General features: G+C 44.5%; 62 protein-coding genes (1 of these 62 only partly in view). 31 read left to right on the top strand and 31 right to left on the bottom strand.

Annotated elements, in window-relative coordinates:
- From VF412_RS03485 to VF412_RS03465, 5 genes are all read left to right on the top strand, one after another.
- On the top strand, positions 1-217 hold the 3' end of the coding sequence (locus VF412_RS03485) for a hypothetical protein (protein WP_331337814.1). 332 nt of this gene lie to the left of the window's left edge; 217 of the gene's 549 nt are visible here — the last part of the coding sequence; the start codon falls outside the window, past its left edge; its stop codon occupies positions 215-217.
- Positions 218-380: 163 nt separating this feature from the next.
- Positions 381-1,058, top strand: coding sequence for a response regulator transcription factor (locus VF412_RS03480; protein ID WP_331337813.1), 678 nt, complete (start codon positions 381-383; stop codon positions 1,056-1,058).
- Positions 1,055-2,458, top strand: a complete 1,404-nt coding sequence (locus tag VF412_RS03475) for a HAMP domain-containing sensor histidine kinase (RefSeq protein WP_331337812.1) — start codon at positions 1,055-1,057, stop codon at positions 2,456-2,458. Before VF412_RS03480 ends, VF412_RS03475 begins: the two co-directional genes overlap by 4 nt.
- A 64-nt stretch (positions 2,459-2,522) precedes the next feature.
- Positions 2,523-4,316 (top strand): hypothetical protein, encoded by a 1,794-nt coding sequence (locus VF412_RS03470; RefSeq protein ID WP_331337811.1) that lies wholly within the window; start codon positions 2,523-2,525, stop codon positions 4,314-4,316.
- Between the two features lie 218 nt (positions 4,317-4,534).
- Entirely contained in the window at positions 4,535-5,269 is a 735-nt protein-coding gene (locus VF412_RS03465) for a hypothetical protein (protein ID WP_331337810.1), read from the top strand.
- Between the two features lie 84 nt (positions 5,270-5,353).
- Here VF412_RS03465 and VF412_RS03460 read toward each other — a convergent pair whose 3' ends face one another.
- Genes VF412_RS03460 through VF412_RS03450 form a run of 3 tightly spaced genes read right to left on the bottom strand, consistent with a single transcriptional unit; the run spans position 5,354 to position 8,361 of the window.
- Complete coding sequence (locus VF412_RS03460; protein ID WP_331337809.1) at positions 5,354-7,057, bottom strand: S8 family serine peptidase; 1,704 nt, start codon at positions 7,055-7,057, stop codon at positions 5,354-5,356.
- Entirely contained in the window at positions 7,044-7,805 is a 762-nt protein-coding gene (locus VF412_RS03455) for a hypothetical protein (RefSeq protein ID WP_331337808.1), read from the bottom strand. Before VF412_RS03455 ends, VF412_RS03460 begins: the two co-directional genes overlap by 14 nt.
- Positions 7,806-7,842: 37 nt before the next feature.
- Positions 7,843-8,361 (bottom strand): MarR family transcriptional regulator, encoded by a 519-nt coding sequence (locus tag VF412_RS03450; protein ID WP_331337807.1) that lies wholly within the window; start codon positions 8,359-8,361, stop codon positions 7,843-7,845.
- Positions 8,362-8,599: 238 nt separating this feature from the next.
- On the opposite strand from VF412_RS03450, the gene VF412_RS03445 reads away from it, so the two are divergent.
- Positions 8,600-9,172 (top strand): hypothetical protein, encoded by a 573-nt coding sequence (locus VF412_RS03445; protein WP_331337806.1) that lies wholly within the window; start codon positions 8,600-8,602, stop codon positions 9,170-9,172.
- 232 nt (positions 9,173-9,404) lie between these two features.
- Positions 9,405-9,806, top strand: coding sequence for a hypothetical protein (locus VF412_RS03440; protein WP_331337805.1), 402 nt, complete (start codon positions 9,405-9,407; stop codon positions 9,804-9,806).
- A gap of 7 nt (positions 9,807-9,813) precedes the next feature.
- On the opposite strand, the gene VF412_RS03435 is transcribed toward VF412_RS03440, so the two are convergent.
- A complete protein-coding gene (locus VF412_RS03435) occupies positions 9,814-10,458 on the bottom strand; it encodes an NrsF family protein (RefSeq protein ID WP_331337804.1) in 645 nt (214 codons plus the stop codon).
- Positions 10,445-11,041: a sigma-70 family RNA polymerase sigma factor gene (locus VF412_RS03430; RefSeq protein ID WP_331337803.1), complete on the bottom strand. Its 597-nt coding sequence runs from the start codon at positions 11,039-11,041 to the stop codon at positions 10,445-10,447. The genes VF412_RS03435 and VF412_RS03430 overlap by 14 nt, the downstream gene beginning before the upstream one ends.
- A gap of 181 nt (positions 11,042-11,222) precedes the next feature.
- Here VF412_RS03430 and msrB point away from each other — a divergent pair, with 181 nt between their 5' ends.
- From msrB to VF412_RS03415, 3 genes are read left to right on the top strand one after another with little or no spacing between them, the layout of a single operon-like run.
- The gene (gene msrB, locus VF412_RS03425; RefSeq protein WP_349258992.1) at positions 11,223-11,705 is read left to right on the top strand and encodes a peptide-methionine (R)-S-oxide reductase MsrB; all 483 of its coding nucleotides are present in this window, start codon (positions 11,223-11,225) and stop codon (positions 11,703-11,705) included.
- 13 nt (positions 11,706-11,718) lie between these two features.
- On the top strand, positions 11,719-13,440 hold the full coding sequence (locus VF412_RS03420; RefSeq protein WP_331337801.1) for a cytochrome c biogenesis protein DipZ: 1,722 nt from the start codon (positions 11,719-11,721) through the stop codon (positions 13,438-13,440).
- Positions 13,441-13,459: 19 nt separating this feature from the next.
- Positions 13,460-14,026 carry a HutD family protein gene (locus tag VF412_RS03415; RefSeq protein WP_331337800.1) on the top strand — a complete coding sequence of 189 codons (567 nt, stop codon included), beginning with the start codon at positions 13,460-13,462 and terminating at the stop codon, positions 14,024-14,026.
- Here VF412_RS03415 and VF412_RS03410 read toward each other — a convergent pair.
- Entirely contained in the window at positions 13,962-14,495 is a 534-nt protein-coding gene (locus VF412_RS03410; RefSeq protein ID WP_331337799.1) for a DUF2127 domain-containing protein, read from the bottom strand. The genes VF412_RS03415 and VF412_RS03410 overlap by 65 nt on opposite strands.
- Before the next feature lie 101 nt (positions 14,496-14,596).
- On the opposite strand from VF412_RS03410, the gene ovoA reads away from it, so the two are divergent.
- From ovoA to VF412_RS03390, 4 genes are all read left to right on the top strand, one after another.
- The gene (gene ovoA, locus VF412_RS03405) at positions 14,597-17,731 is read left to right on the top strand and encodes a 5-histidylcysteine sulfoxide synthase (RefSeq protein WP_331337798.1); all 3,135 of its coding nucleotides are present in this window, start codon (positions 14,597-14,599) and stop codon (positions 17,729-17,731) included.
- Positions 17,732-18,868, top strand: coding sequence for an aminotransferase class V-fold PLP-dependent enzyme (locus VF412_RS03400; RefSeq protein ID WP_331337797.1), 1,137 nt, complete (start codon positions 17,732-17,734; stop codon positions 18,866-18,868).
- 76 nt (positions 18,869-18,944) lie between these two features.
- A complete protein-coding gene (locus VF412_RS03395; RefSeq protein ID WP_331337796.1) occupies positions 18,945-19,490 on the top strand; it encodes a DUF924 family protein in 546 nt (181 codons plus the stop codon).
- Positions 19,491-19,517: 27 nt separating this feature from the next.
- Positions 19,518-19,886 (top strand): DUF1904 domain-containing protein, encoded by a 369-nt coding sequence (locus VF412_RS03390; protein WP_331337795.1) that lies wholly within the window; start codon positions 19,518-19,520, stop codon positions 19,884-19,886.
- Between the two features lie 3 nt (positions 19,887-19,889).
- On the opposite strand, the gene VF412_RS03385 is transcribed toward VF412_RS03390, so the two are convergent.
- The 8 genes from VF412_RS03385 to VF412_RS03350 all read right to left on the bottom strand — a co-directional run bounded on the left by VF412_RS03385 (position 19,890) and on the right by VF412_RS03350 (position 25,092).
- Positions 19,890-20,285, bottom strand: a complete 396-nt coding sequence (locus VF412_RS03385) for a group II truncated hemoglobin (RefSeq protein ID WP_331337794.1) — start codon at positions 20,283-20,285, stop codon at positions 19,890-19,892.
- A 10-nt stretch (positions 20,286-20,295) separates the two neighbouring features.
- The gene (locus VF412_RS03380) at positions 20,296-21,369 is read right to left on the bottom strand and encodes an alpha/beta hydrolase (RefSeq protein WP_331337793.1); all 1,074 of its coding nucleotides are present in this window, start codon (positions 21,367-21,369) and stop codon (positions 20,296-20,298) included.
- Between the two features lie 143 nt (positions 21,370-21,512).
- Positions 21,513-22,298, bottom strand: coding sequence for a Mut7-C RNAse domain-containing protein (locus VF412_RS03375; RefSeq protein ID WP_331337792.1), 786 nt, complete (start codon positions 22,296-22,298; stop codon positions 21,513-21,515).
- Positions 22,299-22,375: 77 nt separating this feature from the next.
- Positions 22,376-22,828, bottom strand: a complete 453-nt coding sequence (locus VF412_RS03370) for a MarR family winged helix-turn-helix transcriptional regulator (protein ID WP_331337791.1) — start codon at positions 22,826-22,828, stop codon at positions 22,376-22,378.
- An 8-nt stretch (positions 22,829-22,836) separates the two neighbouring features.
- Positions 22,837-23,634 carry a DsbA family protein gene (locus tag VF412_RS03365; protein ID WP_331337790.1) on the bottom strand — a complete coding sequence of 266 codons (798 nt, stop codon included), beginning with the start codon at positions 23,632-23,634 and terminating at the stop codon, positions 22,837-22,839.
- Positions 23,635-23,783: 149 nt separating this feature from the next.
- On the bottom strand, positions 23,784-24,407 hold the full coding sequence (locus VF412_RS03360) for a hypothetical protein (RefSeq protein WP_331337789.1): 624 nt from the start codon (positions 24,405-24,407) through the stop codon (positions 23,784-23,786).
- Positions 24,408-24,560: 153 nt separating this feature from the next.
- Entirely contained in the window at positions 24,561-24,728 is a 168-nt protein-coding gene (locus VF412_RS03355) for a hypothetical protein (protein WP_331337788.1), read from the bottom strand.
- Positions 24,729-24,813: 85 nt separating this feature from the next.
- Complete coding sequence (locus VF412_RS03350; protein WP_331337787.1) at positions 24,814-25,092, bottom strand: helix-turn-helix transcriptional regulator; 279 nt, start codon at positions 25,090-25,092, stop codon at positions 24,814-24,816.
- A gap of 413 nt (positions 25,093-25,505) precedes the next feature.
- On the opposite strand from VF412_RS03350, the gene VF412_RS03345 reads away from it, so the two are divergent.
- Positions 25,506-25,880, top strand: coding sequence for a hypothetical protein (locus tag VF412_RS03345; protein WP_331337786.1), 375 nt, complete (start codon positions 25,506-25,508; stop codon positions 25,878-25,880).
- Positions 25,881-25,893: 13 nt separating this feature from the next.
- Here VF412_RS03345 and VF412_RS03340 read toward each other — a convergent pair whose 3' ends face one another.
- Positions 25,894-26,502, bottom strand: coding sequence for a M15 family metallopeptidase (locus tag VF412_RS03340; protein ID WP_331337889.1), 609 nt, complete (start codon positions 26,500-26,502; stop codon positions 25,894-25,896).
- 12 nt (positions 26,503-26,514) lie between these two features.
- Positions 26,515-27,291 carry an SDR family oxidoreductase gene (locus VF412_RS03335; RefSeq protein WP_331337785.1) on the bottom strand — a complete coding sequence of 259 codons (777 nt, stop codon included), beginning with the start codon at positions 27,289-27,291 and terminating at the stop codon, positions 26,515-26,517.
- Positions 27,292-27,865: 574 nt separating this feature from the next.
- On the opposite strand from VF412_RS03335, the gene pgaB reads away from it, so the two are divergent.
- From pgaB to VF412_RS03320, 3 genes are read left to right on the top strand one after another with little or no spacing between them, the layout of a single operon-like run.
- A complete protein-coding gene (gene pgaB / locus VF412_RS03330; protein WP_331337784.1) occupies positions 27,866-29,686 on the top strand; it encodes a poly-beta-1,6-N-acetyl-D-glucosamine N-deacetylase PgaB in 1,821 nt (606 codons plus the stop codon).
- Positions 29,683-30,912, top strand: coding sequence for a poly-beta-1,6-N-acetyl-D-glucosamine synthase (pgaC, locus tag VF412_RS03325; protein WP_331337783.1), 1,230 nt, complete (start codon positions 29,683-29,685; stop codon positions 30,910-30,912). Before pgaB ends, pgaC begins: the two co-directional genes overlap by 4 nt.
- Positions 30,896-31,342 (top strand): hypothetical protein, encoded by a 447-nt coding sequence (locus VF412_RS03320; RefSeq protein ID WP_331337782.1) that lies wholly within the window; start codon positions 30,896-30,898, stop codon positions 31,340-31,342. The genes pgaC and VF412_RS03320 overlap by 17 nt, the downstream gene beginning before the upstream one ends.
- 54 nt (positions 31,343-31,396) lie before the next feature.
- Here the strand turns inward: VF412_RS03320 and VF412_RS03315 are convergent, their stop codons facing one another.
- The 3 genes from VF412_RS03315 to VF412_RS03305 all read right to left on the bottom strand — a co-directional run bounded on the left by VF412_RS03315 (position 31,397) and on the right by VF412_RS03305 (position 32,925).
- Positions 31,397-31,828, bottom strand: a complete 432-nt coding sequence (locus VF412_RS03315; protein ID WP_331337781.1) for a hypothetical protein — start codon at positions 31,826-31,828, stop codon at positions 31,397-31,399.
- 79 nt (positions 31,829-31,907) lie between these two features.
- A complete protein-coding gene (locus tag VF412_RS03310) occupies positions 31,908-32,570 on the bottom strand; it encodes a glutathione S-transferase family protein (RefSeq protein ID WP_331337780.1) in 663 nt (220 codons plus the stop codon).
- 16 nt (positions 32,571-32,586) lie between these two features.
- Entirely contained in the window at positions 32,587-32,925 is a 339-nt protein-coding gene (locus tag VF412_RS03305) for a hypothetical protein (RefSeq protein WP_331337779.1), read from the bottom strand.
- A 113-nt stretch (positions 32,926-33,038) separates the two neighbouring features.
- Here VF412_RS03305 and VF412_RS03300 point away from each other — a divergent pair, with 113 nt between their 5' ends.
- Positions 33,039-33,398, top strand: a complete 360-nt coding sequence (locus VF412_RS03300) for a hypothetical protein (RefSeq protein ID WP_331337778.1) — start codon at positions 33,039-33,041, stop codon at positions 33,396-33,398.
- 66 nt (positions 33,399-33,464) lie between these two features.
- Here the strand turns inward: VF412_RS03300 and VF412_RS03295 are convergent, their stop codons facing one another.
- The 3 genes from VF412_RS03295 to VF412_RS03285 are packed head-to-tail and all read right to left on the bottom strand — an operon-like array spanning position 33,465 to position 35,365.
- A complete protein-coding gene (locus VF412_RS03295; protein ID WP_331337777.1) occupies positions 33,465-33,731 on the bottom strand; it encodes a hypothetical protein in 267 nt (88 codons plus the stop codon).
- 42 nt (positions 33,732-33,773) lie between these two features.
- Entirely contained in the window at positions 33,774-34,880 is a 1,107-nt protein-coding gene (locus VF412_RS03290) for a VOC family protein (protein WP_331337776.1), read from the bottom strand.
- A gap of 8 nt (positions 34,881-34,888) precedes the next feature.
- Positions 34,889-35,365, bottom strand: coding sequence for a hypothetical protein (locus tag VF412_RS03285; RefSeq protein WP_331337775.1), 477 nt, complete (start codon positions 35,363-35,365; stop codon positions 34,889-34,891).
- 82 nt (positions 35,366-35,447) lie between these two features.
- On the opposite strand from VF412_RS03285, the gene VF412_RS03280 reads away from it, so the two are divergent.
- Positions 35,448-36,299 (top strand): LysR family transcriptional regulator, encoded by an 852-nt coding sequence (locus VF412_RS03280; protein WP_331337774.1) that lies wholly within the window; start codon positions 35,448-35,450, stop codon positions 36,297-36,299.
- A gap of 334 nt (positions 36,300-36,633) precedes the next feature.
- Here VF412_RS03280 and VF412_RS03275 read toward each other — a convergent pair whose 3' ends face one another.
- On the bottom strand, positions 36,634-40,548 hold the full coding sequence (locus VF412_RS03275; RefSeq protein ID WP_331337773.1) for a tail fiber protein: 3,915 nt from the start codon (positions 40,546-40,548) through the stop codon (positions 36,634-36,636).
- A gap of 313 nt (positions 40,549-40,861) precedes the next feature.
- Between VF412_RS03275 and VF412_RS20040 the strand changes: the two genes are divergently transcribed.
- The 6 genes from VF412_RS20040 (at position 40,862) to VF412_RS03250 (ending at position 45,282) form a co-directional block, all read left to right on the top strand.
- The gene (locus VF412_RS20040; protein WP_349258991.1) at positions 40,862-41,173 is read left to right on the top strand and encodes a metalloregulator ArsR/SmtB family transcription factor; all 312 of its coding nucleotides are present in this window, start codon (positions 40,862-40,864) and stop codon (positions 41,171-41,173) included.
- Entirely contained in the window at positions 41,173-42,219 is a 1,047-nt protein-coding gene (gene arsB / locus VF412_RS03270; RefSeq protein ID WP_331337772.1) for an ACR3 family arsenite efflux transporter, read from the top strand. Before VF412_RS20040 ends, arsB begins: the two co-directional genes overlap by 1 nt.
- Positions 42,216-42,635 carry an arsenate reductase ArsC gene (locus VF412_RS03265; RefSeq protein ID WP_331337771.1) on the top strand — a complete coding sequence of 140 codons (420 nt, stop codon included), beginning with the start codon at positions 42,216-42,218 and terminating at the stop codon, positions 42,633-42,635. The genes arsB and VF412_RS03265 overlap by 4 nt, the downstream gene beginning before the upstream one ends.
- A gap of 89 nt (positions 42,636-42,724) precedes the next feature.
- Positions 42,725-43,648: a helix-turn-helix domain-containing GNAT family N-acetyltransferase gene (locus VF412_RS03260; protein ID WP_331337770.1), complete on the top strand. Its 924-nt coding sequence runs from the start codon at positions 42,725-42,727 to the stop codon at positions 43,646-43,648.
- A gap of 418 nt (positions 43,649-44,066) precedes the next feature.
- Complete coding sequence (locus tag VF412_RS03255; RefSeq protein WP_331337769.1) at positions 44,067-44,891, top strand: hypothetical protein; 825 nt, start codon at positions 44,067-44,069, stop codon at positions 44,889-44,891.
- Positions 44,892-44,952: 61 nt separating this feature from the next.
- A complete protein-coding gene (locus VF412_RS03250; protein WP_331337768.1) occupies positions 44,953-45,282 on the top strand; it encodes a hypothetical protein in 330 nt (109 codons plus the stop codon).
- A gap of 207 nt (positions 45,283-45,489) precedes the next feature.
- On the opposite strand, the gene VF412_RS03245 is transcribed toward VF412_RS03250, so the two are convergent.
- Positions 45,490-46,302: a TIGR02147 family protein gene (locus tag VF412_RS03245; protein WP_331337767.1), complete on the bottom strand. Its 813-nt coding sequence runs from the start codon at positions 46,300-46,302 to the stop codon at positions 45,490-45,492.
- A gap of 129 nt (positions 46,303-46,431) precedes the next feature.
- Between VF412_RS03245 and VF412_RS03240 the strand changes: the two genes are divergently transcribed.
- The 3 genes from VF412_RS03240 (at position 46,432) to VF412_RS03230 (ending at position 48,607) form a co-directional block, all read left to right on the top strand.
- The gene (locus tag VF412_RS03240) at positions 46,432-46,725 is read left to right on the top strand and encodes a helix-turn-helix transcriptional regulator (protein ID WP_331337766.1); all 294 of its coding nucleotides are present in this window, start codon (positions 46,432-46,434) and stop codon (positions 46,723-46,725) included.
- Positions 46,726-46,802: 77 nt separating this feature from the next.
- Positions 46,803-47,687, top strand: a complete 885-nt coding sequence (locus VF412_RS03235; protein ID WP_331337765.1) for a hypothetical protein — start codon at positions 46,803-46,805, stop codon at positions 47,685-47,687.
- 2 nt (positions 47,688-47,689) lie between these two features.
- Positions 47,690-48,607 carry a hypothetical protein gene (locus VF412_RS03230; protein WP_331337764.1) on the top strand — a complete coding sequence of 306 codons (918 nt, stop codon included), beginning with the start codon at positions 47,690-47,692 and terminating at the stop codon, positions 48,605-48,607.
- Between the two features lie 403 nt (positions 48,608-49,010).
- Here the strand turns inward: VF412_RS03230 and VF412_RS03225 are convergent, their stop codons facing one another.
- The 7 genes from VF412_RS03225 to VF412_RS03195 all read right to left on the bottom strand — a co-directional run bounded on the left by VF412_RS03225 (position 49,011) and on the right by VF412_RS03195 (position 54,696).
- Positions 49,011-49,868 (bottom strand): oxaloacetate decarboxylase, encoded by an 858-nt coding sequence (locus VF412_RS03225; protein ID WP_331337763.1) that lies wholly within the window; start codon positions 49,866-49,868, stop codon positions 49,011-49,013.
- A 594-nt stretch (positions 49,869-50,462) separates the two neighbouring features.
- Positions 50,463-51,320: a hypothetical protein gene (locus tag VF412_RS03220; RefSeq protein WP_331337762.1), complete on the bottom strand. Its 858-nt coding sequence runs from the start codon at positions 51,318-51,320 to the stop codon at positions 50,463-50,465.
- A 328-nt stretch (positions 51,321-51,648) separates the two neighbouring features.
- Entirely contained in the window at positions 51,649-52,374 is a 726-nt protein-coding gene (locus tag VF412_RS03215; protein ID WP_331337761.1) for a hypothetical protein, read from the bottom strand.
- Positions 52,375-52,427: 53 nt separating this feature from the next.
- Positions 52,428-53,087, bottom strand: coding sequence for a hypothetical protein (locus VF412_RS03210; protein WP_331337760.1), 660 nt, complete (start codon positions 53,085-53,087; stop codon positions 52,428-52,430).
- 16 nt (positions 53,088-53,103) lie between these two features.
- A complete protein-coding gene (locus tag VF412_RS03205) occupies positions 53,104-53,763 on the bottom strand; it encodes a hypothetical protein (RefSeq protein ID WP_331337759.1) in 660 nt (219 codons plus the stop codon).
- 2 nt (positions 53,764-53,765) lie between these two features.
- Entirely contained in the window at positions 53,766-54,125 is a 360-nt protein-coding gene (locus VF412_RS03200) for a helix-turn-helix transcriptional regulator (protein WP_331337758.1), read from the bottom strand.
- Positions 54,126-54,204: 79 nt separating this feature from the next.
- Positions 54,205-54,696 carry a hypothetical protein gene (locus tag VF412_RS03195; RefSeq protein WP_331337757.1) on the bottom strand — a complete coding sequence of 164 codons (492 nt, stop codon included), beginning with the start codon at positions 54,694-54,696 and terminating at the stop codon, positions 54,205-54,207.
- Positions 54,697-54,826: 130 nt separating this feature from the next.
- Between VF412_RS03195 and VF412_RS03190 the strand changes: the two genes are divergently transcribed.
- Complete coding sequence (locus tag VF412_RS03190; protein WP_331337756.1) at positions 54,827-55,000, top strand: hypothetical protein; 174 nt, start codon at positions 54,827-54,829, stop codon at positions 54,998-55,000.
- Between the two features lie 154 nt (positions 55,001-55,154).
- Positions 55,155-55,760, top strand: a complete 606-nt coding sequence (locus VF412_RS03185; protein WP_331337755.1) for a recombinase family protein — start codon at positions 55,155-55,157, stop codon at positions 55,758-55,760.
- The last annotated feature ends 216 nt before the right edge of the window (positions 55,761-55,976 follow it).

Raw genomic sequence — 55,976 nt, 5'->3', positions numbered from 1 at the left:
GGCTGCCGCGAAAACCGCAATGGGAAATTTGGGTGATGCTGTCGGCTCATTAACAACGACAATCTTCTACGACATCCTCAAACCAGAACAAAGACAACCTGCCTTGGAGTGCGCAATGGCTTGGGCAAAAATGAAGAAAGAACAGAAATTGAGACAAATTTGTGCGAGCCTGCCTCCACAACCTCAGCCATCACCGTCTCCAAGCCCAGCTCCATAGTTTTGAACCCAATTCAGGCCGTAAAAGCCACCAAGCCGTTGCCTTTGGCAGCGGCTTTTTGATTTGTCTCATAACAAGACTTTTGCCTAGACTCCACAGTTACGCCATACTTAGACTCGAAAATCTCAGTTAAGAACCTCTATTAAACTGGTAGTTTATTGTTATGGCGCAAATATTTTTACTCGAAGACGATCCAATTCTAGGCAAGGCTATTCAACTTCAACTGGAGCTCGAAAACTATGGTGTTTTATGGGCTCAGTCGATTCAAGAGGCTCGACGCGTTTATTCGCAAAGCTCTGGAGTGGATCTTTTCCTTCTTGATGTGAATTTGCCAGATGGTGACGGCTTTGGGTTTTGCAAATGGCTACGCCAAGAATCGGTGCAAACTCCCATTATATTCCTGACTGCACGCACAGATGAAGACAGTGTCGTTCAAGGTTTTACCGAAGGAGCGAACGATTACATTCGCAAGCCCTTCGGACACAAAGAACTTTTGGCTCGGGTGAAGAACCAACTTTCTGAAAATAAACCATCCCTGGAATTAATTCGTTTTGCAGGTCTGACTTTGGTAAAAAACCAGCAGATCTTAAAAACCGGCACATCTTTTATCAACCTCAATCGCCGCGAGTTTGAAATTTTAAGTGTGTTCTTTGCTCAACCGGAAACAATTATCTCTCGCGAGCAATTGATTTCTGCTTTCTCTGCGGGTGAAGAAATCTTCGACCGCACGGTAGACTCGCACATCAGTCATATTCGCACGCGATTACAGAAACATGGCGTATCGAATATCAAGATCACGTCCGTGTATGGCCAAGGCTATCGCCTCGAGAAGACGTCATGATTATCAAACCTTTATTTAGAAGAAACTATTTTACTTTTGCCTCTATCATTTTGGTATTTATGGCAATTGGCTTCGCTTCGACATATTTGTATTCCAAATACGAACGCAGCCAAATGGTGATTCGTCCGAACTTCTTCTTTAACCATATATTTTCTGAGTTGGATCCAGATCCCGAAAAAGCTCTTGAAAAAATGAGAGCCGCCTCCGGCCAGACAGATCCGATAGCTTTCTTCCTGGTGAACAACGAAGGTATCAGCATCAAAGAACATCAGAAAATCTTGGACCATCCGCTTTCTCAAGAACAACTGAATGATCTGCGTAGCGGTACCTCATTGCGTTTCACTGGGGACAATACTCCAGGTGCACGACACATCGACATTTTTGCAACAAAGAATCCAGACTGGTTTTTCGTCACAGAGTTTCACGGTCTTCGCGGCCCCAAAAACCCCAACCTGATGTGGATTACTCTGGGAAGTCTTGCGTGCTGTACCTTGATTTCAGTTGCGATCGCCCTGATTTTGCAATTCTCTAAATACCGTCAAAGAGCAGAAGAGGCTTTGGAAGTTCTTCAAGTCATGCGCCAAGGAAACTTATCTGCTCGCATGCCCGCAAAAAAATTTGAAGATCTCGGCCCCCTTGTTCAAGCTTTCAATATTATGGCCGACGACATCGAGCGCATGGTCGAAAATATGAAAAAAGCGGACTTTGCGCGCCGTCAACTTTTGCAAGATTTGGCTCACGACTTAAGAACGCCCTTAGCTTCTTTGAAAACATTCCTCGAGACACTGAAACATTCTGACAGAAAGTTATCAGAAGAAAAGCGCCATGAAGTGGTCTCTTTGTGTTTCACCGAAGTTGAATACTTTGGAAATCTTGTCGAGGATCTTTTATTCCTCGCGCAAATCACTGAGCCTAAATACTCCCTAGGATCAGAAGACATTGATATTCTAGAGCGCGTTTATGAACAAGTGCACGTCTTTAAAACTCGTTATCCACATATTCAGTTTGATGTGGCTTCAAATCTCAACGAGGGGCAAACTCATTTAATTGGATCAACGAAACTGATCGACCGTATGCTTCGCAATGCTTTTGAAAACTCGTCTTCCTTCGCAAAATCGAAGATCCGCTTAGAGCTTACGAAATCGAGTGAACATATTCAAATTAACATTCTAGATGATGGTCCCGGCTTCTCAGAACGAGCACTTAAGGAATTCGGCTATAAAAAAGCCAGCCGTGTCTTATCTGGAGACAGTGATAACAAAAGAATCTCGGTCGGAATCGGATCTGTGATCATGCGGGAAATCGTTCAACTCCATTCTGGTGAGTTACACGCAGAAAATATCTTGAAGCAAGACGAAGTTTTAGGAAGTAAAGTCTCTCTCATCTTACCCGTCGTTTAACGGGTCTAGATCCACAAGTTTTAAATATTTCCTCGCTACGATTTAGGAATCAAAGGCAGGAAGTATGCTCAGCAAAATTTTAATCTCGCTCGTGACCCTTGGCTCTATCCCCGCACTTGCACAGTCCGTTTCCATGTGGGGAACTGGAATGTATGGCGGGACACAGGGCTGCTCTTATCAAAGAACAGCTGGTGCTGGCGCTCAAAGCCAGGACGATGAAACAAAAGAAATTCAGCAATCCATTCAAGAACTTCAGAAACAACAGAAACAAAAAAAGACCGAAAAAAGTCGTTTAGAATCTCGGGACATGCGTGACTCTAAAAAAACAATCAACGGAGTTTTGTCTTCCGATTATGCTGACTTCGTCATCGATCATATGGATGCAGGACGTGCCTGTGCTGAATATAAAGGTGTTGGTCAGCAGGGTGATACTATCGCGTCTGGTGACGAAGGTGGCACAGCAGTTCAGTCTCCAGGCACCGAAGAAACACAGCCCTTCACTGCTGATGAGTGGGGTAAAGTCTGCGATAAAAGCAAATCAGGTGCCGTATCAGGTGTGGTGTGCTCTGTGGCGAAGTTCCGTAATGAAGACAAAGGTGCTTATACAACTGAAGACTGTAAGAAGGCTTTGTCTGATTATCGTAAAGAGAAACTTCAACGTGATAAGCTAACTCACGAAATCGCGGCCCTTGATAAACAAATTCAATCTGAAAAAGACCGTCTTAAAGATGCGAAAGAAGATGCGGCTCAAGCCATCGCCGATGGCAACAAATCCGATACAGAAGGTGGCATTTGTGCTACGTGTGCAATGTCGGGCAATGGTTATACTTATCAAAAACCTCAAACAGACTGGGCCAACGTTGCAGCAAACGTCGGAACAGGTCTTCTTGCAACTTATCTTGGATATAGACAACAAAAAGAAATCACTGAAGCCAATGCGAACTTAGGTTGGCCAACACAATCCTACCCTAGCTGGAGCTATGGGATGCCCTTCTTTGCACAAGGTCTTTACGGCGCTTTGGGCGGCGGCACGGGCCAAGGCTCTTTCGGTTGTGGCGGTGGCAGTAGCGGTGTTGGCGGTGCCTTCGGTTATCCAATGGGTATGATGGGCATGAACACCATGGGCGGCGGTCTCTTCACCGCAGGCATGGGACCCTGGGGCATGAACGGTATGAATGCTTCGGGTGGTATGGGAATGTACGGCGGCATGGGTATGATGATGGGATCCATGATGGGTTACGGCTCGATGATGGGCTACGGCAACATGATGGGCTCAATGATGGGTAACATGTCAGGCTACGGTGCCATGATGGGAATGGGCGGCATCATCAATAGCGGTACGATGATGGGGAATATGATGGGCTACGGTAACATGTCAGGTTACGGCGCCATGATGGGAATGGGTGGCATCATCAATGGCGGTATGATGATGGGGAATATGATGGGCTACGGCTCAATGATGGGTTCAGGTAACATGATGGGCATGGGGGGCATTTTAAATTCAGGTATGATGATGGGAACTGGAACGATCCTGGGATCCACAATTGGAAGCTCTTCAATGTTGCAGTATCAACAACAAGCTTTGCAATTGCAGATGCAATACTACCAGCAATATCAACAGCAGCAAATGCAGCGCTATCAGTCTTATTCATCTCTACAAAATGAGATGTACACTTTGATGGAGCGTATGCAGGCCATTCAATACGGATACGGCTCTGTTTCAACAGGCTATATCGGTGGCACAAGCACTGGAACTTTGATCAACTCGGGTTACACCAATTATGGAAGCTTGGTTTCCAGTGGTTACACTTCTTACGGATCTTTAGTTGGAACAACAGTCAATGCAACCGGCCGCTAGGTTTTAAGCCACACAATGACCTTCAATATATTTAACTGGGGAGCTTTCGAGCTCCCTTTTTTTATTTCCTCTTTGAATCTCCTTATTTGGATTTGTGTTTCATAGCGAGACAGTGACTCATTTCGATTAAAGACTTTTGCTGGCCTTCCGACAAGTTTCCATACTCTTTGAATAATTCGCATCCAGACTTGTTCATAGGGGAAAAAGGGGACGATCCGATGAAATTAAATAAGAAGGTTTTAGGACCTGCCGCCGTGGTCGTAGGCTTGATTGTGACTGTGCTAAGCTTTCAAAACTGTTCACAAGGTCAAAGCTCATCTAGCTCTTCAACAGACGTCACAACATCAACTGTCAGTGCTGTAGCCTACCCGTCGACATCTTCACCGATTTTCTTGGTTGCAGGTCAAAGTGTCACTTTGAAAATTGCTAAGCCTTCGGGGATGTCTGATTCCACAAGTTATGAATGGTATGTCTATAATGACGGCAATGCTCTTGATGCTCACATTGGCCTTCCTGTCGAAAGCAATGGTTATCTTTACGTATCACTCACTGTTCGTAGTGACTTAACAACAACGAAAGACCTGCATATTTACTTCTACAACTGGAGCACAGCCACTTATCTTGATGGAAATGGTGTCTGGATTCGCCTAGGCCCTTCAAGCGCTGGCACGGCTTACTCTAGCGATGCAGTCTCTGAAATGTGTTCCGTTCGAAGCAGCTATGTTCCTTCTTTCGCATTCACTCGCACAGCAGCAGTAACCTCTGCCTTGAGCATCTTCGATAATGGTGCAGGCATCGCAACACTGACCTGCACATTCACTGACAGCTCGGGAACAAGCTATGGGACAGTGGACTGCGTAAATACTTCGGCTTGGCCAAGCAACTGGGCATCTTTAAGTCTCGCTGTTTATGCAACGAACCGCTGCGGAACTTCGTATTCACAATCTTTCTAATCACGATGACCTCGGGAAAAGAACAAAAGGCGAAGCCAGCCAGCTTCGCCTTTTATTTTATCCTATTACTTAGAAGTCCGGGCCTCACGAACCACCAGCGATGTTGATGCTCCAGTTAGTCAATGTCCCCGTTCCTGAATTGGTCGATGTATCGATGACCTTCAAAGTCCAAGTACCATAAGAGCTTTCTTGGAAGAAGGCGTTACTTAAGAAGATCTCATTTCCATCATAAGTCGATTGATTTGTCAGAGCATTCTGACCATTGATAATAATACTCTTCGTACCTGACGGTGAAGTCAGTTCGATCTGCAACTCTGAAATGGCTGGATGACTGACCGCAAGTTTGATTCGCACGGCTTCGATCTTCATATTGTTCGTGACTGAAATCGTACTTGTCACACCCGCCGCCGAATAATTTGGAATGGTTGTATTAAGTGTCCCGCTTGAATACCAAGTCGTATCTGAATATGTTCCCAACGTTGAAGTGTACGATTTCGCTAAGGTCACAGCCGAATCGGCATCCACCGTTCCAAACCCATACCAGTTGTGAAACTTAAAACCTGCCGCATTTGTCACATAAGCTTGTTCCCAAACAAGCCCCGTCGGTAACGTTTTGTTAAGAGGATGACTTGTGATTGCTGCAGGAGAGTTCGTTTGCCGAGCGGTCTTTGCTAGAATGTATTTCACATCACGCCATGTAAGATCGGGATTGGCTTCCAACATCAGTGCCACGACACCAGTCAAAGTAGGGGAAGCGGAAGAAGTTCCATTAAATGAAGCCGTATAATTACAGCCAGTATTCCCACTTCCGCCCTTATCGAACGAAAGGGTGCTTGTCGACGAACTGGTCGCTTCGCCATAACTGCAGCCCATGCGATCTGTCGTGATCATGGCGGGGCTGTCATATCCATACATTCCGCCAAAAGAAGAAATCCAAAGATTCGATCCACCGGAAGAGTAACTTGCCGACCATCCGTTTGCAGTCAAAGCCGCCACGACGATTTGATAGGGGTTGACGTTATCCTGGTCAAAATTAGAATTCCCTATGCATGTTGTGCCGGAGGCTTGATAGCAATCAACTTGATAATCATTTCCCGCAGCCTTGACAAAAATCTTACCTTTGCCATTTCGACCTAGGACAACTTGTTGAAATAAAATTGTTTCGTAATCGGTGTTATCAGAGTTGCGAGACACGTAATTTTGCGTACTGCCCCAACTCATGTTCGAAATATCAAAGTCACTGCTCGCTGAGTCTCCCAGCATACTATAAGTCGGAGAAACTGAAGCCGAAATAACATTAGAACTGACTATCGAGGCCTTTGGAGCCACTCCGCGAGATCCCCTTCCATTCCACCCCACTGCCGCCGCTAATCCAGCAACAGAAGTTCCATGAACATCTGAACTCGATTTTGGAGGCGCTGTATTCGAAGTGTATGGGTAATACAACGTATAGTCTTTTGAAGTTCCATCATACAGAAAATTATCTTGAAGATCTTCGTGAGTGTCTTCAAAGCCTGTGTCAGAAATTTGAATCTTCACCCCTTTGCCGTAAACTCCTGCGGCCCAAGTTTTTTGCAAATTCAAATCCATCCCCGCTGTCCCGGACGAGGAAGCGAAAACCTTTTGCCCCGTATTGTTCAAATGCCAGGCTAAATCCAAAAGCGGATCCCCGCCATCAGAACTTGAAACTTGAAATCCTTGATCCGCGCAATTCGTAAATGCGACGGCAACGACCGAAGCAATAGCAAAAAGCGCTGCAATGGCCTTGGTCTTTCTATTGAGTGACATGCGATGTGCTCACAATCTCAAGCTCAGCACGAGCAACGCGTGGATCTTTTTTAAGAGTATCGAGAGTGGCCTGCAAGTCGAAGGGCTCTTTATTCGAAGTGACGTAATAAATTTTCGCAGCGGGAACCGCAGAAACGATTCTCAAGTCGTAATCTAAGACCAGACTTTGAAAATCCTGAACATCATCGAGAACAACCTTAAAGGTTCCTGTCACAAGACCGGGACGATTTGCATTGGGGTTAAAAACCGCCAATGGGGAACTCGTCGAAAAATTATGCTCGTCTTGATTCGCGCCAGTCTGTACCACAACATAGTGACCGATCTCACCAAGTCGTGTGCCCTCGTCCCCTTTGAAGTTTTTTGAAGGGATCGCAGAGACCCCCTTCCACACTTTCCAATCGTTCTTTTCCCACAATGTGGAGGGACGAAGATCGTTATTGCTCATTGGGAATGGAGTTTCGTCACGGCGAACTTTGAGACGTGACAGATGAAATTTTGCGTGAATGCTATCTTGCGGAAAGTAGTCGGCGCCGTTCGCAGGTCTATTGCCGGGCGAAGGATTGGCAGAGCCTTCCGTTTCCGGAGACTCAGAGGCCATCACAGTTGTTTTTGATTTGGACGAAGAAGCTGACGAAGTTGCAGCAAGGCCTTCACCTTTACGAGAAGACCCCTTATGCAGGCCTTTCCACAACAAGAAACCTGCTAACAATACAACTGCGACGATCACACCATTCCGATATTGCTTCATAGCTATATAAATATCGGAATATTTTAGCTAAACAGTACTAGAACTTAGTACCAATCACACCCATAACTTGACTAAAACGAGTCATCAAGTTTCCAATCTGAGTCTTCTCTTGTGAATCAAAATGAGACCATACTTTGTTTACGTTCTCATGGTAGACAGGATAGATCTTCTTAAGAAGTTCGAGTCCCTGCTCAGATAGTTTTACGCGGTAAGAACGGCTGTCGCCAGCGTTCTGAACTGACTGAATAAGGCCGGCATCTTTAAGCCCAGAAAGTATGGCAGAGATCGTGGCATTTGTGACGCCGACTTTCTTAGCTGTCTCAGTTGGAGTCATACCCTCTTCAGTATGATAGAGCATATTCAGAATTACGAAGCGGCTTGTGGTGATTCCATATTGATTGAAGAACTCTTCAAGCAACGTTTCGAAGTCAGTCGTGATCTTTCTCATTAATAAGTGAAGATAGACGTCCTGTGCCTGAGCATTCGCTGACTCTTTTGCCATTGAAGCTGTTACCGACTGTACCGTAGGAATCTCATCATAAAATAGTTTTGCCATACACTATGTCTCCAATGGACCTCACTCTAAATGACAAGTGTTGAAACAGTATGGATAAAAAGTTCTACAGTTCGTAACGGGTGTCTTCCAATTTACGGCTCTTTTTATTTTGATACAAACTATCCCCATGCCAACCCCTCTTTAATTCGAGCTAGCATGTGGAACCCATGGCACATCTCTTGAGTATGTGTATATGTGAGACATGAATCTAAAACGAACCTTAGAGAGAGGATTTTATATGAAAACGAGTCTTTTAAAAGTAATGAAAGCGGTGGCATTGGCTTCAATGACCATCATGTTAGCAAACTGTTCTAACTCAGGTGGCGGCAGCAGCACAAGTACTGTTGGTACATATGCAGTATCTGCAAATTATTGTACTGTAGGTGGCACATCCGGCTATCAACTTATTAACGGTATCTGCTACGTAAACGGCGTACAGCAATCTTCTACATCGCTTTGCACAAGCTACGGCGCGACTTCCTATACATCATCTGGCGGTACTTGCTACGCAACGACTACAAACTCTGGATATACTTATGTAAATGGTCTTTGCTACCAAACTTCAACTGGAACTTATGTAAGCACTTCATATTGCACAAGCTCATCTGTTGGTTGTAACGGTACTTACTACTACAGCAACGGTTATAGCCTTGGCACGATCAACTGCTCTAGCTCTAGTTCTGTATACGCTAGAAACTTGGGAAGTAACGCAGCGATTATCTCTTACGCTTCTTCAGGTACAACTTTGAACTGCTCTGGTTTGACTTTGTACTCTTCAGCAAGCACTTACGCGACAATCACTTGCCAATAGTTCCCGATCCCAAGGTATGAAATCCTCGCCAACTCTCGAAAGGGAGTTGGCCCTCTCAAAGGGCCGATAGGACGAGGTGTTCCGGGACAGCCAAGGGCAACCGGTTCCAAAATGACCAAAAGAGTGAAAACAAGTTAAAAACGCCTCTCTTACACAGAGGAAATTTGGCGTTTCAGGGCCTTTGAATTAAGACTATCTCCCAATTGATTTTTAATCATTTTAGGAGATACATATGAAAAGCCTTATCCTTGCTTTAACGACCTTCGTTTCCGCTTCAGCTTTCGCATGGCCAGGTGCCGACATCTATATGACTCGCATCCTTTGCCAATCTGCTCATCCTTACGACGACAATTCCACGACAGTCCGAGTCCTTGAAGGCGGCCTTAGCGGCATTCCTCAAATCCAAGTTTCTCGCTCTACATTTGTTGGGGTTCAAACTGAAACTCTTGTAGCTAAAAAAGTTGTTTCTGACCGTGCCGGTGCTCCGATTGCCTATGAAGCTCCCGGTGTTCGTTTGAGTGTGAACTTCACGGTGGCTCCAAAAGATGGTCAATTTCCAGGAACATTAGCGACGCAAGCGAATCCAAACGCTCCTGTTGTTTACGAAGCGCTTCTTTGCACTCAAGTGAAGTAAATCGTTATTACCAGTTTAGCAGCTTTCGAATCAGGAAAGCTGCTAGTCCTCCGACAATTACAAGCGGCACAAGAAAATGCCAAATCATGATATGAGCACCGTTCGTATCTCCGCAACTTAAAGAGATCAAAGCCCCACCCACTGCTAAACTTGAAAGTCCCACGACAAGACTGGAAAGAACCGGTCGCGAACTTGCCCCCCTGCGAACTTGCTTTGCAATAAGAAATCCCGAAATAAGGGAGGCCATCAATGTGACGATAGAACAAGCAATTCCGTGGCTGTCAGCACCACGATTCCATCCCTCTTCCGTCATTCCCATGACGCCATGAACATGCCACGCCAAAATTCCAAGAGCGACGAGCGAACACAAGCCAGTCAGAGTCTTCGAAACTTTTCGACCTGGTACCGCCAAAGTGAAAACCAATTGCAGGCCAACACCGAAAAAGACGAACCACATGATAAGGCCCATCCAAAAATGACGGTCCGAAAGCTCAGAACTTAAATCATAACGATGTCCCGTCAGCATCAAAAGAGCCGCGATGATAACAAGACCATAGATAAAATATCGCAAAGCCATCTTCCAAGGAGCTTTCCACGGAGTCACCGGCTTTAAATTTGAAGACAACTGAGAGATCAAATCATCGGTTCTCACGAGGTGCCTCCTTCACTTTTTCTTGCAGGCTTTTGATCGCACGATGAACAGTGACCTTCACGTCGCTCACCGAGTAGCCAGTTTTTTTAGCAGCTTCTTCCATGGAAAGACCTTCGATCTTTACAAGCTGTAAGACTTCTTTTTGTTTCTCAGGAAGTTGAGAAATTAAAGCTTCTGTGTCGAGATGATTGTCAGATTCAAGACTCATCAAGGCTTCGACGTTTTCCATCTCATCATCTAACGAAACAGTACTGCGCAGACTTACCTTCGATCTGCGTAGATAATCAATGGCCTTGTAGCGGGCAATAGCATACATCCAGGGAAGGAAAAATTGTTCGGGATTGTAGGTTTCCCTTTTTTGATGGATGGCCAAGAGCACCTCCTGAAGAACATCTTCCACGGCTTCGTCTCCATGGATGCGAATACGTCGAAAGGAATTGCGAATATATTTGGTTAATATGTCGCGAACCCTATTCAACAGCCGACTGTAACTCAAAGAGTCTCCCCTTTGCGCAGCGACCATGAGCTTTGACAGCTCTTGCTCGTCGCGGTCTTGAACAAGATTTCCCTTCAATTCCTTCATTCGTTGAACCTTCAAAAAAAGTTACATCTTAATTTTTCTCAAATTAAGGCCCCTTCGAAAGTCTAACTATGAGATAGCAAAATTCAACTGTAACCTTTTAAAAGATACAGCGAATGAGTCTTCAGAATGTTCAAGTAGGGAGGTTTCTATGAAATCTAAAGGAATATTGCCGCTTGTCGCCATGGCCATGTGCAGCCAAGGGTTCGCAAAGGACTTCACCGGATATCACAAACCATCTCAAGGCGAGCTCAAAAAGCAACTCACCAACCTTCAGTATGACGTGACTCAAAAAGAAGGTACGGAAGCCCCATTTCATAACGAGTACTGGAATAATCACGAAGAAGGCATCTATGTCGATGTCGTTTCAGGCGAGCCGCTCTTTAGTTCTAAAGATAAATACGACTCTGGAACTGGTTGGCCCAGCTTCACAAAGCCTCTTGATGCGAAAGCAGTGAAAACAAAATCGGATAAATCTTTGTTCGTCGAAAGAACTGAAGTACGCAGTCGTTATGCCGACTCTCACTTAGGACATGTGTTTGACGACGGGCCGGGACCAACGGGCCAACGTTATTGTATGAATTCGGCCTCTTTGCGTTTCATTCCTGTCAATAAATTGGAAGCAGAAGGTTACGGCGAATATCTGCCTTTGTTTAAAAAGAAATAGTTGAGGTTTTTTTATGGTGCTCTTTCTTTTGTCTTACATCGGTGGGGTTTTAACGATCTTAAGCCCCTGCATCTTACCCGTGATCCCTTTCGTATTCGCGAAGGCGGATCAGCCTTTCCGTAAAAGTGGTTTGCCGCTTTTACTAGGGATGGCCTTAACCTTTGCCGTGTTTTCGAGCTTAGCCGTTATCGGTGGGGCTTGGGTGACACAGGCCAATCAATGGGGCCGCTGGTTTGCAATGATTTTGCTGACCGTGTTTGGTTTGTCGTTGATCTTTCCGCAAATTTTCGAGCGCTTCTTTGAACCCTTCACTCGCTTGGGTTCAAAATTAAGTTCCGGCGGAAATCAGGCACAAAGCTTCCCTCGTTCTCTTTTATTAGGTATTGCGACGGGACTATTGTGGGCTCCTTGTGCGGGACCAATTTTAGGTTTGATTCTAACGGGAGCTGCGACTCAAGGCACTCCGGAAAAAGCGATTTGGTTTTTGCTGGCCTATGCATTGGGTGCGGCGACATCTTTGACGTTGGCTCTGGTGGCCGGCGGAAAATTCCTAGGCACTTTGAAAAAATCATTGAAGGCCGAGCGTTTGATTAAAGCTTGCTTAGGCGTCGCTGTTCTTGTCGGTGTTCTTGCGATCGGTTTGAATTTAGATCGCACGGTGCTGACCCAAGTTTCAAAAGTGCAAACAGAGGACTGGGAAAGTCGTTTGATCGATAAATTCACAGATCATCAAAGCGGATCTGCATCTGCCACACTTTCTGACGACGAGATGAAAGGACTTGTGCCAAGTCTTGCCGGGGCCACAAAGTGGTTCAACTCCCCTGCTTTGTCTTTTGAGTCTTTAAAAGGCAAAGTCGTCCTTGTCGATTTTTGGACCTATTCTTGTATCAATTGTTTGCGCACACTTCCTTATGTAAAATCATGGGCTGAAAAATACAAAGATCAGGGATTGGTTGTCATCGGTGTACACACACCAGAATTTGCATTCGAAAAAGATCCGACAAATGTAGCGAAAGCATTGCAAGACCTTGGCGTCACTTATCCGGTTGCCATGGACAATGATTACGAAATTTGGAACACTTTTGAAAATCGCTATTGGCCAGCACATTACTTTTTAGATCGCAACGGCAAAATTCGTCATCACCATTTCGGTGAAGGTGGCTATGCAGAATCTGAAAAAGTAATTCAAGAACTTTTGAATGAAGGTAGCTCGTCAAAAGCTCCGATGAAGACTTCCGTACAAGCGTCGGGAGTCCAAGCGGCAGCCCAGTTCAGTGACATGAGATCTCCGGAAACTTATGTGGGATATGCAAGGTCACAGAACTTGATTTTGAATCCGATCATCAAGGCCGATCGTGCAGAAAATTATAAGCCGGTAAAAAATCTCGAGCTCAATCAGTGGTCACTGTCAGGCCAATGGCTTATCGGTGACGAGAAAGCGACTTTGATAAAGGCCCATGGCAAAATCACTTACAGGTTTCATGCCCGCGACCTGCATTTAGTTTTGGGGCCTAAGGCCGCCGGCTCTTCAGTGAAATTTAAAGTGACCATCGATGGACATGCCCCTGGCAAAGATCATGGTACAGATACCAATGAGCAAGGCGAAGGCGTTGTGAGTGAAAATCGTCTTTACCAGTTAATTCGACAAAGTGACGGCAAGCTGATTCAAGACCACACTTTTGAAATCGAGTTTTTGGATCCCGGAGTCGAAGCTTTTGCCTTTACATTTGGATAACTGATAGACTGATCCCATCATGTTAAAAGTTCTGACAAACACTGACTATGCCGTGATGCCTTGGAAAAATGGTCTGGGCACCACAACGCAGATTGAAATAAATCCTTTGGGAAGCACTTTCCCAAAGGATGACTTTTTATGGCGCGTTAGCTCTGCAACTGTTCGCACGAGCAATCCGTTTTCAAAATTTCCTGGTTACGATCGTTTACTCGCCGTGTGGCAAGGTTGTGGTCTTCGTCTGAACGGAAAAAATTTGACTCCTTCGAATGTTGTTCGTTTTTCTGGCGAAGAGTTTATCCAAGGCGATTTGATTGACGGGGAAGTTTTAGATCTTGGCGTCATTTTTCATCGTGATTTCATTCAAGCTGAAATGACTTACGCTTCGACCCTGGCAGGACAAAGTCTCGAGCTTTACCTGAATCATGACGTGCATTTTATTTTTTGTGCCCAAGGTTCTTTTTGTACGGAAGGTCATACTGTCAATGAGGGTGAATGCTTACGCGTTGAGAAGCTCAAATTCATCAGTGTGTCGGCAGCACAGACCCTGGATCTGAAGATTTATCTGATTCAGCTCTCTCGTCGCTAAATTTGACCCAGATTAAATAAATCAGAAGCAAAATATTAAAGAAGGTCACCATCACCTTGGTCCATGTGAAGTGATTGTAAATGGCAATTAACTCGAAGGGTAAATAAAGGCCTCCAGAAATAATCGCTAGCCATTGTCCCCACGTCTTTTCTTTCCACAACCCGTAGGCCTCTAAGAAGCGAATCGTCGAATACAACAGCGCAAGAAGAGACAAGACAATGATTTCATGATCAGTGATCCCACTGAGGAGTTTCATAAGAGCTTCGGAGTACTTACCGTGTGGATTCATTCCGAAGTGCAGGACTAGATGTTCACCAAGCTTTTGTAAATCATGATGAATATAGTGAAGAAGACCCAAGCTCGCGGCCAAAGCCAGAGTGCCTTTAACGGCTTCAAAGATGGCGACAATGTGCAAGCCTCGACGATGAATTCCTTTTCTAAGCTTGTGCCAATGATGCATGAACTTCATTTTAGACCCGCCTCCCCATTTATGACAAACGGAGTGTCAATGATTGTCGAAATCCTTCAGAAACTATATCCTAATTTATGTCTATTTGCATGGAGTAAAGAATGTCTTATACCGTGTCTCTTCAGAGAAATCCAAACCTCTCGATTCCACAGGTCAATCGCAGTGCGAAGAACGAAGTTCAAGCCGCCTTCGGTAAAAGTTGGTGGACAGGTTTAGCTCCAGAGCAATGCCCGGGCTTTAACACCGAAAAACAATATCTTCAGTGCCTGCCGCTTTTGAATTTGGAAATCTGCACTCGACAAGATGTGCTTGATTATTTCAATAACACTTGGACTTTGACAGAGCTTCTTTTTGCATCGTTGAAAAGTGAATCCACGTACATCCGTCCTCCTTATCATGAGCTTCGTCATCCGTTGATGTTCTATTACGGCCATCCTGCGGTTCTTTATTACAACAAGATGCGCTTAGCTGGTTTGTTCTCTGCACCGGTGGATTTGTACTTGGAAAAAATTCTTGAAACCGGCGTCGATGAGATGAGCTGGGATGACATGTCGAAAAATGAGATGCAGTGGCCTTCAGTGCAAGCCGTTCACGATTATCGTAAAAAAATCTATGACCATGTCGTAAACATTATCAAAACTCATCCAGACCTGGAGCCAACTCCACAGCGCAACCTGGGACCGTCACATCCGCTTTGGTCTTTGTTCATGGGCTTTGAGCACGAGAAGATTCACTTTGAAACTTCCAGCGTTCTTATTCGCGAGTTGCCGCTCGAGCTTGTAGAGACACCGAAATATTGGGCGCCCCTGCATCCGTCAGCACACCAACAGACACCAACAAAGCCCACTGCTGGAAAAGATTTTCCAGTGAATGAGTGGGTGAAAGTTTCTGGAGGCAATGTCGAGTACGGAAAAAAATCATCTGCGCCTTCTTATGGCTGGGATAATGAGTATGGTTCGCGTACAAAAACTGTAAAAGACTTCCAGGTCACAAGTCATTTGATTACCAATGGCGAATTCTATGAATTCGTTTCAAGTCTTGCTTACATCGATGACAACTACTGGAGCCAAGAAGGTTTGCAGTGGAGAAAATTCCGTAACACCAAACGTCCCACATTTTGGGTAGCTCACGGCCCGGAAGGTCTTCACGATTATAAACTTCGTACAATCTTTGATATCATTGATATGCCATGGAGCTGGCCCGCAGAAGTGAACTTCCATGAAGCCCATGCCTATTTGCAATGGAAACAGGAAAAAGATCGCAGCCCGTTAGTGTATCGCCTGCTCACTGAGCCAGAACATGTGCGCCTGCGTGGAACGATGGCTAATGATCCCGTCTTGCAACAAGCTTCATATAAAAACTCTGCGGAAGCTTTGCGCCGATATGATTTTAATTTTAATTTCCAATATTCTTCTGCAAGTCCAGTGAACTTCTATAAAGAAAACGCCACCGGTGTGACAGATCTATTTGGAAATGTTTGGCAATGGGCGGAAGATCAATTCAATCCACTGGATGGTTTCAAAGTTCATCCGCTTTATGACGATTTTTCGACGCCATGCTTTGACGGCAAACATCAAATGATTCTTGGAGGAAGCTTTATCAGTTGTGGTCACGAGGCCAGCAAGTGGGCTCGTTTCCATTTCCGTCCTCATTTCTTCCAACACGCGGGTTTCCGCATCGCTGCCACATTGGATGGCAGCGCCGACAACGCGTCAACGAAACTGAAGCAATCTGATAACTATGTTCATCAACGCCGTGAAAATGTGCGCGATCAAATGCAGGCAAAGGACTGGTGGAAAAATGTTCAGCAGCCTTTGGAGCTTGATGAAAAGACTTTCAACGATCTTTGGACGTCGACTCAAAACTCGATTTTGAATTTTGAGTCTAAGCGCGAACAAGTTCCCCCAATGGGAACGGCATTAGATCCTGCAACCAACGACATTTCGAAAAACTTCCGTTTGGCTTATCAGAGCGTGAAGAATTTCCCGGAAAGACCTGATGACTATCAAAAACTTTTGCAAACAGTCATAGGCGAACTGGGCCCAACAGGACAACAACCTGGTCATCCTGGTTACATGGCCTATGTCGCAGGTGCTGGCAATGCGATTAGCAATATGGCTCAAGCAATATCACAAACTTTGAATCAATTTACGGGCCACTATAGTTTAGCTCCGGGTCTTGTAACGATAGAGATGGAAGCGCTTCGCTGGGTTTTGAATATGGTGGGCTATCCTGAAAAAGAAAGCTCTGGTATTTTCACAACTGGTGGAAGCCTTGCAACTCTATCTGCGCTTAGTATTGCTCGCAAAACTAAACTAAAAGGTTACGATTTAAGCAAGGCTCGTTTCTATGCTTCAAACCAAGCTCATCATTGCGCCGGAAAGTCATTGAGTGTCCTGGGCTTCCCTTCTGAGGCTTTGGCATTGATTCCTGTAAATGAAAAATTCCAAATGAATATTTCAGAGCTTGAAAAGACGATCGCTGCGGATCTTTCTAAAGGTCTGCAACCGATTTGCGTAATCGGTACAGCAGGAAGCACGAACACTGGCGCCATCGATGATCTATCAGCACTTTCTACGGTGGCGAAGAAAAATAATATGTGGTTCCATGTCGACGGGGCCTACGGTGGATTCTTCCTTTTAAGTGAAGCGAAGAAAGCACCTTTAAAAGGTCTCGAACTTTCCGACTCTGTCGTTTTGGATCCACACAAATCTTTATCTTTGCCTTATGGTACTGGCTGCCTATTGATTCGCGATAGATCACTCATGACATATCAATATACAGGCGCACCAAGCTACATGCCGCCGTCACCAGGTTTAGAAGATGAGGCAGGACTTCGTTTAGACTTTGCGGATGTTTCGCCAGAGCTTTCTCGTGACTTCCGTGGCCTTCGCTTCTGGTTGCCGATCAAAACTTTGGGTATTGGTCCTTTCCAAGTGAACCTGGAAGAAAAACTGGAACTTGCAAAATATCTTTCACAAGAAATTCGCAACACCCAAGGTCTTCAGCTTGTCACAGAACCGCAACTGTCTATTGTAAACTTCAAAATGACCAACGGAAAAACCCGCGATCTTTTGACGTTGATCAATAAGTCGCAAAAATTCTTCCTAAGTGCTTGCACTTTGAACAATGAATGTGTGATTCGCATCTGCTTATTAGGTTTCAGAAGTCACTTCGATGATGTAACCGAACTTTTGCAAGTGATTCGCAATGCTACAAAGGAATTAGGTGCTTAGATGAGCTCAAACAAGCTTGCAGAGTTTCAATCGCAATTTGCACGTCGTGCGGATTTGATTCATTTAAATAATGCTGGCTTAGCGCCAATCAGCCGTGTCGCGCGGGACAAGATCCAATACTGGGCGGAACGCTATTATCAAGAGGGTTTTTGGACGGACGCTGATTACATGGCAGATGTTTTATCGTCTCGCCAATCGCTCGCCACATTAATCGGCTGTCAATGGGATGAAATCGCTTGGTATCAAAGTGCCGCAGGCGCCGTCAATCAGTTTGCTTTTAGTATTGGTTTGAAATCCGGTGATGAAGTCGTCATGTGGGATCAAGAATACTCCAGTCATCTTTACCCTTGGAAGGAAGCTTGCGATCAGGCTGGTGCGACACTCAAGGTCTTAAAGTCAGAAAAAAATCTGGCAACTCCGACCGAAAAGTATCTAGAAGCTTTGAATGAAAAAACAAAAGTTGCCGCTTTTAGCTGGGTGCAATTTAGCTCAGGCGCACGCATGGACGTTGAAGCGCTCATCAAAGAATGTAAAAAACGTGGCATTCTTGTCTTCATCGATATTGCTCAAGGCTTGGGAATTCATCCATGTAAACTTTGGCAATGGGGGGCCGATGCTGTTGCTGGCGGATCTCACAAGTGGCTCGTCAGCGCTGTGGGAGTTGGCTATCTTGCAATCCGTAAAGATCTTGCGTTGCGAATGAAGCCACGATTGATCGGCGCTTACACTTATGGGACTTGTGACGATCCGTCTGACTTTGCCTGTGAACCGAAACGTGATGCGACAAAGTTTGAGCCAGGCTCAAAGCAAGTTCTGGAAATCACGGCTCTTGGGGCTTCATGCAAAATGATCCACGACATCGGCGTTGAAGTGATTGAAGCTGAAGCTGTCCGCTTAGCGCAAACATTGCGTTTAGGATTGAACGCAAAGGGTTACCAGCTTCTCAATCCATTCGGTCTTGACGCCATTTCGCCGATGATTAACTTTCTGCCCGCCCACAGTGACGAAATGGAAAAAGTCACAAAAATTTTAGATAACAATAAAATTAATTATGCGCGACGTGGTGGTGGCATTCGCCTTTCCACTCATGCGTTTAATACTGATTTGGAAATTGCCAAGGTTTTAGATCTTCTCTAGTTTTATTTCACATGAATGAATGTGTGTCTCGTCACTGTACCTAGACGAGATTCATTTTTCATTTCATTCTATAATTATGGAAATCGCCGCCCAAGATATCCTTCATTTTTGGTTCGAAGAAATTGATAGCCGTCTGTGGTTTTCAAAGGATCCCCATTTTGATGAATTGATTCGTCAGCGCTTTGCCGAAATTCACAGCAAAGCTCGTATTGGAGAAACCTATCGCTGGCGTCATTCGCCGGAGGGACGCTTGGCCGAAATTATTTTACTGGATCAGTTTTCTCGTAATATGTTTCGCGATTCCCCAAAAGCGTTTGAAAATGACATTCAAGCTTTGATCTTGGCGCAGGAAATGGTTTTGTCTGGGGATGATCGGCACCTCTCTTCAGTCGGAAAGACTTTTGCTTATATGCCATACATGCACAGCGAATCAGAACTTATTCACGAAGAAGCTGTGCGCCTTTTCTCTCAAGCAGGTCTTGAGAGCAGCCTTGAGTACGAACTGCTTCATAAAGAGATCATAGATCGTTTCGGCCGTTTTCCCTATCGCAATGACATCTTGGGCCGCACCTCAACTCGCGAAGAATTAGAGTTTCTAAAACTTCCTGGCTCGACATTCTAGGTCATAGATTGTTAAGAATGACATTTCATGAGATCGCTTATTAACGACCTTATGAAAGGATATTACATGCCTCATATCCGCATGCGCGCCATTGAAACTGAGCAAGCCGCAAAAATCAGCCAAGTCCTTCTTAAAGAACTTTCGGCAGCCACAAAGGCCGCAGAAGAAAACTTTACTTTCGAATTAATCGAGACAACTTTCTTTGCCGATGGCAAGAAGACTCGATCCTATCCCTTTATTGAAGTCTATTGGTTTGATCGCCCACAGGAAATGCAAGATCAGTGCGCGAAGATCATCACAAATCGCGTAAAGGAAATTGCAAATCCTGAAGATGTCATCGTGGTCTTTAATAAATTATCTAAAACAGATTATTACGAAAACGGCAGCCACTTTTAAATTTTACTCTGTTTCTTCTTTATTGCGCATATGATCTGCAAGACGCAAAAGAGAGTGCAACAATTCGCTTCGCAGAGGCTCCTGCACCTTCATTTCGTCAAAGGCTTTCACCATGCAAAGCATCCATTGATCTCGTTCTGATTTTCCGATTTCAAAAGGAAAGTGACGCGCACGGAGACGTGGATGGCCAAAGCGCTCTACAAACAGATTGGGGCCCCCCAACCAACCTGACAAATACATGAACAGCTTTTCCTCGGAACCACGCAAGTTCTCGGGATGAACTTTGCGTATGCCTTGGGCTTCAGGCATGGTGTCCATGATCTCGTAAAATTTTTGAACTAGGGCGCGAAGAGCTTCCTCGCCGCCAAGAACTTCGTAAGGGGTCTTTTGCTCTGACATACTTCACTAATTACGCCATCCCCTGCCATTTATCAAGATGACCTTTATTCGATGACGACGAATCGTTGGGAGAAATTTCAGTCTCATCAAAAAAATCAATAAATTGCTTAATGCGTTCCACGGCGTATGAGATGGCTTCTCTGGATTCAGGTAAAAGTGCTGCCATTCCGAAAAACTCATGCGTCACCCCCGGATAGGTCATCTGCTCAACCTCGACACCAGCTTCTTTTAACTTCATCGCATACTCTTCACCATCCGTACAAAGTGGGTCCAGCTCTGCATTGATAATCGTCGTTGGAGGAAGCCCCGCAAGAACAGCATTCATCGGTGACACCAAAGGCAGCGCACTTTCTGCCTCGACATCGCTCAGATAATATTTCTTAAACCAATCCAGCATCGCCTGGTTTAACGGCATGGCATTCGCATACTCTTGATGGGATCCTCGTTTGGAATTCAAATCTGTGACCGGGTAAATCAAAAGCTGGTGAAGCGGCAATTGAAATCGATCATCACGGGCCCGTAAGCAAACGGTTGTAGCAAGATTTCCTCCGGCACTTTCACCGGCAATGGTAATTTCTGAGCGCAAACCATTGATCGAATCAGTGTGCTCAACAATCCATTTGTAGGCGGCATAGGCATCCTCTTGCGGAAGAGGATATTTATGTTCTGGAGCTTCACGATAAGCCACCGACACCACGATCATTCCTGCAGCGTCTGTCAAAGCCCTGCAACTAGAGTCATAGGTATCCAGATTGGCAATGACCCAACCGCCGCCATGGAAATAGACGATCACAGGAAAAGGACCTATCCCCTTCGGAGAATAAATGCGAAGTAAAATTTCGCCATCTCCGCCGGGAATGACTTTGTGGTCAACTTTTCCCACAGGCATGATGGGTCCCCCCATTTTTTTGGTGATATGCCTCGACATCACACCAAAAACAGCATCTGTCATCGTTGGCAACTCGCGGGCCGCTTGAGGCCCTACAGACTCTAAAGGAGGCGTGCCAAACTCTTCAAAGGTTTCGATGATCTCGCGCATTTTTGACGTCATCTTTTCCTTAATTTCACTCTTGGTATAAGACATGAAGACCTCCGCTATCGAATAACTTCAGTATAGAGGGATTCACAGAGGCCATAAAAGAACCCGTACAAATATTTGCAAAAACAGGAGGAAATGCTGCTAACTCACATTAAAATTCTCAATGGGACTTCCGAAGCCCGCCCGCTTCACTCTGATAATTCTTTCTGAGATTCAAAGTAAACGCGTTTGAGATCGGCAATAATACGCCGCATATTTTCGTAATGAGTGCCCTCCCAGTAAATGCGATGACACTGAGGGCATTGAAAAAATTTAGAATAGGACTGGGCCACTAATGGCGGGACATGAGGAATCGCCTCCGCCGCAGATATTTCCTTAACACTTACATTGCAGTTCATACACCGAGAACACAGTGAAATCAGATTCAATAAGTCGAAACGTTTTAATACTTCAACAATTTGTTCTTTCGGCGCCTTGGCCCGCACAAAATAACCATGATCAACATTTTTCCTTTTAAGAAGGCCTCGATCACGGGTTAAAAGAATGCGCGATTCTTCATTTGATATACGCGCCAGCAATTCATCAGAGATTAAATCCTTTGCGTAGGTCACATCGAAACCAAACATGCGCATCCAATGAGCAAGCTTTCCTAAATTCACATCGACGACAAAACGTAAATACTCGGGACGATGCTCCCTCAATCCTTTACGACGAAGCTTAGTAACTCCAGCAATATCAACAGACTCAAAGATAGGATAGACGCTGACGTGATCTCCCTCTTTTAAAAGCGTCGAGAAGGGTTCGCTCACCCCGTTTATCAGTATCAAATCGACTTCGGTATGGGGTACCCCTAAAGACTCAATTATGTCTTTAACTGTGGAGACCTGTTGAATCTCAACTAAGATATCGGTCTTACGACGACTTGGAGTAAGAAAGTCATTCAATTCTTCGTAAAACCGAAAATAAGTTTTCATTCTTAAATTCTATCATGAGGAGCGAATGCCAAAAAAAGAAATACCCTGTCGTATTACAGGGTATTTCTTTAAATTCATTAAAGAGCCTCTTTGAAGAGATCTCGCAGATCTTCCAACAAGCTGGATAATTGATTCCACTTGTCCGCGCCGTATTCCTTGATAAAACGCGATTGAACGGCTGACCATTTTTTTTGTGCCTTCATCGTAAGTTCTTTGCCTTGTACGGTCAGCTCGATGACCTTCGTCAGGCCTTGCCCACTCGCCGTGGTTTTTAGCAGCCCGCGATTTTCAAGAATGTCCAAGGCCCGGTAAAGCGTGGTCCGTTCGGCATCTAGATGTTCCGCCAAACGCATTTGCGAAATCGGCTGATAACGTAGGACATTTACCAAGATAGAGTACTGGGTGATGTTAATTCCCAGTTCCTCTAGCGCTTGGTCATATCCTCGAGTTGCAACCCGCGAAGCCATTTTGAGGTTCGTGCAGACACAGGGACTTTGTCTCAATGGCTTTTCGTCAAACTTCTTAGGCATCCGCAGTCCTAGTTCTTCGCAAGCTCACGATCGATAATTGTCTTAAATGTTTCAAACGGATAAGCCCCGCGCACAGACACACCGTTAATGATGAACCCTGGAGTTCCCGTAATGCTGAATTTTTGTGCCTCTGCAATATCAGCTTCGATGCGTGCATTTACTTTTTCAGATTCTTTATCCTTCTGCACTTTCGCTACGTCAGCGCCGACCTTTTTAACAACGGAATCTAAGTACTTTTCCTGGCCCGACTCAAGTTTGCCTTGGTTCGAGAACACTTCATGATAGAACTTCTCTGCTTTCTCTGGGCTTTGCAAACGAATCGCCTCAAAGCGTTTCGCGGCAGGCATTGCCATCGGATGCATCGGCAATGGCATGTTTTTCACAAGAATTTTTACTTTATCGCCGTAAGTCTTACGAACTTGCTCAAGAGTTTTATAACCGCGGCCACAGAATGGGCATTCGAAATCTGTATACTCAACAATTGTGATCGGAGCCGAAGTAGAACCAATGAACCCACGCTCTGATTGAATTTCGGGTTTTAGAGGATTTTTAAGTTCGTCATCCATGCGCTTCTTCTCATTTTCAGCTTCATGCTCCCGAGCCTTCATTTGCGCAGCTTGAGCAGCCTTTTGAACCGCTTCCATGAAAGTATCTGGATTTTTCTCGATCGCGTTAGCGAGAACCTCTGGATGCTTTTCTAACATGTCGCTCATTTGCTGAGGAGTCATCGTTGACGAACATCCCGCAAATAGCAAACCCAACGCACTTAGGCCGACGACGAACATACTTTTGCTGAATAATTTCATACCCTTTTCCTTCCTTCGGCTCGAAAAAGCCTGAGGATTTATTGTTTATATGATGTATATACATCATATAAACAATAAAATAAAAGGTAATCAGTGGAAGTCTAGAGATCCGTCAGAATTAGAGACGGATCATTACGAGATGCTAAAGGCTATTGAGAGTAACCAGGTTGCAGATCTCCCTCAAGCTTACACGCGACATGCAGCTGGTAGGACTGCTTTGCGTCGCTATATGAGTCAGAAACATCCATAATAACAGTTTCAAGCCCTTCGTAGAATTTTGTATTTCCCGGAGTTTCCATTTCGCGTCCCATGACCCAATGACCATTCACATCAAATTTGGTAACGGAAGTTACCGTTCCATTGAGGACAGCGTGCTGACGAAATTCATAGCTTGTGCCATTATTAAAAGACACTCCACCAGTATAAAGCTGCGGCTCTAAGTCCATCACAATTTGATACCGAAGGTTCTCAAACTTGCGATCTAAAACCACAGTTTTATGGGTCTTAAAATTTTCAAGTACATCCCAAATAAACTCCGGAGCAGACGTAGAAGAAAAAGTCTGTCCATCTGCATATTTCACAGCGGCAGTTTCTACACAAGAAAGGATGAGGCTGGAATATTTTGTTTTCAATGCTTGGTCTAAAGGCAGCGTGGAAAGATCCACCGTTTTTCCATCTGTCGTGACTTGTTCGCCACTCGAACTACTGGATTTATTGGAACTGCATCCGGTCAGAGCCATTAAAAGCAGTCCTATTATCACTAGCTTTTGCATATTGTCCCCTACCCTCGTGCGGGCTTCAGGGATCCTAGTCGTCTCCAGCGGAAGATTCCACAACACTCGTTGCGAATGTAAACTTCGGAAAACTTCTGCCAAGAATTGTCAGTCCAGAATTTAAGGATTTACCGAGCGGATGATGACACTCTTTTAAGGGTGAGTGTCTGAAACATTTGTATGGCTGACGTTTTTAAGAGAGTGATTACTAAACGTCGGTTTTCCGCCAAGAAGAAAGCCAATCGTCAAACACACTCCAACGATCACGTAAGGGATGCATTCTAAGACTGTGGCGATGAGTTTGTCTTTTTGCGATGTCATAAGTACCTTCTTGAGATAAAGGTACCAGGCACTTCATAAAGCCCGCATAAAAGCGCGGGCCGCAGAAATAAAAAATATATAAATTTTAGGTACTTTCCTTAGTCGCGAAGTGCTCATCCCACCGCTTAATTGCCATGACTTCTGCGTCGACCTTGGCCTGCTGAACGTAGCGACTGCGCATCTCATCTTGAGAAATACGATAGACCTCGCACATCCGCTTTAATACCTCGATAGGTGGTTTTCTTTTGCCAACTTCAAGACTTGATAGAAATTGTGAATTCTTATATCCAAGAAGCTTCACGGCTTCCTGTTGAGTAAGAAAAACTCCCAAACGCTTTTGTTTTATGAATTCAGATAAGGACACTCAGTTCACCCACATTGACCCAATACCTTTTGTTTTAATAGAAAGTAAGGACGAGCTCAAAGCCAGGCTATAGCGTCGGTTTAATTGTCATGAAACTAAATCAAGAGTGATTTCAAAATTCGCCTAATTCCAGTTGTTTCAATTGTCTTTCAGAGGAAGTGACAATTCTCTTCAGTTAAGAACTTCTATTGCCAATATCACGACTCTTTGATCACTTGGGTATTGAGATAAGCGCTGCCGAACTCTCGACATTTTACGATCTTTCGGCAGTCTAGGTTGCCGGGATTTCGGCGCCTTTCTTTTTAAATCCTCTATGCTTCATTTGAGCTAGCTCCCTCTTCGGCACATCGGTTGCTTTTATGATCGTTCGAAACGTCGGCAATACCGCTGATGAAAAATTCAAAGGGGATTCTATGAAAAAGCAATTCATCACACTTTCAATTTTAACTGCTCTTTTTGGTCTTGCGATCACAGAGCCAACTCACGCCACTGAAACTCAGATAAATGAATGCAACCAACAGATGCTTGAGACCACAGGTTGCAATTTTGTGATGTACCATATGACATCGATAGTTGTGCCTGCAGAAGTCGCTAAAAATAAAAAAATTGTCTTCTCACTTATGAGTGAAGGTAAGATTGAAACACCCGAAAGATTCACGGTATATGCGACTGATTTTGCAGCTAAGACCAGTGGTTCCTACATAATCACGAACGAACGAAATTATGCTCCAATCGGTTTGACAGTGAAAATTGTCCCTGATTCATTCCGCTTGTTATCGGCACAATAATTAAATAAGGCCACTATTCTAGGACAGGATGGTGGCCGTAAACTTGTTCTTTTGCCATGGCATTGAAATGCCACCACTCGTGCTCTAAAACTTTGAATCCTTGATTTTCCAAAAGGCTTCTTAACAACAATCGATTTTCCAATTGCCTTACCGTCAGCTCGCCCGTTTTTAGAAAGTGCTGTTCTAGTTTTGGCTGAGCCAGATCTTTGAAATCATCAAAGCCTGTTCCCATATCCAATAGCTCCCCGTCGCAAGTTTGCAGCGTCAGATCAATGGCCATTCCGAAGTTGTGCAGTGAACCCGGATAAGGTGCCGCTACATAATTTTGAAATGGAGTTCCTGCAAGATGATTATAAAACTGCCCCTGAATGCTGCGCGGGCGAAGAGCATCCCAGATATGAAACTGTAGACCTGGATGTTTTTCTTTTAATTCCGCACAAGCTTTAGCAAACATCTGTGCCGCTACCGGCGCTAGAAAACACCGCTGGAAGCCACCATAAACGTCTGCCTTCATAAAGTTGTCCGTCGTCGAATATTTTAGATCAAGGACCACCTCTTCAGAAGTTTTGATTTCCGTGAAGTTTTTTTCGATCCAAGCAATTTGCTTTTCAAAATCGTTCATCACAAACCCAATTTACCATTCTACTTTGCGGGCCGCGAGCATGCGATCGTTAAACTGATTGAAGAAATCGTTGTATTTCTCTGGTCCGGCATCCGTGGCAAAACGTTGCATATGCACCCGTTTGACCAAAATCTCTTTCACATCAGGTTCTGTTTTCAAGATTTGCATCACTTCACTGATAAACTCATTCAAAGGCATCGCATTTGGATCACTCGCTTGACGTTGTCCCATCAAGCTTGTTTGCACATAAGGAGGAACAAGCTCAATCACTTGCACCGCCGTGTCTTTCAATTGATAACGCAAACTCTGTGTATAAGAATGAATAGCCGCTTTCGTTGCGCTGTAAGTTGGTGTCATCGCTAACGGAGCATAAGCCAGACCAGATGTGACCGTCATAATGAAAGCAGATTTTTGCTTGATTAAATGTGGCAGAAGGACTTCTGTCAGCTGCATAGGCCCCAAAAGATTTGTCATCACTGTCTCGTGACGAATTTCTGGCGTTGGTCCTTTCAGCATATTTTCATTCTTCATAATGCCTGCGTTGTGGATGACTCCGTTCAAGGACGGAAAATCCGCTATGGCCTTTTTCGCTAAGGCTTCGATGGACTTCGCATCCGTCATATCCACAGTCATAGTTTTAAAACCAAGATGGGCCGCTTCCGTCAACTTCCCTTGAGAGCGTCCTGCAATAATAACTTCATTGTTTAATTTTTTCAGTTCAAGAGCGAGTGCCAAGCCGATGCCTGATCCGCCGCCGGTAATAAGAATGGTGTTACCTGTCATATTCATATGGAAGACCTCGATTAAGATCCTCCAAGCGTGGCTCATCACAGCCGGGTATTCAATCTGCGGCGCTTCTGAAACGGACTAAAGCCTTCGATGACGTGACTTCTTCAGAAAAAGACAAAGACAATAAACTCTTATTTTGAGACAAAAACGACGTTTTTTTGACTAGCTATTTGACAACATATTTCCACTGTCGCGGTTTGCTGAGATACTTAGAAGTAGTTGTTAGTAACGGGTTAGGAAATCAAAATGAAAAAGCATTTCGTTTTTGGATTTGTCTGTCTTGCCTTGAACTCAATTATCTTTTCTTCGATTTTGCTTCCTCAAAAAAATACTGTCGCGAATATCACTCCCACAACACAGAAATCAGAAGCCTCTGCGATTCCAACTGACGGGCCTTGCATGTGGCGGATGTTCGACAAAACACCTCATTTCTTTGTTCATGAGGGCTGCAGGTTGGGCTAGCAAACAGCCCATAGACACCGACTCATGAAACAAACCTATGCAAAAGGGGCCTTGTCTCTCTGAAACGCAGCAGAAGAATCTTCATCTGCGTCTAAAGTTTCGACAGTCGCAGATGCAACTAATTCGTTTAAAGGCCCACGAGATTAAAAAAAATTTAGACGGTTGCGAGATCCTATCCAAAGAGGCCCTCAAAAGGGCTCCCCCATTGACGCCACCAACAAATCCTATTACAAATTTGTCAGTAAAAATCCCTTTATTCCAATTGATGGTGAAAAGAATGGTTTCCACTAACGGCATGAACTTTTTAAAACTGAAATTGAAGTCAGTGCCATTTTTCATTTCATCGTTAGTTCTAACATTCGGTCTTGGTGCCGAAGCTCAACAACTTGTCAGTGCTTCGCAAAAAGTAACTCCGCCAACGGACAACTTTACCACGATTTGCTGGCATGATGTTACGAACGGAAATCCTGGAAATGCCTTTAGCGTCCGTAAGAAAGATCTCATCGAGCAATTTGATTATCTTCGGGCGAACTACAACGTTGTCAGCTTGAAGGACATCGTCGACGCCTCTCAGGGTAAAAAGACATTGCCGCCGAAGGCTGTTCTTCTGACTTTCGATGACGGCCTGGACTCTTTTTATGAAAACGTTTATCCACTTTTAAAAAGTTATAAGTTTAAAGCTGTCTTTGCCATCGTTGGTAAGTGGACTGAAGACGGCGTGACACCCGACTACGGCGTTAAGGACTCTGTTCCAAAAACAGCCAACTGGAATCAGCTTAAAGAAATGTCGGATTCAGGATTTGTAGATATCGTTTCTCACACCTATGATATGCATCAAGGACAAGTATTTAATCCGCAAGGTAGTGAAGCTGCTATGGCGGCTTTCTTTAAATACGATGCTCAGAAAAAATCTTATCAATCCGAAGAAGACTTTACTGCCCGTGCCCTTGCCGACTTGAAAAAGAACAACGAACTTATCAAAAAGCATTTGGGCAAAGACAATAACGTCATCGTCTGGCCTTACGGAGCTTCAAACTCATTGTCACGCAAAGCTGCGGAAGAAGCAGGTCTGACAATTCAAATGAGCTTACGCACTGGACTAAACAGCGTTCACGATCTTGCGCATATTCGTCGCGGTCTTATGTTCTCTGATATGGACATCAATCAATTTGCGCAATCCCTAAAGCAGGCATTTGTTGATCAATCTCCTTTGCGTATGATTCGTGTCGATATCGACAGTCTTTGGAAGAAGACAGAAGCCGAGACAGAACAAAACCTAGGTGACTTGCTTGATAATACTTTAGCTTTGGGCGCTAACGGCGTTCTGCTTCAAGCTCTGTCTGATACAGGCGAGGCATATTTTGCAACGTCGGCCGTTAAAATGCGTGGCGATTATCTAAACCGCGTAGGGCACTCGATGCGCTACCGCGCCAATGTTCCTTATGTGTATGCTCGCCTGCCTCAATCTTTCCTGAAAGATACGTCTATTGCCACAGCAGCGATTCGTGATCTCGCGAAATACACAGACATTGATGGTATTTTCTTTGATATGCGCACGAAAGAAAAATCAAAGGATGTCACAATTCCTTTTGAGACATTCATGGCAGCGGCTCGCACAGTGCGCCCGAACTGGCAATTTGGTTTGATCGGTCAAAAGCCTGTGGATGCAAGCTTGTTTAATTACGTGGTGGTCGCAGCTAAAGACGTTGAAAAAGAAAAGGCTCTTCAAGCTGATTCTGAATACCGACCTGCAAAAGTGGTCGTAGCATTACCGCAGGATTACAAATCAGACGTTCCTACATTGACGACTCAAGGCTATTTAAATCTATTTTATGACGTGAACTTTAATGGTTTTACTCCGGACGCTGAATTCAAAAGTTTGTTTTCAGTTCGCCAGAGCACCTTAAAGCAAAACAAGGCAGAGACAAAATGATCCTCTCTAATGTGTTGAAGATTTTGAAGCTCCTGTTTTTAGTGATTCCTTTTGTGCTTCCAATGATATGGATTCTGGGTGCATTTGTTTTCTACTTCAAAAGAGAAAGAAAGCGTCCCGCATTCACCGAGTTTTCAAATCAACCGTTTACGATTCTAATTCCTTGCTTCAACGAGGAAAAAACGGCGGAAGCGACCATTCGCTCTTTAGATCATTTGCCTTTGGGCAATTATGAGATCATTGCGATCAATGATGGCAGCCGCGATAAAACTCAAATGGTATTAGAAAAGCTTGCGATGATTCGCCCTAATATGCGCGTCATCAACCTGGTGCAAAACCGCGGTAAAGCGGCGGCTTTAACTTTGGGTGCCATGGCAGCTCGTTATGAATTCATTCTTTGTATTGATGCTGACTCTGAGTTGGATGCAGACGCTCCAAAATACATGCTTGAGCACTTCCGTGACCCTCATATTGCCGGGGTTACTGGCAATCCCCGTGTGAAAAATCGCGGAACACTGGTGGGTCGCCTTCAAGTAGGTGAGTTTTCAGCCTTGGTCGGTATGATCAAACGCTATCACCAAACTTTGGGTCGTTTGTTTGCGCTATCAGGTGTTCTTGTGATGTTCCGTAAATCAGCAATCGAGAGCATCGGCTACTGGGACACCGACACCGTGACCGAAGACGTGGGTATCAGCTGGAAGCTTCAAACTTCGGGTTGGACGCTAAAGTATGAACCGAAAGCCACTTGCGATGTTTTGATGCCCGATACCTTAAAAGGTTTATGGAAGCAGCGTCTTCGTTGGGCCCAAGGCGGCTTCGAAGTCGTTCTTAAGCACGGTAAATCTGTCCTTAAGAGCCGTGATACCGGCCTTCGCCTGATTTTATTGGAATATATCTTCTCGGTGACGTGGGCGTTCCTTCTTCCCGTGACTATTACTTGTGCAATTTTCGGCAAGAACATTCACGGAATCAATATTACTTACGCCATTTTGCTTACTGGGGTCATGAGTTTCACGCAGTTCCTTGTCGGTTTGTTCCTGCACGGGCGCTATGAACGCTCAACCGGTTTAGGATTTATCGCAATTTGGTATCCTTTTGCTTATTGGATGATTAATAGTTTTGTGTTATTTGTGGCAATTCCAAAAGTTTTATTTGGCCCGAAACGCCAGTTCAGCTCTTGGATTAGTCCCGACCGCGGTGGAGTTACGTATGCGAAAAATAATTGAGACAGTTAGCACTTTAGCATTATGGGCTGTATGGATCATCGGAAGTGGCATGGCTATTTCAGATTTCATGCACAAAGCCGACGTTGCTAAAAAGATCACGCATCACTTGTGGATCGTAGCTTGGTCACCATTGCTTGCTATCGCTATTTTCGGTGCAATGTTGATTGCAGTACGCCTTTCAAAACAAGAGAACAAGAAAAAGACCATCCCCTGCGAACACTCTGTTCAATGGTCCCATGAAGAGCTGACACACGCTCAAAACGGTAAGGTCGTTGATTTGTACTTCCCTGCCCCAGGCCTTAACTGCCAAGTTGTTGCCCGTGAAGAGGTGGCAGCAGTGCTTCATTCTGAAAATCAGACTGTGCATGTGACTGTAGCAGCTCAGACGAATGATGAGTCTGTTATTGGACTTTTGCATCAGGCATTTTAGATTTTATATTTTAGATTAAAAATAAAAAAGGCAGCTTGCGAGCTGCCTTTTTTATTATTCAGAATCCGGACCGCTGTCCTTTTCATCATCATCTGAATCCGCAGAATCATCCGGCGGAAGTTCGTTCTTACCGTTTTTCAACTTGGCAGTTTCAATCGCGGATGGAGTTTTCGCTAACATTGTATTGCAAGAGCCTTTTGCGCGAAAGAAGTGCTTCCACATCTCTTCACCATCCTTGCCTTTAATCTCTGGAGTCTGCAATTCAGATCCCATATAGGCATTTGCTTTAGAATATTCTTTGAGATGCTTTAACCTGCGTGGGATTTTGCGTTCACCGTCGCACTCGCCCTGAGAGGCTTTTCCACCTTCAACGATAAAGCTGTATGCTTTGGGTGGCCCCTTCTTTTTCGCCAAAGCGAAAGAGCCAGAGTTCATCATCGGTTGTAAAAGAAAAACACTTGCGAAGATCACAATTTTTTTATTCATATAAAAATGCTAATAGCTTCACGAGAAAATAAAAAGCACAAAAGTGAATAATCGCTGTCTTTTTTGACTTACCATTACACTACAAAGCACTTCCACGTGGGATGCCTAAACGATCCTCATAGGCATTAAGCACCTTTACAAACGCAGGACGCTCTTGGCAACGTTGGCGGAACTTTTCGACGTTTGGGTACTTTGGCAGAATTTCGTTTTTACGAAGCTCGCGCAGCACGCAGGTTAGAATAATATCAGCCACCGTAAAATCATTTCCGGTTAAATAAGGTTGCTTCGCCAACATCTGATCAATGGGTCCCAGGAAGCGCGCAAGAATCTCGACATGCCAAGGGCGTTGCGCTTTCATGTGAGGATTCGAATCCCCTTGAAGATCCGCAAATAGAACCGGCAATGCAAAAGGTTCGATATTATTTAACGACGTAATCAACCAGCGATAAACTTGTGCGCGAGGTTGCAAATCCTTTGGAATCAATTTTCCTGATTTTTCCGCAAGGTAAAGAAGGATCGCCCCCGACTCTGCCAGAATGTAACCGTTATCATCGATAACAGGAACTTGCTTAAATGGAGAAATTGGTTCGTACCAAGTTTCGTCTTGAAGACCGTTCGGTCCGCAATCAAGGCCCACGGTTTCATAAGCGATGCCACACTCTTCCATCGCCCACATAGCGCGGATGTCACGGGTATAACCCCAAAGAAATGGCGGAAGCGACTTGAAAACATAGACCTTCATGGCAATACCTATTTTCCTATCGTGCCTTGACGCACTTAAAGTGAAGATAGACGAAGCCTTCTTGACCTTGAGTCGTCGTAGTATCGACGTTATTTTTATTCACAGATGAATTTGAATATGATTGTCCTGTAAATTCTTGCTTGGAATCCTCAGCCAAAAGCAATACGTGCGCCGGTGAGCAATAAGTGTTCATTTCGTCCATGGCTTTCGCACGATTCTTTTCTGCCATAAACCACCCAGTGCTGTAACGGATTGTTCCACCTTTGACTGGAGAGTATGTCTTTCGAACCATTTCAACAGCACAACCTGACAATAGAAATACCGCTGACAATAACACTACTAATGGCTTTCTCATAAATCCTCTGCAAAATTATTTTCTTAATTCTGGAGGGGCTTTAACTTAGAGGCAAGCAATGTAAGCCGAAGGTCCTGTTTAAGTTTGAGAAAATATCTACCGATAAACCCGGTATGGATATGACGCCGTCGAAACTTCAATCTCTGTGTGAAGATATAAAAAAATCTTACTCCCCGAAAAAGGGAGAATTGTTGTTTTTTGATTTAACAACCGGTGATGATCCGCAAATCCTCGAGTCCGAATCAGAGCTCTCTCTAGTTATTGAGTCCATGGTCGCAACAAATAAGCCTTATGTGGTTATAAACTATAAGGGCACAGCCCCACTCATGACCTTGCACGCAGTGAATTTTATCACTCGACAAAATATAGAAACCGGCAAGACGCTGGAAGTTGTCAATGATGGCATGTCAACGGAAGACCTTCTTGCTCTTCGCATGGCCCTGAGGCCTAATAAGAATCTACTGTCTTACTAGGCTCTTAGTAAAATCGCCAGTGCTGAGCTTTACAGCCTTCTCGCCGACTGACTTTAAATCAACACATCATTCGCAAGAAATTGAAATAAGATCAGATAGCATTCCACGATCTTCTACAAATGCTTTTACAGGTTTATTTAGACACCTTATAACTTCTTCGCCAAGCTTCCCTGATATTACATTCATGTCCACTGCGATAAAGCCATTATCTGCCGTTTGAATACCCAGATTACCATCTAAAATCGATAGTGTCCCTGTGTATGAATAACTCTCTGCGAATGCACTCAAAGAAATCAAGGTTACTGCTAATAAAATCATATTCGCTTTTTTCATTTTCTTTCCTTCCTATAAACATTCTTAATGAATGGTCTTAAATTATCTAGTTACGAACGCGTGATCTACCGTTAGCTTCTCAACGAACTGCCGACGGCCTTCGCTTGAACTCAAAACGTCTTTTGCCCAAAAGAACTGACAGCCAAAATTCCTCGCCGCAGTCCAATCAGTTGCAGAATCTCCAACAAACGAAATTAATTCTGCGGGACGGCCTTCCGTAAGAAAGCGAATCCCTGCAAGCTCGGGTTTTGAATACTTAGTCTTAAATCCTAAAACGCGCTTGAAATAGCGATCAATTTCAAGTTTACGAAGCGTCTCTAATGCCGACGTTTGATCTCTCGCTGTCCAGACGACCATTGGAATCCCAAGCTGGTTTATCTCTGCAAGCAGATCACTAACCCCCTCAACTAACCGACAAGGTGCCTTGAACATTTCAAAACCCCATTGTTGAGCAAAAGACTCATGATCTAAATGTGAAAGATTGAACTTCTTCAGAAGATCAGGAAAGTTTGTCGGGAACTCTGCCTGCATCAATTGTTGCGAGGAGACGCCAAGACTTTGCAGCAATCGACGATTGACCAATTCAATCTGGGGAAGTGAATCAATTAAGGTCCCATCGAGATCAAAGATAACAATCTGCTTCTTCCATCGAGGTGATTCTTCCACCTCAATGACTTGGTCAAGAGATGAATAGTGAAACTTCAAACTGATATCTTGCAATGGAAGCACCATCTCTGGATTATAGGGATTATTCCGAATCTCAAACCTTCCTTGCAATGAAGGATAACGCTCTCGCAAAATCTCAAAAGGTTCGTTGATGACATATTCGACGTGTTCAAATCCCAGCCTGTATGGCTTTTGGGGCTGTGGCGCTGGCAATTCGATTAGAGAAATATCGTGCTCGCCAAATTGAATCGGTGTGCGCAAACGAAACGTTGCAATGGGCCTGCCGCGAATCTCGGCTTCGGTCAGAAGTTCATTGGTTTGACTCAAAAATTCTTTCGCTAAATGATACTGATCCATCGTCTTCACTCGGTAGCAGAGGTGATCCGGACTATAAAAAGTCAAATCAATCCCTACAGACTTCGTCTGCGACATGAGGTTTAAATAAAAAGCATGGGCCTGTTGCTCAAGAGAGTTTAAATCCATAAGACACCTCACAAAGATTGGCAGAAGAATTTAGTCACCCCTGCATTGTCGAATTCTGTCCCTACATTGTGAAACTTGACGATTTTTATTGAATAGGATTGGGAATTAATGTCCGAAGGTTCCACGAAAATTTGGATCTGATCGCGAGAATTCAAAGTCACTGATGTCGAACCACTAAAAAGTGATTCTGCACCTTGGAAGCGCCGAAGTTCTATGCGCTGACTTTGCTCTGCCGACTGATTCTGCCACAGGACAAGCGCCTGTTTAACTTCGTATTTATATTCAACCGGGTGACAGTCCGTTGGATCGTCTCCGGGACCGGCATTACATTCGTTGTCGGTTGTACCTGTGAAGATGCTCTGTTCCTGAAGAGAAAGGAATGCTATTTCTGATCCCGCGCTACAACGATAAACCTGATTTGCCTGAGCGCTTGTCTGAACACCAAATTGAACAAAAAGAGCTACAATCAATAATACTGCCTTCATGAGGGCCTCCTAGATTTCAGCCCTTGTATCTTGCATTTTTATGTGATTGTAAATTACATAAAAATCACATATTATGTGATAAATGATTACATATCCAAATCTCTTTCATCTTCGCTATTTTGTTGATGCCGTTGATTTAAATAGCATTAGCCTGGCGGCTAAAAAAAATTTAGTTTCGCATCCTGCGATTAGCAGAGCCATTAATTCATTAGAAAATCATCTCGGGTTGGAGCTTCTTGAGCACAAGAAGAAATCTTTTTCTGTCACTAAAGCAGGCTTTGAGATCGCGGAGCAAGCTCGGGCCTTGCTTGTGTTCGCCGATAACTTCTATTCCAAAAACTTACCAACGGAAGAAGAAGGAACACTGTTGATCGGGATCTCACGCTCTTTATCAGAAATCTACCTTGCTCCCCTGCTAAAAAAGATCAGTGCTGAATTCCCAAAACTGCAAATTCAGGTGAAATTCGGAACCACAAGTGAGATCATCGAGGCCATTGCAAAGAATACTTTGAATCTTGGCATCACTATCGGCTTAAATAAATTACCCACGGTCACCAGCAGGAGCATTAGAACCGGTGAATTTGTATTAGTGAGCTCAAAAGATGCGCGCGCATCCTCCACCGAGTCCTTCATCATGACCGAACCAAGAATTGAAACAGAGTCATTGAAGCAACAATACAGTCGTCATTTCAAGAAAGACCTAAATCTCGCCTATGAAGTTGGAAGTTGGTCCGTCATTAGCGAGCTTGTAGAAAATGGCCTTGGTATCGGCTTGATTCCCGACTTCATGTTGAACTCGAAAAGACACTCAAACTGCAAACAAGTAAAAGCAAAATGGTTTGAATGTCAGTACGAAGTCTTTTTGCACTCATCGAATCGTTCAGCACAAAAACGTTTTACCCGTCGCGCCATCGAGATCGCTGAAGAAATTTAACGCTTAAATAAATGCTCGGAATTAAGACTCGCTTTAGAACATTGCGACTGAATTTACGTTGTTTTTCGGGGTGCGCATTTTCTTCGTGAACATTCCGGAGCGAGTCATATTTTTTGGTATTCAAAATCTGACTTCGACAAATGATCACAAACTGGCCGTGTTCGTTTTCTTGATGTCATGAATGAATCGGATTTTAGACAGCTTGATCCTTCTGTAAATCCTGTCACAGAGCGCTGTCGGGATGGAATGTGTTTACCGGAAAAACCGTTTACGGCTTGTCGTGTTCGAAGAAGCCTTGATTGATGTGGTGCTTACTGGAAGGTCACCAGTCTCACTACTGCCAAACAATAATATTGCGTGTACTTGCATTAAAAGAACAAGTCAGAGTGCCCGCAGTTGTCGACCACTGCACCTTGTAGGTATGACTGCCTGCTGTTGGTGTTTCCATCCACTGGAATGTCATATTTTGTACAGACCCTGAGTTGATATATTGATGAGTTGTCGAAGCAATTACGACGCCATCCTCAAGCAGTTGGAAATATGCATAAGCATTGGAACTGCTACTATAACAGCCTCCGCCATTGACCATGATCAGTGTCGAAGCATTATTGGTTGTGACCGTCACAGACATACTTGGCATGTCCACAAAGCTGGTACTTGTTGTAGTAATTGCTGTAGCTGCGCTCGCCATCGATCTTGCCCCAACCGCAGAGGTAGTTTGGGTCGTGCCATCAGGAAACTTCACACCTCCTGAAGTGGACTCGATTGTCCCAGCAACTGTCAAAGTCGACGCCGGGGATGAGCTTCCAATACCAACATTACTTCCATTTACAGCAATGGGGCTATTCCCTAGTCCCGTCGATGAAGTCCATTGAGGGACATAGTTCGCGGTCCCCGCGCCAGAGCTCGCGACTGTCGTAGCCGAGTTCGTCGCGGTGCTAATACAGTAGGCGACATAAATGTTTTTAGGACGAGTTTCCGAACCTGTTCTTGGAGTCCCGTTGGTTCCATCTGTTACGGCACCTCCCGAACTGTAAGTCATAGGCCCCGTATAAAACTGTCCACCGCCGCCGGTCAGATTCCAACCACTGCTTGAGGCACCGTTGATACTTGCCGTCTGATGGATGTGTCCCTGCATCTGATCGGCTTGAACCGTTCCGATACTATCGCCCGTCGTGCCATCGCCGCGGTTCGTGCGTGAAGATGCGCTTGGATCATTTCCTGAGCTGTTATTCCAACCTCGCAAAAAATAGCCCTGATAATTCGGAATATTGAACGTCGTTGATCCATCGCCAGCACCATACATTGTTCCGATCACTGCAAAAAGACTTGCGTAAGTAGTTCGCGAAACAGCAGCCCCATTTGCAAGCAGCCAACCTGAAGGACAACTCATTGAAAATGCGGAAACCATCCCCGCAGGATCGACAGCACTGCCGCCGCCAACAAGTTGAGACCACGCGCTTCCGTTATAAAACTCAAGAACTGAATTTTGAGAATTGAAACGCAACCACCCCGCAACAGGACTGGATGGCTGTTGTGCCGTCGTCCCCGCAGGCAAAGCAATCGCATCGGTTCTTGAGGCAAGATCTAAGGAAGCTTTGGGGCTTGTTGTTCCAATACCCACATTCCCAGCGCTGTAAGAAATATCACTGCCCGACGTTGCCCATGGCGAATTGGTTGGGATCGTTGAATTACAAATGATACCGCTGCCCGTCCCATCCGACGTACACATTTGATTCGCAATCAGGCCACCAGTCCCGAGCAGAGGAACAGCCCCCGCAGAAGAACCAGTGTTGAGTACGGCCGCAGTTCCTAAACCTAAATTCCCCCGCGCGCCAGCAGCCGTGGAGGCTCCAGTGCCGCCATTTGCAATAGCAATTGTTCCGCTCAAGTCCGTCGCATTGACCGAACTGTTGACCCAAGTCGTCCCGTTGTAACGAATAAATTGACCGCTCGATGGCGAAGTGATCGTCGGCGAAAAAAGACTCGACGGCATCATCGCAGCGGGAAGACGACCGTTGCTATCAAGCTTGGCAATCTTATTGGCGTCACTAACTCCACCGGCCGTGCCCGAGTTTAAAGTCAGCACCGGGGTTGACGTTCCCGTGGCCACCGCAATATCTGTGTTCGCAGATGAAACACTCGTGACAGAGCCACCACCCGCGGTTATATCGACACCATTTATTTTAAAATTTCCAGTGATGTTCACATCACCGGCTACATCCAACTTATAAGCTGGCGAGGAAACTCCTACACCAACATTACTCCCCGCAACCGCCAGAGGGCTATTCGTCAGGTTCGTGCTATTGGACCACATGGGTAAATAATTGACGGTGCCGGTGCCGGCAACAGAACCACTTGCCAGCGGAGCAATTAAACTTCCTGTAAAATAAGTGACGGACTGTCCTGCTGAAATATCATTGCCATCGCCAACCAGCGTTCCAACGTATCCCCACGCTTCGAGATAGTCTGTGGTTCCATTCATATCAACGATGGTGGTAACTTGTGATCCGTTAGTAGAGTTGGTGGCACTATACGCAATCTGAGATCCGTTTTTATAAATATAGGCTATATTGTTGGTTGGCGACGACGCCCGTGTGTACAGCTGAGTGGTAATCAAATATTTTCCAGCGATTGTCGGCGTGTACCGACTGGTGGAAGTGCTATAATTATTATTTGTGTCATAGGAAATGTTATTGAATGTAACTTTCGTTGCCGTGCCCGCAGAAACCGACTGATTTGATCCACTTTTGTAAGCAAAAAATGAGGGCGCTGCCGCAGCCGAAACGGCAGAGCTGACATTTTGCCAGGTTCCATCGCCACGCAGAAATGTCGACGTCGATGCTGTTCCAGTTCCCAGCTGTGCGGTTGCAATCACTCCCGAAGAAATCGTGGAGGCCGGAAGATTGGCAATATTGACACAACTCCAGGCTCCGGTCGGAGACGAAAAATTTAAAGTCTGATTCGAGGCACAGCTCGATGGCATCTGCGAAGATTTAATCAAGGTCCCCGCATCAGATAAACCTGAACTTGCAAGCGTTGCTGGGGTCCACTTAGAACCATTCCACTGAAGTACTTGGTTATTTGTCGGCGTTGTGGAATCAACCGGCTGGTTTTGCAGAGCGACGACTTTGGTAGCACTTTGAGTTCCCGTAACGTCACCAGCAAGTGAGCCGCTAAAGCTTGTGACAGAAATATTCTGACATTGAAAATTACTAGAAACTGAACTCCAATACATTGTCTGACTCTGAGAACATCCTGCCGAGGCGACATAACTGTTGAATGCCGATTGAGTCAGATAAGAACTTAACGACGAACTTAAACCACTGATGTCAGAAGTTCCAAGCGTAGCTGCGAGCCAATTTGTTCCGTTGAATTTGAGAACTTGATTATTCGTCGGGGTCACACTGCTCACGCCGACTCCTTGAATAGCTGCCACTTTGGGACCAGGATATGAACCACTCAGATCACCATTTGCGACAGAGCCCGTTTGCAGAGCATTTATCAACCGTGGATCATTCCCAGCAGCCAACGTATTCGCCGAGGTGCCAACGTTTAATGTCAGAGTCGGTGCACTCGTACCATTAGTGACAGTCAGATAAGAATTGCTCGAGCTGACATTTGTAACAGTTCCGCCATTGCTACCGGAGACACTTGCGCAAGTTAAAGAAGATCCATCCCACGAAAGAAAAGTTCCGCCTGTACATGTAGGAAGTCCTGCCTTCAAAAGAAAATCACTGGCGACATTAGTCCCCAGTTTTTCTGCAGCCAATGCATAGCCCGCGAACGGCACAGAACGAATGGTGTTATCTGGAGAAATCGCCTTCCAACCAGAGCCATCAAAGAATTGAACTTTTAGTTTGCGAACGTCACCACTGGCGGCAGCATAGGTATGTCCTCCATCCGTACATGTATAACCTGCACAAGATCCGCATTGATACGAAGTCGTGTTGTCAAAGGCATTCAAAATTGTAAATCCCGGAGCTGGATAATTTTGGCTGTTGGTACCGATAGAGACATCGAACACGCCACCAGAGTTAACCATGTTATAACCAGCCATGGACTCTTGATACAAAACACAAGTGCCGGAAGGATCTGTCACTTGGAAGATAAAGGAAACGTTACCGTACTCAAGTGGAGTGCCATCAGATTTTAGAATACGCCCCTGGTACGCCAACGATGTCGGCGACGCCATTGCCACATGAGATAGCAAAAGAGATATCCAGAACGTTCCAAAGCCCCACCGCATGAGTAGGTCCTTTCCCTGTTAGCCTATTTAACTATCGGAAATATGAACTAATTTTTTAAGGCTTACGCGGCCTTAGGCTATTTTTATTGATCCCAAAGTGTCCATTTCTGGGAACGTTTCTGGATTAGAGACACTCTAAAAATTAATTCCAGCACTCAGTCGGCTCTAGATCATTAACAGGGGCATAAAAAAACCCGCTTTTGGCGGGTTTGATATTTCGGCGGAGCCGGGCGAATTATCGCCAGATAATTCGGACGGAAACCTCAAACAAACTCGTATTGACCGGATCTAATATTTCCATTATTCTAGAAATATGGAAATATTTGAGGCATTAGAAGCATTCTCTTCTCTTTCACAGGAAACTCGTTTGCGGGTTTTTAAATTGATCATCGAATTTGGTGATAGTGGGCTAGGTCCAAAACAAATGTTGGAGGAGTTAAAAATACCCAATAACACTCTCTCATTTCACTTGTCACATCTGACGAACTCAGGCCTCATCTCTTCGCGACGCGAAGGCCGCCAACTCTTCTACACAGCCAATACCAAATTGGTAAATAACCTAATTGGATTCTTAAAAGAAAACTGCTGCGCTCGTGATCCTAAAAAGCCCGGAAAGAAGTGCTAATGAACTCACGCCTCTCATTTTTAGATCGTTACCTAACTCTTTGGATTTTCATAGCAATGGTCCTAGGAATTGCAATCGGAAGACTTTCCCCACAATTTGCGGCGTCCATAAACTCCTTAAGCTACGGATCCACCTCAGTTCCACTCGCAATTGGATTGATCCTGATGATGTACCCTCCCCTTGCCAAAGTGAAATATGAAGAGCTCGGAAAAGTATTTCTCGATAAAAAGGTGCTGGCCGTTTCTCTAATACAGAATTGGATCATTGGTCCTCTTTTGATGTTCTTCTTAGCCATGGTCTTTTTACGCTCAAACCAAGAGTACATGATTGGGCTCATCCTCATCGGTCTTGCTCGATGTATTGCGATGGTAATCGTTTGGAATCAACTTGCCAAAGGTAGCTCTGAATATTGCGCAGGCCTCGTCGCATTCAATTCGATCTTCCAAATCCTGTTTTTCCCATTCTACGCCTATCTTTTTATTTCAGTTCTTCCACCTCTTTTTGGAATCCACAGCACTGAAATCAACATTACGATGGCGGAAACTGCGAAAGCGGTATTTACCTATTTAGGTATTCCATTTATTGTAGGCTTCCTAACTCGGTACTTCTTAATTAAAAAAAGAGGAACTGATTGGTATCGAAACCAATTCCTGCCAAAGATATCTCCGATCACACTCATCGCACTTCTTGGCACCATCGTTTTGATGTTTTCACTTAAGGGAGATAAAATCTTAGAAGTGCCTTTGGATGTAATTCGCATCGCCATTCCTTTAACTCTTTACTTCCTCATTATGTTCTTCGCATCCATGTGGATTAGTAAAAAACAAGGTATCGACTACGAACGCACGGCTACACTTTCATTTACAGCCTCTTCAAATAACTTCGAACTCGCTATTGCTGTTGCTATTGCGACATTCGGAATTAGTAGTGGTGTCGCCTTTGCCGCAGTTATCGGACCTCTTATCGAAGTACCCGTTCTGATCGGACTTGTTTCAGTATCCCTCTATCTAAAAGATAAATTCTTTTTGAAAAGTGAGACCTTATGAAAATCCTTTTTCTATGTGTAGCCAATTCAGCAAGAAGCCAACTCGCTGAAGGAATTGCAAAATCCATGTTCGGAAATAAAGCCACCATCAACAGTGCTGGCTCCGAGCCGTCCGGGAAAGTTCAACCTTATGCCATCGAAGTTTTGAAAGACATGGGGATTGATATTTCCCGACACTATTCGAAACATTTTGATTCTCTTCCGGTCGGATTTATTGCGGATCTAGGTTACGTCATCACTCTGTGTGCCGAGGAAGTCTGTCCTGTTCTGCCCTCTTTAAAATCCAAGAAGCTACATTGGCCAATTCCAGATCCGACTTCGGTTCCCGAGCCTAATAAGAAGCAAGCCTTCATTAATGCAAGCAAAACAATTCAGGAAAAATTAAATATCTTCGGAAAAGAGCACGGCCTTATTTAGTCACTCTTCCATAAAGGTCTGAAATTTAAAGCCCCCGGGACACAAAGAATATGGTTGCTTTTGGCAACTATATGAACTAAACACGTCGTATGAAAACCGCAGAATTTAATCAGCAGAGAATTCGAAGCTTCAGCCGTGACTTTACGGAACAAATGGGTCTTCTTCGAGAGGAACCCTATGACAGCGAGCTTAATCTGCTCGAATCGCGAATCATATTCGAGCTGAGTTTATACGAAAGCCTGCTCGCCCGCGATCTCGCCGCCATTCTCTCAATCGACAAGGGTTATTTGAGCCGAGTTCTTACGGGAATGAAGAAGAAGCTGCTTCTTAAAACAAAGAGCAACACCTTGGATTCAAGGGAAAAGCGACTTTATCTAACGGCAAAGGGACAGAAGAAATTTCGTGAAATCGATGGCGTATCCCGCGAACGCACACTGAATTTACTCGAGTCACTGGGCGCGCAACGAGGACTTTCCCTTGTTCATAGCCTGACGACAGCGCAGATCGCACTGGGGAAATCTCCAATAAAACCATCCGAGGTTGTCTTACGAGATCTCGAACCAGGAGATCTTGGATGGGTTATCGGTCGCCATGGCGAAATTTATTTTACTGAGTATCAATGGAATATGGATTTCGAAGTCTTGGTCGCCGAGATTGCCACGGCATTCGTGAAAAAACATGACCCCAAATACGAACGCGCTTGGATCGCTGAACTCAGAGGAGTTCGACTCGGCAGCATTTTTCTTGTTCACGAGTCTGACCAAACCGCAAAGCTTCGAATTCTTCTAGTCGACCCCATGGCCCGGGGGCTCGGCATTGGTTCGCGACTTGTACAAGAATGCATAAGCTTCGCAAGAAAAGCTGGATATTCGCGAATAGTTCTATGGACGAATAGCGTGCTTACATCAGCCAGAAAAATCTATCAGGCCGAAGGCTTTCATCTAGAAAAGGAAGAAGCCCATCACAGCTTTGGAAAGAAACTTGTTGGCCAATATTGGGCGAAAGAACTTTAGTGAGAACCTGTTTAACGACTGGAAGAATGACTTCAGCTCCATCCCTGAAGGTGCATCATCACGGGAAGGTCTGGAGTTAGATCTTGGCTAAGTCAAAGATGGTAGATCTCTGGCTCAAAAAAGCAGGGCGTGATTTATGCTTTTCTAAAGCGGCACTCACTCTAGTAGAGTGAAGGCTTTTGCATTTTATTATGGTTTCAACGAGGACAGATTTGCGCAAGCGTACAACCTTGTACTCTAGCCTAAAGGAGAGACCGCCTTAAGAGCCTCCTGACTAATCTTTAGACGGCTCATTTGCAATTAATTCAATTTGACTACTATTTTGCGAGGACCATTTCTTGAAGTGTTCCTCAGGCGGGTATTGGCGCCGCCCTATGGGTGTTTCCCGAGCCTATTCATCAAACAAAAGGAGAAACTCGTGAAACTAGTTAAACGCAGTCTGCTTGTATTAATGATAGTAGGTGCTTCTACCGCTTTCGCTGGAAATGGCGATGTTGAGTCCGCCGGGGAAAGCGCGACATTGGGGTGCAATATTTTTTCGCAAAAGATGGCAAATAATGATCGCTTCAGCAAACAGTTAAATTATAACGACAATGATGACTATCAAACGCATTTGAGACTGAAGGATGGTCTTATAAAGAAGGGGTATCAGTTTGTTTCAAAAGCTACAGATGCAGATGTTTTAATCGTCGAGCCTACCACACATATTTTGCACGTCCATTCGGGAGTTTATGCACAAATTCGCTTGGTCGATCTTGCAACAAATGAAGATGCTGTTTTTCAAGGTTCGTCTTTAAGAGCTGAAAAAGCTATCGATGAAGCATTATTTAAAATCCCAGACTGTAAAGGTAAAAAAGATGCATCCCGAGAAGCACCTAGACTCTCCTCTGTGCGTGCTAACTGTAACTTCTATTCAAAAATGTTGTTGGACAATGACAAAGAAGATGAAGCTGAAGCTGCTGCAAATTCAAAATTCAAAGATATCCTGACAAAGAAGGGTTTTCAGATGGTCGCATCGCCAAGCCAAGCACGTATCCTCATAGTTGACAATGAAACAGGACTGGAAAGGGGCGATGACGTTTCCGAAGCAAGGTTTACAATGATTGATGCTCTTACCGGTGAGTATAAGACATTTGGCGCAGTTAGTTCCGCCATTTTCCTTAGAAATAACGCCGTCATTGGAAAGACCTTAAAAAATTTTCCGACCTGTGCTGAGATCGGTGGGGCTTCTTCTCAGGAATAAATTCCACATTTTGCCTCCAAAATGGCAGTGGATTTATATAACATTTTACAAGGAGATTCTTATGTCTAAAATAGTGATCCTACTTGCAGCTTCGATTTTATCTGCCACTGCCTTTGCCGACGTTTCTCAAGATCCGGATTTAGCAAATGTAGTCCAAATTACAGGTAAATCCGCCAAACAGTTGAATAAAATTCTGGAGACGAATAGCGATGCCAATTTTCATCGAGCCCATTTGCTTGGTAGGGATACGGGAATCATGGTTGAGGATTTATCGGTTGGTAACGTCTTATGCGAACGCAATATTAAGGTAAATCCGGAAGCAGCCGATCCGAATAAGCTCGATGGAAAAGTGACTTGCACGATTACCCTCGAAGGACAAGGTGATCAATAACACTTGTTTCTAATCCCGAGCCTGTTCAAATTCGAACGGGCTCTGAAGTAGAAACATGCATCAGCACGGCCTGCGTTTTCAAAATACTTCGCTAAATGGCCCCGGCCACTTACTGTGCAACTTAAAAGCCCGGGAATGAGACGAATACTGCCGCAAGAACTTGGGCGAACTAGGAAGGGCGTCACGGCGGTTTTGGAACGACGGTAGTTATTTAAGCAAGCTGAAGAAGTCTAAGTTAAATCCATACATGACTTCTTCAGCGGAAGGCTTCACCGTTTCTACGTAGCGCTCAATCAACGCGATCATTTCGCCTCGAAGTTTTTCCGCGTCGGCTTTCGATAAGGTCGATACGGTGGAATAGTGCAAATCGTTCTTATTATTGCTCATCAAAGATTGAATCGCGGCGATACGCCAGTTGGTGTGATGCTGTCGAATAACGGAAGAGTCCCGATTCAAATGCACTTGGGTAAGTCCAGGCTTCAAAGTGCCTTTTGATTCGCGCACGATATCCGCTTGAATCAGAAACAACAACACCTGCCCCACGATATCTTCCGGAATTTTCAAGGCATCGGCAATGGTCTTTGCATCGTCATAGCCTTGCAGACTGACCAGCACATGGGTAGCCACGTAATGCCAACTGCTGTAATAGACGGCTTGATCAGCAGCGGATAACTCCTTTGCATCCCCGACATGGGATTGAATATTTAGATGCTGCTCTTTCAGTGATTTCAATTCTTCATCGAAATGCGTTTGCAATTCCCGTGTGCCTGCGCGGGCTCGCTCTACTAATAGAAGCAAATATTTTTGCTCGGTGGCTTTGAGATTCAAGAATTTTGCGACCTTCAAAGTCTGCTCGAGGCTAAGCTGTGCATTGCCGTTCAAAACATGGGAAATATAGCCACTTTGGCAGCCCAGAGCCTCGGCCAGTTTTGAACGAAAGCCCCGTTCATAACCCCTGCGGGCCTCTTCTGCAAAAGTCAAATAGGCCTTATAGTCCTTAAAATCGTAGACATTTTTCATAATTATTTCAGCATGTTATACGTTTTTTTATTAAAGGTAAAAATAATCTGCACATTTTTACTATATTTAAGTATCGCATATAATGCAATGCATATATTCTCCCTTTCGAACTCAGCAAGGAGAAATGCGATGAGCTCCCACGAACGATTAAGCCAACGCTTAGAACGACTCAGAAAAGCTCAAGGCCTAACGGCGAAAGCGATGGCTCAGCTGATCGAAGTTCCCGAAAGCACTTACCGTGAATGGGAACACGGCCGAGGTCTGAAGCTTCCGCCCTTTCAGAAAATCAGCCAGGTGTTATCAATTTCCGTCACCGAATTGGTATGCGGAGAAATCAGCCCCAATGACGATCTGATTAAGGATCTGACAGAGGCCGAAGAAGGTCTTCGCCGACTGCGCTTAAAATGGACCTCGCGTTTTTAACGCGGAACCCGGATTTATGAATAAAAACGCCAATTTTGGCACGATAAAAGCAAACAAATTAACGAATGGAGTTCTTTATGAAAACAATGACTTGGAGCCTGCGAGCGCTGTTTACTTTGATGGTGATCTTACCGGTAGCTGGCCATGCCCAGAGCGCGGATGATCAAACGGATCTACATGCCTACATGCAAGCGAAGCTATCAACAACTCGATCATCGAAGGATGTGAGTGGTCTCCTCGTAAGAAATGCAGACGAATTGCGAGCATCCATGCAAAGAGGCCTGCAAAAGCAAGCTATGGGCACCAACAGCGGCGGCGGTCAGGGTGATCACGCGATGGCTTTTGCTGAAATTATGCAGAGTCATCCGGGGTTGAAGCCGGATGAGATTTTATTAGAGGCATTTAAGGAAAGCCAGGGGCGCATTCCGACGAACAGAATTATCCATAGAGGTACTCCAGGAGACTCGTATAGCGAAAATTCCGGAAACATCGTTTCTGAACATTATGGCAGCTATACTATTCTTTACAATTTTAGTAAGGACATCAATGACTCTAGGGCCGAGCTTACTCCTGAAAGTATTTATATCGGCAAAACTAGCATTCGGACCCAACAAGACGTGTCTTCGGCAACAGAAGATAGCGGTCCTCTCGTGCCAGCTACTAAACCTTTAGAAAAGCCCTGGACAATTAATTTGGGAATAAATTTTGATCGCAATGAATATGCGAGTCTAACTGGATTTGGTGGTGCAAATATTTATACTTCATCAACTGGATTAGTAACCGCTGAGCCCGGCGCACCAAATCTGGAATTTCGCCAATACAGTGCGGACATCGTCGTTTGGGTATTGAAGGCGGATCCCGTTAGACACAAATGTTTCAATTTGCCAAAATCTTCGGGCAGCTCACCAAATGTCAATGGCTATTGCGCCATCGGATATTTCTGGAATAAAGGGCAGAACTAAACATGACTCTGAAACGAATTCTCTTCTTCATCACGACTTTCCTCCTCGCGGTTTCTTCCGAAGCCGCGCATGGAACCTCGTCTGATTTGAATTCGCTAATTCAAGATGCTCGCAGTTTTCTGTGTGCTAAATCTTTCTGCTTAACAAAACCAGTCACCGTCGTTGTGGAAAATAGCGACGATTATTTTGCGTTTTATCATGCTCAGCAAAATAAAATCTCGCTGTCCCCGACTCTGGATGCGGCCGAAACCCAGCTGGATCTGGTGCATGAATTCACCCATGCTTACCGTCATCAGTTCAATACCAATGAAGTGGCGTGGTTGGATGAGGGCCTAGCGAAATTAATGGAATATCAATATGGTGGCGTCTGGCCTGTCAGTTACCAAGAACGCCTGCGGCACAATCCCCGCATCGTCCTTAGCAATGATCGCCGTGTCGATTTTAGCCGTGGTGGTGATGGGTATCCTTCCTCTTTTTGGTTGATGATTTATTTGTACAATCATTTGGGTGGTGAAAAATTCTTGAAGAAAGTGCTCGAATCACCTTTCAGTGGCTGGGACAACATCGAAAGGGCAGCACGCGAACTTCAAGCCAGTGGTGATATCAGTGAACCCGTGGCCTTCTTGAAGCGTGATCAAATTCTGTTCGCGTTTTCGGTGGCCTTGTTTTTAAATGACGAGTTCGCAATGAAGTACGGTCTTTTTTCGATTGATACGCACTATGAACCGCTTGCTCAAGCAGCATGGAACGATTCCAATAATTTGGCAGAAAAAGAAAAAACTACGATCAACTATTTTAAGAATTTTATTTCTACCGATGGTTGTGAAACGTATTCTGTGCGTGGGCACGGCGCTAGTGCCGTGGTTTCCGTTGCCCGCAGCGGGTCTGCCGGGGACGCTTTTATTCAGCTTTGTTTTTAGTATTTACGTCCAAAGTTGGAAGTGATTTTGGCGTAACGTCTCAGTTCTAGATTCAAATGCTTTGGACCAAGCAATGTGTTGGAAATGCATAGACTTATAATTCATGCCCATATCGCCTACCTGTGAGTAGGTGGTCGTCAGCTCTAACTATTTATTGGATAATCAGAAAAATTTGGTGGCGAGAGGTGGAGTGGGGCTAGCACCAGGAACCACGTTAGTCAGTCCGAAGCTGCCTTCGAGGTCAATAAAAATAAAAAAGGCAGCTCTACGGCTGGCTGAATTCGAAGCTGAAGTCTTGAAACTAAGAGGAAAATTAAAAAGCCCGCAATCGTGGTCGCGGGCTTGATCGATGAACTTTATCCTGGGAGTTCCTATTGACTGGGCGACGTGAAAATAAGGGTTTCTATGTGCCGTTATACTCGAATTTCAAAAAACTTTTAGTTTGGATGATTTCTTCTCGCTCTTGAAATGTGGCAAGCTGGCCTGAAATTGAAGAACTATCACCATTTGACGCAATAGCCTTAAGCGCAATTTGTACGGCTTTGATTGCTGCACGTTGCAAGTCAGACGGAATGATAATGAGATTGTATCCTAATTCCTTAAGGCGATCTTTTGGCACAAGAGGAGTTTTTCCCCCATAAAACATATTCATCAGTTTTGGCCCTGGAATCGCGCTCGCGATCTTCTCAATTTGCTCTATAGATGTTGGAGCTTCGACGAAAATCATATCGGCGCCTGCGCTTACGTACTCCTTTGCTCGAACGAGCGCTGGTTCGAAGCCCTCAACCGCAATGGCATCAGTTCTAGCAATGACAAGTGTGTTTTTATCTTCGAGACCTTCCCGAACCGCTGCAATTTTATGACACATTTCTTTTGAAGAGATGAGACCTTTATTATCAAGATGCCCACATCGTTTGGGAAATTCTTGATCTTCGATGTGAAATCCTGCCACCCCAATTTGCTCAAAAATCTTAGCTGTCCTTCGTGCGTTAACTGCCGAGCCAAAACCCGTGTCCGCATCGGCAATGATGGGAAGCGAAGTAATTTCCGTCATGATTCGAAGTCGGTCAGCAACCTCGCTTAAAGTCATCAGTCCAATATCGGGATAACCCGCTGCTCTCGCCATCGCTCCACCGCTCGCATAAACGGCGGAGAAGCCAGCTTGCTCAATAAGTTTGGTCGTTAGACCGTCAAAGGCTCCTGGCGCTACGAGCGGCTCAGAGCCAGAAATAAGCTTTCTAAGTATCGCAGATTTTTTCATTTGATAATTTCAACAGAGAGTCAGCCCGCAGGCAAGCAGTGACCATTAAGGGAATAAGGCCATTCAGGGGAAATACCTAAATCAAGATAAGCTAGAACGGGAACTCGTTCCTGCGAGCGTTTGCCGTCTTTGTACGACTGTTTGTACAAAGTCCAACCACTATCTTTGATTTTTTTAGATAATAAGATCCCAAACTGCCTCCGAAGCGCTAACTTGGGGCTTAGTTTGCAAAATTTGATGCCAGATTCAAATCAAACGTAATGAGGAATGACTAAACCGCCTACCCGTGGGTAGGTGGTCGTCAACCCTAACTATTTGATTTACTGAATAATTAGAAAAGATTGGTAGTGAGAGGCGGACAGCCACCACATACCCAACGATGTAGTTTATATATGGCCATGGAGGTACAGCGCAAGACCCTTACCATGCGAATGCGCGGCGTCATTATTCTTTATATCATATCATTGTCGATTTCTGACGAACGATGGCTTAACTGAAGTTGTTTTAGGTGGAGCGTTGGAAAAAGACGCCTCTGGCAGCATCCTCGTGAGATCAAGATCTGATTGAGTGAATATTGGTGTTCTTATTCAAAAATTACTTCGCTGACAGTCCAACTATGAACTGACCATATTCGCAAAATAGAGAAACACCTTCCCAGTTTAAATCGAAGGCAACACTGCCGTCCTCAGTCGGTGCTTCAACAACCTGTGCTTTTAGAATCCTTTGCCATATTTGGTCGGCATGACGAATCGATTGTTCTGCCGAAATCTTGTCATCTTTAAAACCATAGAAATCTCGAACCTTACCAAACTGCTTTCTTTGAATAGATTCTGGGATCAAGAAGGTAAAATATCTTCTTAGGGCTTCCAGATCTCCTATGGAAGCAAGGTGCAAAGGATATAGGACTTGGCCGTTCCCGAGTTTCCACCCATCGTCTGAGAGGCCATAAAACGTTTTTAGACTTAGGTTATGATAAGCCGTAGAGTTCGAGGCATCCATTTCTCCGAAATATAGATTTTCGACCGTGGTTGTTAGACTCTGGTCATTCCATTTAGCCGTTAGAACCGGCGCTATTTTTGGAACTAATAGGGCCGATCCACTTTTCGGGTCCATCAGGATGAGAAGATTTTTTTTTGCAATATTATGCCATGTATAGCTATCAACCTCATCCTTAGGAGACGCGGGGAGATATCCGGTATTTTGATAATATGCCTTTGTCTCTTTAAAATTCCCAACTGCCGATGGAACAAACTGAGTAAACCTGACTTGAGCATATTTTCTCTCGCCACCAGCGTTCATAATATATTTCTTAAAGTCTACAAAATCAGAATTGAAGCCGTCGTTTCCATCAACTTCTGGATTTGGTTCTGAGGCATCTGCCAAGAAGTGCAGAACAAGGTAATTACGTGCAGTTTGAACAAACTCTCTGCGTGCCGTTGCAAACTTATCCACGGCTATGTCTGGAGGAGCCTTCGGGGGAATGACCTGAATTTTTATCGTTGGAATAAATCTTGGCTTTGAGCCATCACAGTAAAGATTTTTAATTTTGGTAAGCTTTTGATCGAATGGAATATTCAATTTGGAAATGCCATCCCACTTTGATTCCTTTGCAGATGGCAACAATGAGAATCGTCGATCTATCTGCGTAGCATCTTCAATTATTCCCTTAATATCCCCATCGGAATTATTCGAGTGTGTAACTCGTACAGCATCAACATTTTGATAATGCTGAGTTGCGCATGCTCCGAGCCAAATTAATACTATGGCAAAAAATCCCGTTCTACTTTTCAAGAAGCACCTCTATTTCAGTCGGTTCCTCGAAGCCAGCGGGCTTGCGATCTTGGAGTTTCACGTGCTTTGGCAGAAATCCATTAGCCCTTATGATGATTTCATGATCCACGCTTGGATCAACCAATACAGCCATGGGATTAGCGTCGCAACGGACAGACCGCGATTTACTTTTGCTTTTTATAATGATCGACTCGCACTTCACCGGCATAACCGTTAAAATAATGTGACGAGCTGAACTTTGTATTAACGCTGCTTTGGGCCCTTCGTCTTGATTTTCTCCACTCTGAACTAATGAATTCGGATTTTTAATTATCCCCTTTGCCTCATCGTCATCCGTTGCATCAGGTACAGCGGCCACATTGGATTTACTCAAATCGAACCGACATAAAAGAAAGACTTCTGTACTTCCTTCTGATTCGGAAAAGTACTCACTCAAAATATCACATGAAAGGTTTGTCACTTTCTTAACTGAAGATACCTCTTGATGAAAAGAAGCATCCGATTGAGTTTCAATCGACATACTCTTTATCGTAACTCCGCTATTAGCCTCATTGGCGGCAGTAGCTTTGCAGCTATTCATCGAAGCGCTTCGAGCCAAATCTAAAGATGGACCAGCCCCCTTACATACGAGAGTAAGTATGCTGCCGTCTTTTTTATATGTATTTTGCTTTGTCCAATCGGGACGTTCGGCATGGGCCTTCACGCCAATTAGCATGAAGGCCCAGAAAAACGCTCGAAAGGAACGTAATTTCCTTGAGTCGGTCATACTTATTCGCTTTGTTCATTGGACGGTTTGCGATTTTCTGAAGGTTCTCCTTCAACAAAGCGATTCCATTGCTGGTTCACTTGTTGATCGAAGTTCTTGGAAAGTTTGTTCTTTTGCTCTCCATCATGAATGGCATGGAAAACGGCCTGCTTTAGATCTGGTTCAGTCATAGTTACCAGCGCATACACCTTGTAGAAGATTCTTTTGGAGCCATCTTCCTGCATTTGAGAATAGCGCTTCCAAAAATGTCCGTCGATAGTCATAGAGTGGCTTGTAAGAGAACTTACTTCCGATCCGATAAATTTGGCTTGAGTGGATTCAAAGCTATAATTTTCTTCGGAGCCTTGAAAGATGTATTCCATGCGATTGGAAATTGCCTTAGCGATATTCGCTCGCGCATTTGTCTCAGCCATTCTGAGGCCCGCTTCTGGTCGCTCATCACCTCGCAGTGTTGTGATGCCGACAGAATATACCTTTCCAGTTTTGATAACGAAGGGCTGCATCTCGCCATCGGATGCCCAATCCGGCATGGACTTATCACCCGAGGTCGCAAGTACGACGTCCTTTTCAAATTTTTCGCCATTAGCCATCTTCGGCGGTGTGCTACAACCAAGAAATCCCAAAGAACATACAGCTAGAACAGATAAACGTGAAATACGCATATATCCCCCTGTGGTTTTATTCACCGTAAACTGGTTCGATTTTTTGATTCTTTTTCTTTTTTGAGATCTGAACTGTTTTTTCTTTCTTTATTTTTTCATTTTCTTTCGCAATTACGATTTGGCGTTTTTGACTCCACCAATCTTCATACTTAGATTTTCCTAACAGAGCTTTTTTGGCATAAACGACAACGGGCTTCATAAAATCAGTTCTACTTCCGTCATAAAAAACCCAGCCAACGTCCAAATTCGGAACTCCGTTAAATGATCCAGCTTTCTCATCTACGTAGCCAATCAAGTTAAGACCCATCACTTCCTCAAGACCACCATCGACGCATTTCTTTCCATTGGCTATCTTCATTCGACCATTACTTCCAACCCCATCAATCTTTAATGTAAAGGGATTGAAATAGAAGGCACCACATCCGGATTTTTCGTTCATGGTGCCAGCCGCTACGGTAATATCGCCAAGACAAGCAACTACTTTTGGCCAGAGCATCGTCTGCTCTTTCCTATCTCCTGAAGGAACTTGTGCAACGGCGAACTCACATCGGCCATCTTTCTCAATAACAGATTTCATTTTCTCCATGTACTCATCTAAAGAGCCAGCCTTAGCAGATAAAGAGGCTCCGAAGAGTAATAGAGCAATGATCCATGATAAGAAAAAATCTTTTTTCATTTCTATCCCTTCCTAGTTAGCCGTTTAGCTTCGATCTGAAAAATCCCGCTGAATGCTGGTTCATCCTCGAGATCAAAAAGCTCTTTTAGAGACATCTCCTGAGCCTTCGTTTCTGGGTGTGTGCCTGTCATGAGCCACTGATAGTCACACTTAAGAGCCTTACAAAGACGTAGTACAGCCATCGGGTCGTGAGGCATAGCTCCATTTATCCAAGAGTGAATCATTGCCTGATTGACTCCGCATATCTCGGCAGCCCCCCGAATAGAGATGCTCCGCTCTTCTAAAAGTCCTTTTAGATTTGCGGCAAACGGTGTTTCTATCCGTTTCCTTCTTGGTTGTTTTGCACTTACATCTTTTTTCACAATATATATTTTCGGTTTACCTCACGACGAGGAGTAGAGATTTCTCTTTATCAAAACACTGTTGTGATAACAGAACGACTCAATTTAATAATTGGCTAAACCAGCTCGCTGGAAGCAAGTCGAAGCCACTTAAACCGATTAACTTCGCCCTTATCTCCTCCGCCTGATCTACGCTTAATTCAATTAATCCGCCGATAGCAGAAGGGTCCACATGCCCACATTGAAACCAGATTTGAATAACACAGAGAGAGACTGACTGATCTCTGTAGATGCCCACACGTGCTAGATTTGGAATTCTCGTGTTTTCGATAGCTATTCTATGACTAACTTCAGCGTTTTCTTTGGTGGTATCTACAACTCCGAAGGCAGTTTCGATACTCAAAAATAGATCGTCACCAACACCATACAGACGCATTATGCAGGAGATGCGATTGAATGTATGAAATGCCCACAAAATCTCATCATCTTTTACTTGTCTGATGGTATTTGGCTCAACCCCGTGCAAGAGGAGATTACCCTCAATTGCACTATACTCTCTGCTTTGGCTTAAACTAGACTTGAGTTCACTCATAGATCAATTATAACGCACTTGGCATAAAATATAATGCAAATTGCATTATATTTTTAAATGCAATTTATAATGTATTTATATGAAACAGCCGATAGGACGAATGTGGAGATAAATTATGGTCGATGTTAAAATGAATAAGAAAGATTTATTTAAACGCGCGAAGGGAGAACGTCCTAAAAAAGCTAACTTCACATTTAGGCTCAACGAGCAACTCTATCGAGACTTTGAGAGTCGATGTGAAAAAGAGGGTGTCAAGCCAACGGCAGTACTTGAAGAGTTCCTAAAGTTCGTGATTGCAAAATAGATTTTTAACGTAGTTCCCAACGCATTTTTGAAAATTCCAGAAATTTTTAGAATTTTTTTGGAACCACTTTACTCTACAGTGCGTCTGAATATGTGTGGGTTTAGGTCTCTTATAAATGAAAATCCCCGATAGACGGATTTTTTTAGAGGTTTGAATGAGATGTGCCATTTATGCAAGAACCAGCACTTCCGACAAGCAAGATCCAGAAATGCAAATACGCGAACTTCAGCAATATGCCGAACTACGAGGTTGGAAGGTTGTTGAGGTCTATGAAGATAAGGGCTTCACTGGAACCAATACTAATCGACCAGCACTTAAATCTCTTTTGATGAACTCAAAAACCAGAAAGTTTGATCTCGTTTTAGTTTGGAAGCTTGATCGCTTCGGCAGAAGCCTCAAAGAAATTGTGTTCATGCTTCAAGATCTGGCAGATCATAATGTAGAATTTTGTTCTCTGAAAGACTCTCTGGATCTATCAACAAGCCAGGGAAAGCTAATGTTTCACATTGTGGCAGCATTCGCCCAGTATGAAAGCGATGTGATCCGTACACGAGTAAGGGCCGGACTCGATAATGCCAAAGCTAAAGGCATACGCTTGGGAAGGCCAAAAGAGAGAGATGACGATAAAGTACAAAAGCTTCGTGCTCAGGGCCTATCTCAAAGACAAATTGCTCATCAATTAGGAATCTCAAAGGGAAGCGTCCAAAACGCACTTCGACTAGCGGACAACAATCCTATCCAAAACAAAGATTCTAAGTAGTTGATTTTCCTGAAGCGTAAACAGGAGAATTCGCTGCCCATCAATCAGTTGATTGTTGTCCGACTCTATAGTGCTCAGCTAATACGTACCTATAAGGGTCATTCCTTGTGCCAGTTCCTAAGCGGTTTATAGCACCGACCTCTACAAGCATCGCCAGGTATTTTAGAAAAGTCTTTCGCCGAATACGTACTAACTTTTGAAGCTCAGGCTTCGTTA

The organism is Bdellovibrio sp. (genome assembly GCF_036384735.1).
In the GTDB taxonomy this organism is placed as follows: Bacteria; Bdellovibrionota; Bdellovibrionia; order Bdellovibrionales; family Bdellovibrionaceae; genus Bdellovibrio.
The sequence above is the reverse complement of the archived record's forward strand: the minus strand, read 5'-3'. Positions and strand labels throughout refer to the sequence as shown.

Bases quoted from the DNA above. Each gene is read 5' to 3' on its own strand.
- VF412_RS03275 (WP_331337773.1), bottom strand. From the start codon at position 40,548: ATGCGGTGGGGCTTTGGAACGTTCTGGATATCTCTTTTGCTATCTCAT.
- VF412_RS03360 (WP_331337789.1), bottom strand. From the start codon at position 24,407: ATGCAAAAGCTAGTGATAATAGGACTGCTTTTAATGGCTCTGACCGGA.
- VF412_RS03375 (WP_331337792.1), bottom strand. From the start codon at position 22,298: ATGAAAACTTATTTTCGGTTTTACGAAGAATTGAATGACTTTCTTACT.
- VF412_RS03475 (WP_331337812.1), top strand. From the start codon at position 1,055: ATGATTATCAAACCTTTATTTAGAAGAAACTATTTTACTTTTGCCTCT.
- VF412_RS03420 (WP_331337801.1), top strand. From the start codon at position 11,719: ATGGTGCTCTTTCTTTTGTCTTACATCGGTGGGGTTTTAACGATCTTA.
- VF412_RS03440 (WP_331337805.1), top strand. From the start codon at position 9,405: ATGAAAAGCCTTATCCTTGCTTTAACGACCTTCGTTTCCGCTTCAGCT.
- VF412_RS03245 (WP_331337767.1), bottom strand. From the start codon at position 46,302: ATGAAAAATGTCTACGATTTTAAGGACTATAAGGCCTATTTGACTTTT.
- VF412_RS03340 (WP_331337889.1), bottom strand. From the start codon at position 26,502: ATGAACGATTTTGAAAAGCAAATTGCTTGGATCGAAAAAAACTTCACG.
- VF412_RS03450 (WP_331337807.1), bottom strand. From the start codon at position 8,361: ATGGCAAAACTATTTTATGATGAGATTCCTACGGTACAGTCGGTAACA.
- VF412_RS03385 (WP_331337794.1), bottom strand. From the start codon at position 20,285: ATGTCAGAGCAAAAGACCCCTTACGAAGTTCTTGGCGGCGAGGAAGCT.
- arsB (WP_331337772.1), top strand. From the start codon at position 41,173: ATGAACTCACGCCTCTCATTTTTAGATCGTTACCTAACTCTTTGGATT.
- VF412_RS03365 (WP_331337790.1), bottom strand. From the start codon at position 23,634: ATGAAATTATTCAGCAAAAGTATGTTCGTCGTCGGCCTAAGTGCGTTG.
- VF412_RS03320 (WP_331337782.1), top strand. From the start codon at position 30,896: ATGCGAAAAATAATTGAGACAGTTAGCACTTTAGCATTATGGGCTGTA.
- VF412_RS03460 (WP_331337809.1), bottom strand. From the start codon at position 7,057: ATGTCACTCAATAGAAAGACCAAGGCCATTGCAGCGCTTTTTGCTATT.
- msrB (WP_349258992.1), top strand. From the start codon at position 11,223: ATGGCCATGTGCAGCCAAGGGTTCGCAAAGGACTTCACCGGATATCAC.
- VF412_RS03370 (WP_331337791.1), bottom strand. From the start codon at position 22,828: ATGCCTAAGAAGTTTGACGAAAAGCCATTGAGACAAAGTCCCTGTGTC.
- VF412_RS03445 (WP_331337806.1), top strand. From the start codon at position 8,600: ATGAAAACGAGTCTTTTAAAAGTAATGAAAGCGGTGGCATTGGCTTCA.
- VF412_RS03290 (WP_331337776.1), bottom strand. From the start codon at position 34,880: ATGGATTTAAACTCTCTTGAGCAACAGGCCCATGCTTTTTATTTAAAC.
- VF412_RS03300 (WP_331337778.1), top strand. From the start codon at position 33,039: ATGGATATGACGCCGTCGAAACTTCAATCTCTGTGTGAAGATATAAAA.
- VF412_RS03185 (WP_331337755.1), top strand. From the start codon at position 55,155: ATGAGATGTGCCATTTATGCAAGAACCAGCACTTCCGACAAGCAAGAT.
- VF412_RS03295 (WP_331337777.1), bottom strand. From the start codon at position 33,731: ATGAAAAAAGCGAATATGATTTTATTAGCAGTAACCTTGATTTCTTTG.
- VF412_RS03215 (WP_331337761.1), bottom strand. From the start codon at position 52,374: ATGCTAATTGGCGTGAAGGCCCATGCCGAACGTCCCGATTGGACAAAG.
- VF412_RS03265 (WP_331337771.1), top strand. From the start codon at position 42,216: ATGAAAATCCTTTTTCTATGTGTAGCCAATTCAGCAAGAAGCCAACTC.
- VF412_RS03400 (WP_331337797.1), top strand. From the start codon at position 17,732: ATGAGCTCAAACAAGCTTGCAGAGTTTCAATCGCAATTTGCACGTCGT.
- VF412_RS03480 (WP_331337813.1), top strand. From the start codon at position 381: ATGGCGCAAATATTTTTACTCGAAGACGATCCAATTCTAGGCAAGGCT.
- VF412_RS20040 (WP_349258991.1), top strand. From the start codon at position 40,862: ATGGAAATATTTGAGGCATTAGAAGCATTCTCTTCTCTTTCACAGGAA.
- VF412_RS03190 (WP_331337756.1), top strand. From the start codon at position 54,827: ATGAATAAGAAAGATTTATTTAAACGCGCGAAGGGAGAACGTCCTAAA.
- VF412_RS03225 (WP_331337763.1), bottom strand. From the start codon at position 49,868: ATGAAAAAATCTGCGATACTTAGAAAGCTTATTTCTGGCTCTGAGCCG.
- VF412_RS03250 (WP_331337768.1), top strand. From the start codon at position 44,953: ATGTCTAAAATAGTGATCCTACTTGCAGCTTCGATTTTATCTGCCACT.
- VF412_RS03395 (WP_331337796.1), top strand. From the start codon at position 18,945: ATGGAAATCGCCGCCCAAGATATCCTTCATTTTTGGTTCGAAGAAATT.
- VF412_RS03285 (WP_331337775.1), bottom strand. From the start codon at position 35,365: ATGAAGGCAGTATTATTGATTGTAGCTCTTTTTGTTCAATTTGGTGTT.
- VF412_RS03470 (WP_331337811.1), top strand. From the start codon at position 2,523: ATGCTCAGCAAAATTTTAATCTCGCTCGTGACCCTTGGCTCTATCCCC.
- VF412_RS03415 (WP_331337800.1), top strand. From the start codon at position 13,460: ATGTTAAAAGTTCTGACAAACACTGACTATGCCGTGATGCCTTGGAAA.
- VF412_RS03195 (WP_331337757.1), bottom strand. From the start codon at position 54,696: ATGAGTGAACTCAAGTCTAGTTTAAGCCAAAGCAGAGAGTATAGTGCA.
- VF412_RS03240 (WP_331337766.1), top strand. From the start codon at position 46,432: ATGAGCTCCCACGAACGATTAAGCCAACGCTTAGAACGACTCAGAAAA.
- VF412_RS03430 (WP_331337803.1), bottom strand. From the start codon at position 11,041: ATGAAGGAATTGAAGGGAAATCTTGTTCAAGACCGCGACGAGCAAGAG.
- pgaC (WP_331337783.1), top strand. From the start codon at position 29,683: ATGATCCTCTCTAATGTGTTGAAGATTTTGAAGCTCCTGTTTTTAGTG.
- VF412_RS03335 (WP_331337785.1), bottom strand. From the start codon at position 27,291: ATGAATATGACAGGTAACACCATTCTTATTACCGGCGGCGGATCAGGC.
- ovoA (WP_331337798.1), top strand. From the start codon at position 14,597: ATGTCTTATACCGTGTCTCTTCAGAGAAATCCAAACCTCTCGATTCCA.
- VF412_RS03235 (WP_331337765.1), top strand. From the start codon at position 46,803: ATGAAAACAATGACTTGGAGCCTGCGAGCGCTGTTTACTTTGATGGTG.
- VF412_RS03455 (WP_331337808.1), bottom strand. From the start codon at position 7,805: ATGAAGCAATATCGGAATGGTGTGATCGTCGCAGTTGTATTGTTAGCA.
- VF412_RS03345 (WP_331337786.1), top strand. From the start codon at position 25,506: ATGAAAAAGCAATTCATCACACTTTCAATTTTAACTGCTCTTTTTGGT.
- VF412_RS03260 (WP_331337770.1), top strand. From the start codon at position 42,725: ATGAAAACCGCAGAATTTAATCAGCAGAGAATTCGAAGCTTCAGCCGT.
- VF412_RS03230 (WP_331337764.1), top strand. From the start codon at position 47,690: ATGACTCTGAAACGAATTCTCTTCTTCATCACGACTTTCCTCCTCGCG.
- VF412_RS03305 (WP_331337779.1), bottom strand. From the start codon at position 32,925: ATGAGAAAGCCATTAGTAGTGTTATTGTCAGCGGTATTTCTATTGTCA.
- VF412_RS03465 (WP_331337810.1), top strand. From the start codon at position 4,535: ATGAAATTAAATAAGAAGGTTTTAGGACCTGCCGCCGTGGTCGTAGGC.
- VF412_RS03355 (WP_331337788.1), bottom strand. From the start codon at position 24,728: ATGACATCGCAAAAAGACAAACTCATCGCCACAGTCTTAGAATGCATC.
- VF412_RS03210 (WP_331337760.1), bottom strand. From the start codon at position 53,087: ATGCGTATTTCACGTTTATCTGTTCTAGCTGTATGTTCTTTGGGATTT.
- VF412_RS03390 (WP_331337795.1), top strand. From the start codon at position 19,518: ATGAGATCGCTTATTAACGACCTTATGAAAGGATATTACATGCCTCAT.
- VF412_RS03315 (WP_331337781.1), bottom strand. From the start codon at position 31,828: ATGAATAAAAAAATTGTGATCTTCGCAAGTGTTTTTCTTTTACAACCG.
- VF412_RS03380 (WP_331337793.1), bottom strand. From the start codon at position 21,369: ATGTCTTATACCAAGAGTGAAATTAAGGAAAAGATGACGTCAAAAATG.
- VF412_RS03410 (WP_331337799.1), bottom strand. From the start codon at position 14,495: ATGAAGTTCATGCATCATTGGCACAAGCTTAGAAAAGGAATTCATCGT.
- VF412_RS03205 (WP_331337759.1), bottom strand. From the start codon at position 53,763: ATGAAAAAAGATTTTTTCTTATCATGGATCATTGCTCTATTACTCTTC.
- VF412_RS03310 (WP_331337780.1), bottom strand. From the start codon at position 32,570: ATGAAGGTCTATGTTTTCAAGTCGCTTCCGCCATTTCTTTGGGGTTAT.
- VF412_RS03280 (WP_331337774.1), top strand. From the start codon at position 35,448: ATGATTACATATCCAAATCTCTTTCATCTTCGCTATTTTGTTGATGCC.
- pgaB (WP_331337784.1), top strand. From the start codon at position 27,866: ATGCAACTAATTCGTTTAAAGGCCCACGAGATTAAAAAAAATTTAGAC.